Origin of the sequence: Marinomonas colpomeniae (genome assembly GCF_014803385.1) — a bacterium.
Taxonomy (GTDB): Bacteria; Pseudomonadota; Gammaproteobacteria; order Pseudomonadales; family Marinomonadaceae; genus Marinomonas; species Marinomonas colpomeniae.
In genome coordinates this window covers 633,153-690,823 of record NZ_JACYFC010000002.1, presented here as the reverse complement: position 1 = coordinate 690,823, position 57,671 = coordinate 633,153, and the positions used below count along the sequence as shown (strand labels likewise).

54 protein-coding genes (2 of these 54 cut by a window edge) are annotated in these 57,671 nt (G+C 40.8%); 22 read left to right on the top strand and 32 right to left on the bottom strand.

What is annotated here, in order from left to right; all coding sequences use genetic code 11:
* The 4 genes from IF202_RS08455 to IF202_RS08440 form a co-directional block, all read right to left on the bottom strand.
* On the bottom strand, positions 1-292 hold the 5' portion of the coding sequence (locus IF202_RS08455) for a DUF423 domain-containing protein (RefSeq protein ID WP_191594435.1). The gene continues 125 nt to the left of window position 1, outside the view; the window shows 292 of its 417 coding nt (coding positions 1-292); its start codon is at positions 290-292; its stop codon lies off the left edge, out of view.
* Positions 293-295: 3 nt separating this feature from the next.
* Positions 296-1,279 carry a WD40 repeat domain-containing protein gene (locus tag IF202_RS08450; RefSeq protein WP_191594434.1) on the bottom strand — a complete coding sequence of 328 codons (984 nt, stop codon included), beginning with the start codon at positions 1,277-1,279 and terminating at the stop codon, positions 296-298.
* On the bottom strand, positions 1,251-1,721 hold the full coding sequence (gene rsd, locus IF202_RS08445; RefSeq protein WP_191594433.1) for a sigma D regulator: 471 nt from the start codon (positions 1,719-1,721) through the stop codon (positions 1,251-1,253). The genes IF202_RS08450 and rsd overlap by 29 nt, the downstream gene beginning before the upstream one ends.
* A 104-nt stretch (positions 1,722-1,825) precedes the next feature.
* Positions 1,826-2,335 (bottom strand): disulfide bond formation protein B, encoded by a 510-nt coding sequence (locus IF202_RS08440; RefSeq protein WP_191594432.1) that lies wholly within the window; start codon positions 2,333-2,335, stop codon positions 1,826-1,828.
* A 151-nt stretch (positions 2,336-2,486) separates the two neighbouring features.
* Between IF202_RS08440 and IF202_RS08435 the strand changes: the two genes are divergently transcribed.
* Positions 2,487-2,909 carry a flagellar basal body-associated FliL family protein gene (locus tag IF202_RS08435; RefSeq protein WP_191594431.1) on the top strand — a complete coding sequence of 141 codons (423 nt, stop codon included), beginning with the start codon at positions 2,487-2,489 and terminating at the stop codon, positions 2,907-2,909.
* 122 nt (positions 2,910-3,031) lie between these two features.
* On the opposite strand, the gene IF202_RS08430 is transcribed toward IF202_RS08435, so the two are convergent.
* The 4 genes from IF202_RS08430 to IF202_RS08415 all read right to left on the bottom strand — a co-directional run bounded on the left by IF202_RS08430 (position 3,032) and on the right by IF202_RS08415 (position 7,913).
* On the bottom strand, positions 3,032-3,316 hold the full coding sequence (locus IF202_RS08430) for an oxidative damage protection protein (protein ID WP_191594430.1): 285 nt from the start codon (positions 3,314-3,316) through the stop codon (positions 3,032-3,034).
* 90 nt (positions 3,317-3,406) lie between these two features.
* Positions 3,407-4,588, bottom strand: a complete 1,182-nt coding sequence (chrA, locus tag IF202_RS08425; RefSeq protein ID WP_206705426.1) for a chromate efflux transporter — start codon at positions 4,586-4,588, stop codon at positions 3,407-3,409.
* Positions 4,589-4,609: 21 nt separating this feature from the next.
* A complete protein-coding gene (gene mutY, locus IF202_RS08420) occupies positions 4,610-5,659 on the bottom strand; it encodes an A/G-specific adenine glycosylase (RefSeq protein WP_191594429.1) in 1,050 nt (349 codons plus the stop codon).
* Positions 5,660-5,708: 49 nt separating this feature from the next.
* Complete coding sequence (locus IF202_RS08415) at positions 5,709-7,913, bottom strand: AsmA family protein (protein WP_191594428.1); 2,205 nt, start codon at positions 7,911-7,913, stop codon at positions 5,709-5,711.
* 325 nt (positions 7,914-8,238) lie between these two features.
* On the opposite strand from IF202_RS08415, the gene hisB reads away from it, so the two are divergent.
* The 4 genes from hisB (at position 8,239) to gshA (ending at position 12,141) form a co-directional block, all read left to right on the top strand.
* Positions 8,239-8,832 (top strand): imidazoleglycerol-phosphate dehydratase HisB, encoded by a 594-nt coding sequence (gene hisB, locus IF202_RS08410; protein WP_191594427.1) that lies wholly within the window; start codon positions 8,239-8,241, stop codon positions 8,830-8,832.
* A gap of 68 nt (positions 8,833-8,900) precedes the next feature.
* On the top strand, positions 8,901-9,563 hold the full coding sequence (hisH, locus tag IF202_RS08405; protein ID WP_191594426.1) for an imidazole glycerol phosphate synthase subunit HisH: 663 nt from the start codon (positions 8,901-8,903) through the stop codon (positions 9,561-9,563).
* Between the two features lie 32 nt (positions 9,564-9,595).
* Entirely contained in the window at positions 9,596-10,369 is a 774-nt protein-coding gene (hisF, locus tag IF202_RS08400; protein WP_191594425.1) for an imidazole glycerol phosphate synthase subunit HisF, read from the top strand.
* Positions 10,370-10,551: 182 nt separating this feature from the next.
* On the top strand, positions 10,552-12,141 hold the full coding sequence (gshA, locus tag IF202_RS08395) for a glutamate--cysteine ligase (protein ID WP_191594424.1): 1,590 nt from the start codon (positions 10,552-10,554) through the stop codon (positions 12,139-12,141).
* 92 nt (positions 12,142-12,233) lie between these two features.
* Here gshA and yihA read toward each other — a convergent pair whose 3' ends face one another.
* Entirely contained in the window at positions 12,234-12,878 is a 645-nt protein-coding gene (yihA, locus tag IF202_RS08390; RefSeq protein WP_191594423.1) for a ribosome biogenesis GTP-binding protein YihA/YsxC, read from the bottom strand.
* A 279-nt stretch (positions 12,879-13,157) separates the two neighbouring features.
* Here yihA and IF202_RS08385 point away from each other — a divergent pair, with 279 nt between their 5' ends.
* From IF202_RS08385 to tatC, 8 genes are all read left to right on the top strand, one after another.
* Complete coding sequence (locus IF202_RS08385; RefSeq protein ID WP_191594422.1) at positions 13,158-13,778, top strand: thiol:disulfide interchange protein DsbA/DsbL; 621 nt, start codon at positions 13,158-13,160, stop codon at positions 13,776-13,778.
* A 16-nt stretch (positions 13,779-13,794) separates the two neighbouring features.
* A complete protein-coding gene (locus IF202_RS08380; protein WP_191594421.1) occupies positions 13,795-15,327 on the top strand; it encodes a GGDEF domain-containing protein in 1,533 nt (510 codons plus the stop codon).
* Between the two features lie 129 nt (positions 15,328-15,456).
* The gene (gene ubiE / locus IF202_RS08375) at positions 15,457-16,212 is read left to right on the top strand and encodes a bifunctional demethylmenaquinone methyltransferase/2-methoxy-6-polyprenyl-1,4-benzoquinol methylase UbiE (protein ID WP_191594420.1); all 756 of its coding nucleotides are present in this window, start codon (positions 15,457-15,459) and stop codon (positions 16,210-16,212) included.
* 2 nt (positions 16,213-16,214) lie between these two features.
* Positions 16,215-17,858: a ubiquinone biosynthesis regulatory protein kinase UbiB gene (gene ubiB, locus IF202_RS08370; RefSeq protein ID WP_191594419.1), complete on the top strand. Its 1,644-nt coding sequence runs from the start codon at positions 16,215-16,217 to the stop codon at positions 17,856-17,858.
* 16 nt (positions 17,859-17,874) lie between these two features.
* Positions 17,875-18,207, top strand: coding sequence for a phosphoribosyl-ATP diphosphatase (locus IF202_RS08365; protein ID WP_191594418.1), 333 nt, complete (start codon positions 17,875-17,877; stop codon positions 18,205-18,207).
* A gap of 59 nt (positions 18,208-18,266) precedes the next feature.
* Positions 18,267-18,506 carry a Sec-independent protein translocase subunit TatA gene (gene tatA / locus IF202_RS08360; protein WP_191594417.1) on the top strand — a complete coding sequence of 80 codons (240 nt, stop codon included), beginning with the start codon at positions 18,267-18,269 and terminating at the stop codon, positions 18,504-18,506.
* Between the two features lie 3 nt (positions 18,507-18,509).
* Positions 18,510-18,920 (top strand): Sec-independent protein translocase protein TatB, encoded by a 411-nt coding sequence (gene tatB / locus IF202_RS08355; protein WP_191594416.1) that lies wholly within the window; start codon positions 18,510-18,512, stop codon positions 18,918-18,920.
* Positions 18,921-18,961: 41 nt separating this feature from the next.
* Positions 18,962-19,732, top strand: a complete 771-nt coding sequence (gene tatC / locus IF202_RS08350) for a twin-arginine translocase subunit TatC (protein ID WP_191594415.1) — start codon at positions 18,962-18,964, stop codon at positions 19,730-19,732.
* A gap of 86 nt (positions 19,733-19,818) precedes the next feature.
* Here tatC and iolG read toward each other — a convergent pair whose 3' ends face one another.
* The 9 genes from iolG to IF202_RS08305 form a co-directional block, all read right to left on the bottom strand.
* On the bottom strand, positions 19,819-20,814 hold the full coding sequence (iolG, locus tag IF202_RS08345; RefSeq protein ID WP_191594414.1) for an inositol 2-dehydrogenase: 996 nt from the start codon (positions 20,812-20,814) through the stop codon (positions 19,819-19,821).
* Positions 20,815-20,883: 69 nt separating this feature from the next.
* Positions 20,884-21,714, bottom strand: a complete 831-nt coding sequence (locus tag IF202_RS08340; protein ID WP_191594413.1) for a class II fructose-bisphosphate aldolase — start codon at positions 21,712-21,714, stop codon at positions 20,884-20,886.
* Between the two features lie 12 nt (positions 21,715-21,726).
* The gene (locus IF202_RS08335) at positions 21,727-22,572 is read right to left on the bottom strand and encodes a 5-deoxy-glucuronate isomerase (RefSeq protein ID WP_191594412.1); all 846 of its coding nucleotides are present in this window, start codon (positions 22,570-22,572) and stop codon (positions 21,727-21,729) included.
* Positions 22,573-22,687: 115 nt separating this feature from the next.
* Entirely contained in the window at positions 22,688-23,683 is a 996-nt protein-coding gene (gene iolC / locus IF202_RS08330) for a 5-dehydro-2-deoxygluconokinase (protein WP_191594411.1), read from the bottom strand.
* Positions 23,676-24,854, bottom strand: a complete 1,179-nt coding sequence (locus IF202_RS08325) for a Gfo/Idh/MocA family protein (RefSeq protein ID WP_191594410.1) — start codon at positions 24,852-24,854, stop codon at positions 23,676-23,678. The genes iolC and IF202_RS08325 overlap by 8 nt, the downstream gene beginning before the upstream one ends.
* Positions 24,855-24,865: 11 nt before the next feature.
* Positions 24,866-26,716, bottom strand: a complete 1,851-nt coding sequence (iolD, locus tag IF202_RS08320) for a 3D-(3,5/4)-trihydroxycyclohexane-1,2-dione acylhydrolase (decyclizing) (protein ID WP_191594409.1) — start codon at positions 26,714-26,716, stop codon at positions 24,866-24,868.
* 94 nt (positions 26,717-26,810) lie between these two features.
* Positions 26,811-27,785: an ABC transporter permease gene (locus IF202_RS08315; protein ID WP_191594408.1), complete on the bottom strand. Its 975-nt coding sequence runs from the start codon at positions 27,783-27,785 to the stop codon at positions 26,811-26,813.
* Positions 27,785-29,311: a sugar ABC transporter ATP-binding protein gene (locus tag IF202_RS08310; RefSeq protein WP_235963413.1), complete on the bottom strand. Its 1,527-nt coding sequence runs from the start codon at positions 29,309-29,311 to the stop codon at positions 27,785-27,787. Before IF202_RS08310 ends, IF202_RS08315 begins: the two co-directional genes overlap by 1 nt.
* A gap of 191 nt (positions 29,312-29,502) precedes the next feature.
* The gene (locus tag IF202_RS08305; RefSeq protein WP_191594407.1) at positions 29,503-30,435 is read right to left on the bottom strand and encodes a sugar ABC transporter substrate-binding protein; all 933 of its coding nucleotides are present in this window, start codon (positions 30,433-30,435) and stop codon (positions 29,503-29,505) included.
* A 427-nt stretch (positions 30,436-30,862) separates the two neighbouring features.
* On the opposite strand from IF202_RS08305, the gene IF202_RS08300 reads away from it, so the two are divergent.
* On the top strand, positions 30,863-31,876 hold the full coding sequence (locus IF202_RS08300) for a LacI family DNA-binding transcriptional regulator (RefSeq protein WP_191594406.1): 1,014 nt from the start codon (positions 30,863-30,865) through the stop codon (positions 31,874-31,876).
* A 56-nt stretch (positions 31,877-31,932) separates the two neighbouring features.
* On the opposite strand, the gene IF202_RS08295 is transcribed toward IF202_RS08300, so the two are convergent.
* The 3 genes from IF202_RS08295 to IF202_RS08285 all read right to left on the bottom strand — a co-directional run bounded on the left by IF202_RS08295 (position 31,933) and on the right by IF202_RS08285 (position 35,054).
* Positions 31,933-33,096: a Gfo/Idh/MocA family protein gene (locus IF202_RS08295; RefSeq protein WP_191594405.1), complete on the bottom strand. Its 1,164-nt coding sequence runs from the start codon at positions 33,094-33,096 to the stop codon at positions 31,933-31,935.
* 111 nt (positions 33,097-33,207) lie between these two features.
* Complete coding sequence (locus tag IF202_RS08290) at positions 33,208-34,101, bottom strand: TIM barrel protein (RefSeq protein ID WP_191594404.1); 894 nt, start codon at positions 34,099-34,101, stop codon at positions 33,208-33,210.
* Between the two features lie 92 nt (positions 34,102-34,193).
* Complete coding sequence (locus IF202_RS08285) at positions 34,194-35,054, bottom strand: MurR/RpiR family transcriptional regulator (protein ID WP_191594403.1); 861 nt, start codon at positions 35,052-35,054, stop codon at positions 34,194-34,196.
* Positions 35,055-35,298: 244 nt separating this feature from the next.
* On the opposite strand from IF202_RS08285, the gene IF202_RS08280 reads away from it, so the two are divergent.
* Positions 35,299-37,260 (top strand): bifunctional 5-dehydro-2-deoxygluconokinase/5-dehydro-2-deoxyphosphogluconate aldolase, encoded by a 1,962-nt coding sequence (locus tag IF202_RS08280; RefSeq protein ID WP_191594402.1) that lies wholly within the window; start codon positions 35,299-35,301, stop codon positions 37,258-37,260.
* A gap of 167 nt (positions 37,261-37,427) precedes the next feature.
* Here the strand turns inward: IF202_RS08280 and IF202_RS08275 are convergent, their stop codons facing one another.
* The gene (locus tag IF202_RS08275; RefSeq protein WP_206705424.1) at positions 37,428-38,414 is read right to left on the bottom strand and encodes a carbon-nitrogen hydrolase family protein; all 987 of its coding nucleotides are present in this window, start codon (positions 38,412-38,414) and stop codon (positions 37,428-37,430) included.
* A gap of 563 nt (positions 38,415-38,977) precedes the next feature.
* Here IF202_RS08275 and IF202_RS08270 point away from each other — a divergent pair.
* The 5 genes from IF202_RS08270 (at position 38,978) to IF202_RS08250 (ending at position 43,907) form a co-directional block, all read left to right on the top strand.
* A complete protein-coding gene (locus IF202_RS08270; protein ID WP_191594401.1) occupies positions 38,978-39,724 on the top strand; it encodes a class II aldolase/adducin family protein in 747 nt (248 codons plus the stop codon).
* A gap of 4 nt (positions 39,725-39,728) precedes the next feature.
* Positions 39,729-40,649, top strand: coding sequence for a 2-hydroxyacid dehydrogenase (locus IF202_RS08265; protein ID WP_191594400.1), 921 nt, complete (start codon positions 39,729-39,731; stop codon positions 40,647-40,649).
* Positions 40,650-40,750: 101 nt separating this feature from the next.
* Complete coding sequence (locus tag IF202_RS08260; RefSeq protein WP_191594399.1) at positions 40,751-41,866, top strand: TauD/TfdA family dioxygenase; 1,116 nt, start codon at positions 40,751-40,753, stop codon at positions 41,864-41,866.
* 24 nt (positions 41,867-41,890) lie between these two features.
* On the top strand, positions 41,891-42,511 hold the full coding sequence (locus IF202_RS08255; RefSeq protein WP_191594398.1) for an HD domain-containing protein: 621 nt from the start codon (positions 41,891-41,893) through the stop codon (positions 42,509-42,511).
* A 205-nt stretch (positions 42,512-42,716) separates the two neighbouring features.
* Positions 42,717-43,907 (top strand): TauD/TfdA family dioxygenase, encoded by a 1,191-nt coding sequence (locus IF202_RS08250; protein WP_191594397.1) that lies wholly within the window; start codon positions 42,717-42,719, stop codon positions 43,905-43,907.
* A 10-nt stretch (positions 43,908-43,917) separates the two neighbouring features.
* Here IF202_RS08250 and IF202_RS08245 read toward each other — a convergent pair whose 3' ends face one another.
* The 7 genes from IF202_RS08245 to IF202_RS08215 form a co-directional block, all read right to left on the bottom strand.
* Positions 43,918-44,916, bottom strand: coding sequence for a GlxA family transcriptional regulator (locus IF202_RS08245; RefSeq protein ID WP_191594396.1), 999 nt, complete (start codon positions 44,914-44,916; stop codon positions 43,918-43,920).
* Between the two features lie 185 nt (positions 44,917-45,101).
* Positions 45,102-46,112 carry an ABC transporter substrate-binding protein gene (locus IF202_RS08240; protein WP_191594395.1) on the bottom strand — a complete coding sequence of 337 codons (1,011 nt, stop codon included), beginning with the start codon at positions 46,110-46,112 and terminating at the stop codon, positions 45,102-45,104.
* 81 nt (positions 46,113-46,193) lie between these two features.
* The gene (locus tag IF202_RS08235; protein ID WP_191594394.1) at positions 46,194-47,570 is read right to left on the bottom strand and encodes an ABC transporter permease; all 1,377 of its coding nucleotides are present in this window, start codon (positions 47,568-47,570) and stop codon (positions 46,194-46,196) included.
* Entirely contained in the window at positions 47,563-48,630 is a 1,068-nt protein-coding gene (locus tag IF202_RS08230; RefSeq protein ID WP_191594393.1) for a quaternary amine ABC transporter ATP-binding protein, read from the bottom strand. The genes IF202_RS08235 and IF202_RS08230 overlap by 8 nt, the downstream gene beginning before the upstream one ends.
* A 140-nt stretch (positions 48,631-48,770) precedes the next feature.
* The gene (locus IF202_RS08225; RefSeq protein WP_191594392.1) at positions 48,771-49,739 is read right to left on the bottom strand and encodes a 3-hydroxyacyl-CoA dehydrogenase NAD-binding domain-containing protein; all 969 of its coding nucleotides are present in this window, start codon (positions 49,737-49,739) and stop codon (positions 48,771-48,773) included.
* Positions 49,740-49,754: 15 nt separating this feature from the next.
* Positions 49,755-50,645, bottom strand: a complete 891-nt coding sequence (locus tag IF202_RS08220; RefSeq protein WP_191594391.1) for a BKACE family enzyme — start codon at positions 50,643-50,645, stop codon at positions 49,755-49,757.
* 282 nt (positions 50,646-50,927) lie between these two features.
* On the bottom strand, positions 50,928-51,887 hold the full coding sequence (locus IF202_RS08215) for a GlxA family transcriptional regulator (protein ID WP_328797211.1): 960 nt from the start codon (positions 51,885-51,887) through the stop codon (positions 50,928-50,930).
* A gap of 165 nt (positions 51,888-52,052) precedes the next feature.
* Between IF202_RS08215 and IF202_RS08210 the strand changes: the two genes are divergently transcribed.
* Complete coding sequence (locus IF202_RS08210; RefSeq protein WP_191594390.1) at positions 52,053-52,556, top strand: thioesterase family protein; 504 nt, start codon at positions 52,053-52,055, stop codon at positions 52,554-52,556.
* 2 nt (positions 52,557-52,558) lie between these two features.
* Here the strand turns inward: IF202_RS08210 and dtd are convergent, their stop codons facing one another.
* The 3 genes from dtd to thiI all read right to left on the bottom strand — a co-directional run bounded on the left by dtd (position 52,559) and on the right by thiI (position 56,680).
* Positions 52,559-52,993 carry a D-aminoacyl-tRNA deacylase gene (dtd, locus tag IF202_RS08205; protein ID WP_191594389.1) on the bottom strand — a complete coding sequence of 145 codons (435 nt, stop codon included), beginning with the start codon at positions 52,991-52,993 and terminating at the stop codon, positions 52,559-52,561.
* A 164-nt stretch (positions 52,994-53,157) separates the two neighbouring features.
* Positions 53,158-54,978, bottom strand: a complete 1,821-nt coding sequence (gene typA / locus IF202_RS08200) for a translational GTPase TypA (protein WP_191594388.1) — start codon at positions 54,976-54,978, stop codon at positions 53,158-53,160.
* A 247-nt stretch (positions 54,979-55,225) separates the two neighbouring features.
* Positions 55,226-56,680: a tRNA uracil 4-sulfurtransferase ThiI gene (gene thiI / locus IF202_RS08195; RefSeq protein WP_191594387.1), complete on the bottom strand. Its 1,455-nt coding sequence runs from the start codon at positions 56,678-56,680 to the stop codon at positions 55,226-55,228.
* Between the two features lie 330 nt (positions 56,681-57,010).
* Here thiI and glnA point away from each other — a divergent pair, with 330 nt between their 5' ends.
* Positions 57,011-57,671, top strand: the 5' end (the start) of a protein-coding gene (glnA, locus tag IF202_RS08190) for a glutamate--ammonia ligase (RefSeq protein ID WP_191594386.1). 746 nt of this gene lie beyond the right edge of the window; the window shows 661 of its 1,407 coding nt (coding positions 1-661); the start codon lies at positions 57,011-57,013; its stop codon lies beyond the right edge, outside the window.

Genomic DNA, 57,671 nt, shown 5'->3' with positions numbered 1-57,671 from the left:
CCATAATATACAAACTGCCAGCAAAAATTACGTTACCAGCAAAGAAAAGAATGAGTAGACTCATGACTGAAGGGATGTAGGAAGATAAAGCAGTAACAATTAACCCAGCAAGGGAATGATACATAAGATATTGGCTTGCCGTATCCCACCAACCTAGAGACTTAATATCAAAAACATCAGTCAAAGCATGGGCACCGAAAGCACCCGCCATAACTGAAACTGCTGCTTGCAATGCAAAGAGTGCTGCCCATCTAGAAGGAAAAACAGCTAAATAATTACCATCACAAGGCATTCATTATTCCAATACATTCAGATAACCATTACTACCAACTGCATAGTAACGACTACCAAGACCGTAAGCTAACGCCATAACACTGGCACCTGAAGGTCTATTTTTTACTGTGTAAAGCTCCCACTCCTTTTGAACCACACCAGTACTGACTTGAACTAAAGAGACTTTACTATTTACTTCACCAATCAAAATAGACCTGCTATCACTAGCAAACACAGCCTCGCTGATCGTCACTTTACGGTATTTCAAAGCACCCGTATCTATTGTCGTTAATTCTTTGCCGGTTCGAGTGGACCAGATTTTGGCCGTACCAAGTTGGGCAGCACCAAATGCATATTTACCATCAGGCGATAAAGCAACAGTCGAAATAGTGTTACTTAGCGTCCATTCGTATTTCTTTTCCCCTGTCACTATATCCCATAAAATCACTTTGGATGAAGCATCACCCGTTAACCCCAATCTAGAGTCTGGTGTAATATCGACAGCTTTTACGGTTGAACCCGTTCGTAATGTCTGCTTAATACCTCCTCGCTTAACATCAAAAAAGCGAGCAGTTTGATCATTCAGTCCAACTAAGGCGTAGTCGCCATCTTGAGTCAATTTTAAAGATTTAATGTCTCCAGGCGTCGTCCAAAAACCATCTGGTTGACCCGTTAACGTACTCCATAATACAAGGGTGCGGGTACTGCCTGTTGCAGCATACTTTCCACTAGGATCGATATCTACTGCACTTAAATCAGTAAATTCGCCTGAAACATGATTCCAATTGAAACTACGTTCGTTTCTAGCACTTCTCCAGTAACTTCCGCCATGCTGAATAGAGCCAACCAAAGCAGAGGCGCCATCATCGCTCAAAACAGCCGAATACAACCCCTGCACAGCATACTGCGCAGTTCTAACTGGAGCTTCTGCAGTACAAGACAATAATGCAGCTGCAGAACAGATAAGAAGGCTGAATTTAAGCGCTTTTTTCACTGTGCGCTTCATGTAACTCCTTAATCAACTGATCTTCATGTTGAAATCGTTCCGCCATCACTACAATTAACGCCTGCAGTGCAAAAGGCAGAGCCTCAAGCTGAGCATTACAATGCTCTTTAGTGTCATATTTATCATGAAATTCAATCGCAATCTCTGTTGTACTTTCGATCAGTGGCAACACTCTACGTAACAGCACCACAGCACTATCATCATCAAATTCTTTTGCTTCTATCGCAAGCTGCTCGTACACAGTAAAGTGCCCTGCAGACACATAGTCCACCAGCATTTCACAAGCAGATTGAATTTTAGGGGTATCCATTGGTGTAAATTCACCACGATCACGAAGATATACCCATGCTTCAATTAACTGTCGACGCTGCTCTAACCAGCGATCAATGATGACATGAACACCACCCCATCGCTCTTGAGCTGTTTTACAACTTTCTAACATAGGCAAACTCCATCAGGCGATAATTGCTATTAAAAACCTTAGATCAAGCATATTCCCATCCGTTACCCCCTGCAAGACTATAGCCTGAGAGGATTTGTAACCTTTTAATAGCCTAATGTTTTTTTCTTAGTTTTCAACGCAATAATAATATTGATTAAGGCCATACCAGCGAACGCTACCAAGGTCCAACCAGGAATACTAATACTTAGAAAAGTCCAAACGACGTCCCCACACTCACCTGTGCCCATAATCATAGCTTGCATAATTTCTTGCCATGGAAATACATCAAACATGTAGCTAAGGCCTGGCAAACAAGCAGGCAACTGATCTTCAGGCAGTTGCTGTAAATATAAATGGCGAATCGCCAACGCCGCTCCAATTAAAGACAGAACCACCACAACCCAAGAAAAAAACCGTCTTGCTGTTTGACTACCCGTTAATGCGGAAGCTAATGACACCAAGCCCACACAAAGAAAAACAATACGTTGCAGCATACACAAAGGGCAAGGCTCTAGGGCCATTTGATATTCCATATAAAAAGCCACAGCCAAAAGAGCAAAAGCAACAAACGCGACCAATCCATGAAAACGACGAGCAGATAAAAAACCGACCATATATAAATTCCTAAGTTAACAAAATAAGCGTTTTAAAATAAAATAGAAGACTTAAGACAGTAGGAAAACAGGAAAGTGCAAAATTACTACTGACAGCAAGCTTTAATGCCAGTTAGTATACTGTTTATTGGAATGAATATGAGAGTTCAAAATGTCATTGATGATATCCCTACGTAACAAATCGCTATTATTTACTTTATTTTTACTCGGCTGCATCATGAGCCACATGAGTTATGCGGAAGATGCCGAAGCATCCACACCAGCTTATATTGAATTGATTCCAAACTTTGTAGTAAACAATGTAGGGGATGGTACTCGACTAAAGTACATTAAAACCAGTATTAGCATTCGTACAACCGAAAGCCAAAAAGCCATAATTGAAGCAAACATGCCCTTAATAAGAGATGCGTTAGTGATGTTTTTAAGCTCACGTACAACCGAACAAGTTACTGGAGCGATTGCTAGAGAAAAAACCCGAGAGGAAGGTGCTGAAGTTGTAAATAAGGCATTACAAGAAGAAACTGGACTTTCACCAGTCAAAGATCTTTTGTTTGCTAGCTTTGTTACTCAATAAAAAACCTTACAAATATAAGGTGCTACACCTCAAATAGAAAAAGTAAAAAAAAGCGCCCTTAATACTTCGGTGCTTTTTTTATTTTGTTGTCATTCATGTAAGAACATTTAAACAATTGATAGCTATAATTCTGTTATGTCATCAGGATCGACATAACCTGTTAATTTATCTGTCGCTTCATTATTTAAAAATTTATCCATTTGCTCCATCACATATTTGCGAGACTCTGGCAGCATAAGATTAAGTTGTTTTTCATTAATCATCATGGTTTGTAACAATTGCCATTCTTGCCATGCTTGCTTAGAAACAGTTTGTAGAATTTCCTGACCTTTCGCACCTGGTAAAGGTGCGCGATCTAACGCCTCCATGTCCTTTTGAAACTTCTTACAGAAAACAGTATTCGACATAAAGATAACTCACAATTAAAAATAGATGTTTTCAATAATGGCGTCAAAGCATGAAAAATCAAGGTTTATCAAAGTCTAATGTAGGGATTGTTAGAAATAGCTTCGAGATAGGCCAATTAAAACAAACATTATAATAAGTCTAAAAATAGAAGGTCGCTTATATTTCAGCCATACAAACCCAATACCAACAAGCACAACATCCACCCAGCTCAATAAGCTTGATGTTCCAATTGGATGATACAGAGCAGCAATTAATATACCGACAACCGCAGCATTCAGACTGCTAAGAGTAGAGCGAAAAGTAATATTAGCAGATAATTTCTGCCACACATTTTGTGCGCTTAACATAAACAGCAAACCCGAAGAAAACACAGCCAAGGTGGCAATACCCGCCCAAAACCAAAGGCTTTCACCTTGCGGCGCTACAGAAGCACCAAGAAAACTCGCCATGGTAAACATTGGTCCCGGAACGGCTTGAGCTGCCGCATAGCCCAATAATAAATTAGACTCTGTCACCGTATCAGACACAAACGCTGACAACATTGGCAACACAACATGTCCACCGCCAAACACCAACGCGCCAGCTTGATAAAAATCAGCGAATAAACCACTCAAACCATCAGCAAAGAAAAAACTAACAACAAACAAACCTACAGCGAGAATCAAGAACAGCCAAGCAAACCGAACTTTAGGCAAAGCTACCGCTGTATTCGAAGCAGACAAAGGCACGAAAGCACCAACACAAGCGGCCAAAAACAACACAATCAAACTCGCAAAACCAAAAGGATAATAAACGAGAAAAAGCGCACTACAAAGCGCGATGCCAGCCATAGCCTTGCCCTGACAAAATGATCGCCACATGCTCACACAAGCATCAGCCACTACTACTACAGCAAGTAATTTTAAAGCATGCACAACAGCATCAAAAAACACAGACTCTTGCCATGCTTCACCGAATTTAGCCAATAACACCATGACTACAAAAGAAGGCAAGGTAAAGCCAAAGAACGCTGCCAAGCCACCAATAAAGCCAGCTCGATGATAACCAAGTGCGAAGCCGACTTGACTCGAACCAGGCCCTGGAACGATTTGACTTAACGCAACCCATTGAGCGTATTGTGATTCTGTCGCCCACTTTTTAAGTTTAATGAACTCTTGGTTAAAATAGCCTAAATGTGCAGCAGGTCCCCCAAAACTGGTAAAACCTAATAAAAGGAAAGACACGAAAACTTCACATAAACGATTAAAATAGGAAGGGATTTTATCAGACATTATTATTTCCAACTCATGTAGCTAACGTATTTTTTCCAAGAGACTTCGAACCGGTGCAGGCAGACCTACTTTTAATGCATCTTGCTGATCAAACCATTGATATTTATCACCCTCCATAACCAACTGCATATCTGAGATTTGAATTTGGCTTGGTGAAATATCTAAATGGTAATGACTAAACGTATGCCGAAAAGATGACAAGAGTGTGACAGATGAGACTTGAGTCGCAAAACGTTGCTCTATATGCAAAACGACAGACTCTTCTGATGCCAATTCTGGCAAGCTCCATAGACCACCCCAAATTCCAGTCTGCGGGCGCTTCTCCAATAGTAATTGCCCCTGTTGATTCATCAATATAAGCAGTTGAATGCTTTTTACTGGTTTTGCCGCTTTCTTAGGTTTTCGAATAGGGAATTGAGTTGGGTCTTCAGTGAGCCGACCTTGGCAATCACTTTCTAATGGACAGATTAAACACTGAGGTTTAGAACGAGTGCAGAGCGTCGCCCCTAGATCCATCATAGCTTGAGTGTAGTCACCACAACGCTCACTTGGCATATAGCTTTCCGCTAAATTCCACATAGCATATTCAGTTTTTTTTTCACCTGGCCAAACGGGTACAGCATGAAAACGCGCTAAGACACGTTTCACATTACCATCTAAAATTGCCGCTTGAACACCGCGAGAAATAGACAATATCGCCGCCGCTGTAGAGCGACCAATACCTGATAGTTCACACACTCCCTCAACAGTTTTTGGGAACTCACTATCAAGCTCATCAACCAGCATTTTCGCAGCTTTATGCATGTTACGAGCCCGAGCGTAATAGCCTAGTCCGCTCCAATGGGCCAACACATCATCCTGTTCTGCATTTGCCAACGCTTCTACTGTCGGAAATGACGCCATAAACTTACGATAATAAGGGATTACCGTCGTTACTTGCGTTTGCTGCAACATGATTTCAGAAATCCACACTCGATATGGCGTTTTGTTTTCTTGCCAAGGTAAGCTTTTACGCCCGTGCTCATCAAACCACGCTAGAACACGGGGCGCAAAATTTTCAACTGGCTGCATTAATCTCTCACATTACTCTTTTATATAGCTTGTTTTAATCGATAATTGATTAAAACAAGTCTTTCAATTTACTTTTAAGCTTTTCTTTAAGCCTTTCTTCTTCCGCTTCTTTTTTAGCGTCGAATTCAGCTTTAAGGCGTGCTTTTTCTGCATCTGCTTTCACCTTAAGTTTAGCTTTCGCTTGGTCTGAAAACACCCCAGTAAAACCTTTAAAGTCAGGACGACATAAGCCTGCTGGGTCAGCACTAAATAAGCCTTTACATAAAATAGGAAAGGTCAAGTTGGCAACATCTTCATCTACCTGGCAAGCATCATCAAGAGCACTTCCTGGAAAACTCACATTCGCTTGATAATCTAAAGACGACTCTGTTAGAGACACTACACCATTACCAGTAACTTGAAGACCCACAGAGTTGATGGTTAAACCTGGTGTAGAAACTTGACCATCGACAATGTGTGCAGGGAAACGCATGGTTTCAAACGGTGTATTTTCACCAAATTTACTATCGTCCATTGCTTCACCACGCAACGTCGTAACTCCAGTACATACAGACTTGGTTAAGCTTGTCCCTTCTAAGGCACCATTTCGGATATCAACCAAAAGATCCCCTTGCAGAGAAGCCATCAAATCATCCACTTGATTTCCTTTGGTAGATAATTCCCCATTCAAAAAGGTGGCGCCTGAAATGTTGTCCATATCCATAAAATCAACAAGCAATGGCTGAATCTGTACGCCATCTATAGACGGTACTACGTTAATTAAAGGCGTATTACCACGAACGTCTAAACTTACAGTTGAAGCCACATTACCTTCGTATAAAGACGCTTTTAATGGCGATACTTTAACCAGACCATTGGACTGAGTAGAGTCAAACTCTATTTTGTCGATTTTTAAGTTTTTAACAATTAGGTTTTCAAACAAAACACCGACATGCCCATTCAAGCCACGAATAAGCTCGACAGGAAATAAGTCTCCTTCTTCTAAAGCCTCCGTAGTGGTCTTATCATTTGACGCAACCTCAGCATCACCTTCTTTAGATTCAACTGGGGTTGGTAAATAACGATCTAGGTTTAAATCTGCTCCTGCAATTCGCACATCCCAACGCAATGGAGATAAGCCCAACACAGCATTCGCTTCTATTTTGGTATCATCCATTACCAAAGAAATAGGCTGTGCAGTAATCGTCTTCATATTACCTTCTAAGGAAATATTAGCTTGAATTTTTGTAAGAGCAGTATTATCTGACATATCAGGCAATGTGATATTTAAGCGCTCCATTACTTCTCTAGGATTAAATTCACCTAACGATAGTACCGCTAAAAATTCAGGTTCACTCAACATTTGATACGCCTGAATTCTAGCGTCAAGATTCATATCCAAGGCACTAAGCGTAAGACCTTCAATTAAAAGATTTTCTTGAGGCAAATCAACATCTACTTTTATAGCACTTAACTTACCTTCAAGTGGGCTAGCTGGAAGAAGGTCGCTCTCTAATGACCCTGATAACACTAAGGCATCTAGTGATAAATATTCTCGCTCTGGAAACACAGATAAGTTCGCGTTCAATGTAGCATTTGCTTTTATAGGAGAATTGCCTTGTAGATCACTTTGAGTAAATGCGATGTCCATCGCCATCGGCCAAGCTTTGTCCCACTGTACATCGTTTAATCGAACATCTAGGGTCGCATTAATAAGCTGATCGGCTTGTTCATCACGGTAAATAACTTGTGCATTCTCAATTCGCAACTCAGCAAGCTGTAGATTTGGTATAACAGGAGTCGATGACGAACTTTCTGTGTCGCTAACAACGGCTGCAGCTGTAGCTGTCACAGTTTGTTTTGTCACTGTCGAACCATTTTTTTCAGGCAATTCTAGCTGCCAATTACCTTGCCCATTCGCATCTTTATTTAAACTGGCTTTTAAATTAACAAGATTAACTTTATCGACCTGAATTTTTCGTTCAAATAACGGCATGATAGCTAGACCAAATTCAGCCCGATCAAATTGCAAAATTTCAGCGTCAGAACCAAGCGCCACCCCTATATCTTCAAGTTCCAAACCAAGCCAAGGAAAGAAAGACCATTGTATGTCTCCGTCTAATCGCAAATTCACATTCGCCTTATCTAAAGCGACAGCTTTCAATTCGTCTTTAAAATTATTGGGATTTACAAATAAAACAACTGATATCAACAGCACTGCGAGCAAGGCTATCAATCCTACAACCAACAATGACAATCGCTTTATCCAAACCATGACGAACTCCTTATAAAATATAAACCTTGTAATAAATAACGCTATAAAGCGCCACACATGAACATGTTATTACTTCTGGATAAAGTTATTTTACTTTAAAACAACCTTAATAATTTTAGATACTTATGCTAAAAGCGTGCAAAAACAAAAATCTGATAGCGTTATCATAGCATTCGAAGCTAAGGTTTATCGATCCAATAGATACAACTCATGAAAAACACATAGCCAAACCATAGAAGCCTGAGAGCCCACGTTCTATAATAGGCGACTTATGTCTTAAAAAGCAGCGACTTTATCGTTGCAATTACCGTGGAGAAACCAATCAATGTCCGACCGCATTGCTAGTGTAGAGCGTAATACGCTTGAAACTCAGATCAAGGTAACTATCAATTTAGATGGTACAGGTAAATTTAACTGTTTCACTGGTGTCCCTTTCCTTGACCATATGCTCGAACAAGTTGCACGTCATGGCTTAATTGACTTCGATATTCATGCTGTTGGCGACCTCCATATCGATGCACACCATACAGTAGAAGATTTAGGCATAACTCTAGGTCAAGCTTTTGATATTGCAGTAGGCGACAAAAAAGGCATCAAACGTTATGGCCACGCCTATGTTCCTCTAGATGAAGCGCTGTCTCGTGTTGTTATCGATTTTTCTGGCCGTCCAGGGTTAGAAATGCACGTACCTTTCACACGTGGTTCAGTTGGTGGGTTTGACGTAGATTTGTTTTCTGAATTCTTCCACGGTTTTATCAATCACGCGAAAGTGACTTTGCATTTAGACAATCTGCGCGGCAAAAACACACATCACCAAGCCGAAACCATTTTCAAGGCTTTTGGTCGTGCACTACGTATGGCACTAGAAGTTGATGAACGTATGGCTGGTCAAATGCCTTCTACTAAGGGCTCCTTATAGTCTTTTGTATCTCGCAGCAAAGAGCAACATTTAAGACCCAATATAAGTTCAGTAAAAGTTGAATACATATGAGCGAAATTAAAAAATCCACCGTAGCCGTTATTGATTATGGCATGGGCAACCTTCATTCGGTTGCTAAAGCGCTTGAACACGTTGCTGATGATAATATTACCGTTGTCGTTACCAGTGACCCAGCGGTTATTGATGCTGCCGACCGAGTATTACTTCCTGGCGTTGGCGCCATCCGTGATTGTGTTGGTGAAATGTATAACGCAGGCTTAGTCCCAAGCATACGTAAAGCCATGGCTGAAAAACCATTTTTGGCTATTTGTGTAGGTATCCAAGCTTTAATGTCTCACAGTGAAGAAAGTAAGGGAGTGGATTGCTTGAACCATTTTCAAGGCAACGCCCTTTTCTTTGGTGAGAAACATAAAGACTATGATGGCAGTAAGTTAAAAGTGCCTCACATGGGCTGGAATCAAGTCAAGCAAACCATCAAGCACCCACTTTGGGCTAACATCCCAGACAATGCGCGCTTCTATTTTGTACACAGCTTTTATGTTGTGCCAGAGAACAAAGAAGAAATAGCGGGCACCTGTGATTATGGTTTAAATTTCTGTGTAGCGTTGGCCCGTGACAATGTTTTTGCTGTTCAATTTCATCCAGAAAAAAGCCATAAAGACGGCCTTCAACTTTACAAAAACTTCATCCAGTGGGATGGCAAGCCTTAAATGCGCTTAACAACTAATATTTGGAGCTATTTATGGGTTTAGCAAAACGAATTATTCCTTGTCTTGATGTAGATAATGGCCGTGTTGTAAAAGGTGTTCAGTTCCTTGATATTCGTGATGCCGGCGACCCTGTTGAAGTAGCAAAACGCTATGATGAACAGGGAGCGGACGAAATCACCTTCCTGGATATCACCGCCAGTTCTGACGACCGAGCAACGACGGTTCATATGGTCGAAGCCATTGCTAGCCAAGTGTTTATCCCCCTTACTGTTGGCGGTGGCATTCGTACTTGTGAAGACATTCGCCGCATGTTGAACGCGGGAGCAGATAAGGTTGGTATTAATACGGCTGCAGTTTTTAACCCAGAATTTGTTCGTGAAGCAGCTGAACGCTTTGGCTCACAATGCATTGTTGTTGCTATTGATGCGAAAAAAGTTAGCGCTGAAGGTGAGGTCGATAAATGGGAAATATTCACTCATGGCGGCCGTAAGCCTACTGGTTTAGATGCCGTTGAATGGGCGAAAAAAATGGTCGAATACGGTGCTGGGGAGATTCTACTAACCAGCATGGATCGTGATGGGACAAAAAATGGGTTTGATCTTGGTGTAACGCGCGCGATAAGCGAAGCCGTTCATGTTCCTGTGATTGCTTCGGGCGGCGTTGGTAATTTAGACCATTTAGTTGATGGCGTCATCAAGGGTAAAGCAGATGCAGTGTTGGCTGCCAGCATTTTCCATTTTGGCGAATACACTGTCCAAGAAGCAAAACAACGTATGACAGACGCTGGTATCGAAATGCGCTTGTAGAGTTTGCAATGAATGTGCACTTGGCAGCCTTCGCTTGCTGAGGGTAAGTTTTGCCGAGTACAATCCTCGGCATTACTTTTACATTAAGCTTTTTCCTTCGACGCTACTTTGGACTTGGTTTTTATCTTAGACTGGGCTTTATTTTAAACACTGTGCTTTAAAACATAGAAGGATGACTCTTCTTGACCACTTTATCAGATGCATTACAAGCGCTGGGGAATCATTGCCAGCAAGACCCTTCGGCAGCATTAACCTTTCATAGAGGTGTTGAGCGTGAAGCTCTACGAGTCAGTCGAACAGAAGGCCGTATTTCTCACGCCCCTCATCCTAAAGCCCTAGGCTCAGCGCTTACGCATAGTTCAATTACAACAGATTACTCTGAATCTTTGATGGAGTTCATCACCAAGGTTCACCCAAGTGTTGAAGGTGTCGTAAAAGAACTTGAGAATGTACATAACTTGGTTAACCATGAAATCTACAAACAAGATGAATGCTTGTGGCCAGCAAGTATGCCTTGTTATTTAAGTAACAATGAAGATGTTCCTATTGCGGACTATGGTGAATCCAATACAGGAAAGCTAAAGCGTGTTTATCGTGAAGGTTTATCAAATCGTTATGGTCGTATTATGCAATGTATCGCAGGCATGCATTATAACTTTTCATTTGATGCTGACTTCTGGTCTTTCTTAGAAAATCACAAAGGTCAAAGCAGCTTAAACACAGCTCAAAAACAGGCCTTTCAGTCCGAAAGTTACTTCGCTTTGATTCGTAATTTCCGCCGAAGCTCTTGGATGCTATCTTTATTGTTTGGCGCATCGCCTGCTATTGATGAAAGCTTTTTACCCAAAAAGCCAAGCATTTTAAGTGAGTTAGACAAACAAACCTGGTTTGGCCCAAGAGCCACCTCTCTTCGCATGAGTGATTTGGGCTACCAAAATAAAGCTCAAGCCGATTTGTATGTTTGTTATAACGAAGTCGACACTTACATCAAAACGGTTAAAAAAGCACTTCAAACACCGTATCAAGCGTATCAAGCCATTGGTGTGAAAGTGGATGGGAAATATCGTCAATTGAACAGTAACTTGTTGCAGATCGAAAATGAGTATTACAGCGACATTCGACCTAAGCGTGTCACTCAACCAGGTGAACACCCAAGTGCTGCGCTGCAGTCTCGTGGCGTGGAATACATTGAAGTCCGCATTATGGATTTAGACCCAACCTCACCCATCGGCATGAAAGCTTCTACGCTTTACTTCATTGATGTATTTTTAGTCTATTGCATGTTGCGTGGCGACGAACATTTAGACATGAATGAATGTAGCCAACTACGAAAAATGCAGCAAGAAGTGGCGTCACATGGTCGCGATTTAGATATGAATTTCGATTTTGGCCAAGGCCCTATTAAACTTCGCACTAAAGCAGAGGATGTACTCACCGAATTAGCTGAAGTTGCGAATTTCTTGTCGGAAAACACAGGAAACGAGTCTTATAAAGAAGCGGTTAAAATTCAAGTTAACAAACTGAAAAACGAAGATCAATTACCTTCAGCTCAGTTGTTAGAGCTCTGTAAAACCAAGCAAGGCTTCCAAAATGCTATGCTTTCTGTTTCAAAAGAACAACAAGCTGAGTGGATGTCTCGCCCACTTCCTGCTGAGGTGATTACTGAATTCACTGCAAAAGCAAAAGCGTCATTACTAGAGCAAGCTGAAATTGAAGCCGCTGACACCGTTGATTTTGATACTTTTTTAATGGACTACTTAAAGCCTCAATAAATCACACTTACTTCCAAAACATAGACATAAAAAAAGCCTCACATGAGGCTTTTTTTATGTCATATCTTCACAACGAATTATATTCAATATAATTAAGCGTTAGGAGATATGGGAATTTGCTCTAGATTTTCAAACACTAGCCATTCTGACAATTTAGTTCGAAGGTCATCAATACCATCACCACTCAAAGACGAAAAGGTCTGAACTGAACCATCTACACCCAAATTCTTAATGGTTTTTTGAACCGCCAACATAGTAGATTTTGCAGGACCACGCTTAAGTTTGTCTGATTTAGTTAGTAGCACATGCACTTTCATGCCGTTGGATTTTGCCCAATCTAACATCATCTGATCGAATTCTTTTAGAGGATGGCGAATATCCATGACAAGAACAACACCTGCTAAAGAGCGACGATTCATTAGGTAATCTTGCATATGTGCTTGCCATACTTTTTTCATAGCAATAGGCACCTTCGCAAAACCGTAACCTGGAAGGTCAATCAAACGGCGATCTTCAATGTTCAATCCGAAGCAGTTAATTAGCTGAGTTCGTCCTGGTGTTTTTGAAGTACGAGCCAGCTTTTTTTGATTTGTAAGTGTATTTAACGCTGTGGATTTACCCGCATTGGAGCGCCCCGCAAATGCGACTTCGACACCTTGGTCTAAGGGACATTGTGAGAGTTTCTCGGCACTTTTAATAAAGTGTGCGGATTGAAAAATGGAGTCAAAAGGGGTCATAAGTTGATATTCATCAGTAGATTTAGATTTGCATTAATATTTATTTCGCTAGCTGTATATAATGCCAGCAATCAGGATGATTTGCCATGTTAAACCTAGAAAGCGACTTCAATCACAACAATTGACCTTATTTAACGGTAAATAATAAATATAGAGATGTAAATATTATGTAAACTTATCAAAAATTTAGAACCTTCAGCCTCTAATGGAATCGTATTCTGTAGTAATTCTGTGCATGATGTACGAATACCTTTAAGCAAATATAATTAGGAGCAATCCATGACAAAGCTGTTTTCAGCCTTCATTCTTTCTTTCTTCGTCTCACTTAGCGCTGTTGCGGCAGATTATAGTGACGGTAATGGCTACACAACGATTAAGACACCGGTTCGTACAAGCGACCCAAGCAAAGTCGAAGTGACAGAAATCTTTTGGTATGGTTGCCCTCATTGCTATAGCCTTGAACCAATCACTCACGCTTGGGCAGAAAACACACCAAGCGATGTAGACTTTAAGTTTCTACCTGCTGTATTCGGCCGTAATTGGCTAGCCCATGCAAAAGCTTTTTATGTTGCTGATTTACTTGGCATTGAAGATAAAATGCGCGCAGATATTTTTAATACTATCCATGTTGAGCATCGTAATCTAAACTCTGAAGATGCATTAGCTAGCTTTTTTGTTAAATATGGCGTCAGTGAAGACGAATTTCGCAAACAATACAATTCGTTTGCTGTAAATAGTCGCTTAAGCCAAGCTGATGCAAAAATACGTGCATACGGAGCTCGTGGTGTCCCAGGTTTAGTCGTGAATGGTAAGTATTTAGTGACAGCTGAGACAGCAAATGGCAATGCAAACATCTACAAAGTAGTTGATTTTCTTATCGAGAAAGAACGTCAAAAATAATATTAAATGAGGCGATATGACGGAATCATCAAGTGACAAACTGATAGAAGTATTACGTAAAGCAGTTTCTAGAACCAGCATGTTAGCTGAAGGTAATGATCCTGAGCTTGATTCCGTTGTTCGCCAAATCCGTCAAGTCATAACGAAAGGCGCTGGTGCACAAGAAATACTTGATGTACTGAATGATGCTGAGCCGCTATTAATTAAGAGTGACGAAGCTCAACTTAAGCGCGCTAAATATGTAAGAAAAGCATTACAGAGCCTGATTGATCTTCTTGAGAAACAAAGCAATAAAACGGTACCTCAAGCTGAAAAGAAAGAACTTGAAGCACAAATTCGCTCAAGTTGGCAATCACCAGCACAATGGCCAGAACTCCTAAAAGGCTTTTTGAGCCTTTCACAAAATACGTTCGATCAATCATCAGATGATACTAACCAGACTAAAAACTCTTTTTTCAAACGTTTACTGAAGCAAGATTCAAGTTCAGAAGAGCAAAGCGATGATAAAGAGATCATGAGTCAAATCAGCCACACTCTTGCTGGATTAATAAATAACTTACAATTACCAACCCACTATGACGATGACATTGTAGATTTAAGAAAAGCATTATTGGGCAATAATAATTTACAACAACTTCCTGAGCTCCTTGATGAAGTTATTAACTTCGTTATGGTTGCTATCGGAAAAACACAAGAAAGCCTGACTAACTACTTAAATCAGTTAAATAAACAACTCGCTAGCATTAATGTTTCCGTTTCTACTAGTTACAATTCTCAAAAATCTCTCTCTGAAAGTAGAGAAGGTTTCAATACAAAACTACAAACACAAGTGGCAGACACCTCCAAAGCCATGCAAGGTGTCAATGATTTAGATAGCTTAAAAAACCTTATTGAAGACCGTTTATCGACTATTTCGAGCACTATGTCGGAGTACAAAACGGATATGCAAGAACAGGAGAAGCAAGCAACACAATCGATCACATTGCTAAAAAACAAAGTTACTAGAATGGAAAAAGACTCCACATCATTACGATCGCTTCTACAAGAAAAACTTGCTCTGGCAATGACAGACTCTTTAACAGATCTACCCAATAGAACAGCTTATCAAGATAAGGTTATGCCTTTGTGCAAAGCCATGCAAAACGCAAAAAAATCTTTATGCTTAGCTGTTTGCGATATTGACCACTTTAAAAAAGTCAATGACACTTGGGGTCATTTAGCAGGGGACAAAGTATTACGTTTAGTACCAAAACAGATTCGCATGGCCTTATTAAAAGAAGACATGATATATCGTTATGGTGGTGAAGAATTTGTCATCGTATTCCAAAATACAACTGCAGCACAAGCTTTCGAACGTTGTGAAGCTGTCCGTCGTGCAGTTGAAAAAACACCTTTTAATATGCAAGGCAAACCCGTTTCAATATCGGTCTCTATTGGTATTGCCGAATTGAACTCTACAGAAGATTCTGAGGCTTTATTTTCTCGTGCTGATAAACAACTATATATAGCAAAAGAATCTGGCAGAAACAGAGTCATGATAGAAAAATAGAGTTTATAAAGCGGTACCAGTACTTTGCTCTCGCGGTTACAATAGCGTTTATTATCAAACATATACTGTCCAAAAAATTAGTTAAAAGAAAAAGCGGTGTATGCCGCTATCAGGATGAAGAAGTAGTTTATGCAAGACGATCAGAAAAAAACCACCCACTTTGGCTTTAAAGAAATTCCTACAGATGAAAAGGCTAACGCTGTTGCCCAAGTATTTCATTCTGTAGCAGCAAAATACGACATAATGAATGACCTTATGTCAGGTGGTGTTCATCGTCTTTGGAAGCGTCATACAATTAGTCAATCCGGTGTGCGCGCAGGCAATTGTGTATTAGATATTGCTGGTGGCACAGGTGATTTAACACTTAAGTTCTCACGTCTAGTAGGCAGTGAAGGACAAGTGATTTTAGCGGATATCAATGACTCGATGCTAAAAGTTGGTCGCGATAAGCTGGCAAATCAAGGTGTTGTGGGCAATGTTAAATTTGTACAAGCCAACGCGGAGGCCCTTCCCTTCCCTGACAATACTTTTGATTGTATTACCATCGCCTTCGGTTTGCGTAATGTCACTGACAAGTCTAAAGCTTTAGCCTCCATGTATCGTGTTTTGAAACCAGGTGGTCGCTTATTAGTATTAGAATTTTCAAAACCTGAGTCTGAATTGTTATCACAAGCATATGATCAATATTCTTTCCGTTTGCTCCCTACTATTGGAAAACTGATTGCCAATGACGCAGAAAGCTACCGCTACCTTGCAGAATCTATTCGCATGCATCCAGACCAAGAAACATTGAAAACTATGATGGATGAAGTCGGTTTTGAGCGTACTAGCTACCAAAATTTAACAGGTGGCATTGTGGCACTACATAAAGGGTTTAAATTCTAATCATGTTAACCAGTGTTTTCCGTTTATTGCGCATTATTTTTACCGTAATACGCTTTCGTCTTGACGTATTCATTCCTTTTACCTTATTACCTTGGTACATACGCTGTACCCTTGGTGTGGTGTGCTCTATCGGGAGAAAACGTGCCAGTGAAAATAAAGGAGAACGTCTTCGTTTAGCACTGGAATCACTTGGCCCTATTTTTGTGAAGTTCGGGCAAATTCTATCAACTCGACGTGATCTATTAAACGATGACATTGCTGATGAGCTTGCTAAGCTTCAAGACAAAGTACCAGCCTTTTCTGGACAAGTCGCTCAAGCAATTATCGAACGAGATTTAAAAGCACCTGTTTCTGAGCTATTTGCCGAATTCTCTGTTGAGCCACTAGCATCAGCTTCCATTGCGCAAGTTCATACCGCCAAACTACATTCAGGCGAAGAAGTTATCGTAAAGGTCATTCGCCCTAAAATCGAAAAGACCATAGGCAAAGATATTAAACTGCTTTACACCTTAGCAAACCTTGTTGCTAGAATAAGTGAAGATGGCCGTCGCTTACGACCTATCGAAGTGGTTACTGATTACGAATACACTATTTTAGATGAACTAGACCTTGCAAAAGAAGCCGCAAACACAGGGCTATTACAGCGTAACTTTGTCGATTCAGATTTACTTTATGTTCCGCAAGTTTATTGGGATTACACCCACCGCAATGTCATGGTAATGGAACGCATTTATGGCATTCCTGTAGCCGATATTCCAACGCTTAATAAAGCCAATGTGAACATGAAATGTTTAGCAGAGCGTGGTGTAGAAATATTCTTCACACAAGTTTTCTCTCACAGTTTCTTCCATGCAGACATGCATCCTGGAAATATTTTCGTTGATGCCAGCAATCCAGAAAAGCCTAAATACATTGCGATTGATTGCGCCATCATGGGCAGTTTAGATGACGCAGACAAAAACTATTTAGCACGTAACCTTTTAGCCTTTTTTCAACGCGACTACCGTTTAGTTGCAGAGTTGCATGTCGAAAGTGGATGGGTTCCAAAAGGTACTCCCGTACACGCCTTTGAGTCAGCAATTCGAAGTGTATGTGAACCCATGTTTGCAAAACCACTAAAAGACATTTCATTTGGCCAAGTACTGATCGGTTTATTCCAAACCGCACGCCGCTTCAATATGGAAGTACAACCTCAGTTAGTTCTATTAGAAAAGACGTTGCTAAATATCGAAGGCTTAGGCCGCCAGCTTTACCCTGACTTAGATTTATGGGTAACAGCGAAACCATTTTTAGAACGTTGGATGCGTGAACAAATGGGACCAAAGCGCGTGATGGAAGAAGTCCGTAAACAAGCTCCTCAATGGGCCGGACAGTTACCACAGATCCCTAATTTGATTTTTACGGCTTTATCTCAAATGTCTCATCAAGAAGAGCGTATTCAAGCTCAAACAGATGCTATTCTTCAACTCAGTACAGAAGTAAAAAAGAAACATAGAAATAGACCGTTAAGATTGCTGGGAGCATTAAGCTTAGTTGCAGCTTGGTTTATCACTGATCCAACGTCATTGACTCACCTAAAAACCGAAGACTTAGCCAGTTTAGGATTGTTTTTACTAGGCCTATACCTACTTGTATTAAAACCGTAACATCTGAGAGACTATAATGAAAACCGATGTATTGGCTGAACTAGCAGCCACTCTAGAACAACGTAAAAGCGAAGCTGCAGACTCTTCTTATGTCGCAAGTCTACATGCAAAAGGGTTGAACAAGATCCTTGAAAAAGTAGGCGAAGAAAGTATTGAGACTATTATTGCAGCAAAAGATGCAGTAACCTCTGGTGATACATCCGATCTAGTGTATGAAACCGCTGACCTCTGGTTTCATACCCTTGTAATGCTATCTCATTTAGATATTGGCCCTGATGCTGTGCTTGATGAACTAGCACGCAGGTTTAACCTGTCTGGCTTAGAAGAAAAAGCCAACCGCAGTAAATAGTATTTTATAGTTAACGTATTGAATCGTTAATAGAATCACATAATAGACAGGAGAAATGTATGTTTGGTGGAATCAGTATTTGGCAATTACTAATCGTTTTTGCAATTTTAGTTCTTGTTTTTGGTACTAAAAAGCTTAAGAACCTCGGCTCTGATTTAGGTGGTGCTGTAAAAGGCTTTAAAGAAGCAGTAGACAAAGATACGACTGACGGAACGAAAACAGAAGATGCTCAAAAAGAAGAAATGGCTCAAAGTAAAGTCATTGATTCAGATGTCAAGAAAGACGATAAGAGCGCCTAATCTGTGTTCGATATAGGTTTTTCTGAACTTCTTGTAGTCTTTGTTGTAGGTCTATTAATTCTTGGGCCAGAACGTCTACCTCATGCTGCGAAAACAGCAGGTTTATGGGTGCGTAAAATTCGTCGTAGCATTAACTCGGTGCAAAGAGAGATTAATGCTCAGCTCGATCAAGAAGAGCTACAACAAAAAATTACCGAGACTAATCAGCGAGTTCTAAAAGAAGGGCAAGCCATTCAGAATACAATTACGCCACTTCCTGAGTCTTATGCACAAGAACCTATGAAGCCTATTACAGAAACAACAGAGACCAACGAAGAAGCGCCTTTAGCCGTTTCTGATAAACAGAAAACTGATTTAACACCGTTGGAAGATGTAGAAGACAACACACCCGAGACAACAAACTCTCGTTCCTAGTTAACACTGGTTTAAAACGACGCGCGGAAATGTAACGCATTATGAGTACAAGCTCTTCTAACCAAGCACCTTTAGTTGCTCACCTTATTGAACTAAGAAATCGTTTATTAAAAGCGGTTCTCCTCATTCTGGTTCTATTTCTCGGTTTATATGCCTTTGCCAACGATTTGTATCTCATCGTGTCAGAGCCATTACGTTTGTTATTACCACCTGGAAGCTCACTGATCGCTACAGAAGTAGCGTCACCCTTCTTAGCGCCTCTAAAGCTAACATTCGCTGTTGCCGTCTTGCTGTCTGTTCCTTACACACTCTTTCAAGCTTGGTCTTTTATCGCCCCTGCGTTGTATAAAAATGAAAAGCGCATAGCAATTCCTTTGCTTATTTCCAGCATATTTCTTTTTTATGCGGGTGTGCTGTTTGCCTATTACGTTGTACTCCCTCTGATCTTTGGATTCTTCACAACCGTTGGCCCAGGTGAAGTGACTGTCATGACAGACATCAACAACTATTTAAACTTTGTATTGAAACTCTTCTTTGCATTTGGTGTGACATTTGAAATTCCAGTTGCCACGTACTTACTTATTAAAGCAGGCGTTACCACTGTTGCAACACTATCTAAAAAACGCCCTTATATTTTCCTTGGCTGTTTTGTCGTTGGCATGTTGATTACTCCGCCTGACATTTTTTCTCAGACTTTGTTAGCAATTCCTATGTGGATGCTATTTGAGCTAGGTCTTATGGCAGGAAGAACAGTGAAAGTGCCAGAAAGTGATGAAGAAACTGAAGAGTCTGATTCTGAAGCGAATCAATAATGACTTAGTTTTATACATATCATTAAGAAATCATTTAAAAATCGCCTCAGCTTATCACTCGATACTGGGACGATTTTTTTGTCACTCTAATCCAATGCCAATGTTTGCACATTGCCTGTTTCTAAAGACTTAAGTGCCGCATTAGCGATTAGCAATGCTTTTCTTCCATCTTCTCCAATAGGGTAATTTTCTACTCCAGATTGTAAACCGGTAACGAAAGCATCCAGCTCATTGCGATAAGCTTCTGCATAACGCTCTAGGAAAAAAGCCATAGGCTTTTGTGATGCCATTCCATTTGATGTTGCAATAGATAATGTGCTCTCAGGGATATTATTGACCGTTAGCATTCCATAACTAGCGTGAACTTCGACTCTTTGATCATAGCCATAAGACGCTCTGCGGCTATTGGTAATCACCGCCATTTTTCCGCTTTTACATGTTAATGTGATAATTGCAGTGTCTACATCACCCGCTTCTCTAACATGAAGAGACGTCATAGCTGAAGCGGTTGCATAAACCGACACAGGCTCCTCACCCAACAACCAACGTGCTACATCAAAGTCATGTATCGACATGTCACGAAACATACCACCGGAACTTTTAATATAACTTGCTGGCGGCGCTTCTGGATCTCTCGAAGAAATGGTTAGCATTTCAACAGCGCCCATTTCACCAGAATCCAAGACGGATTTTAGATGTGCGAAGTTAGGATCAAATCGACGATTAAACGCCATCATTAATGGGACATTCGCCTTTTTAACCACAGCCAAACATGCATCGACGCGCTCTATCGATAAGTCGACTGGCTTTTCACAGAAAATCGCTTTACCGGCTTTAGCAGCAAGTTCGATTAAGTCTGCATGTGTTTCTGTAATGCTACAGATTAACACCGCATCAACACGGGGGTCGGCTAATGCTTGGTCAACGGAAACGGCTTGAGCACCGTACTTTTCAGCCGTTTGTTGTGCCACAACATCATTCATATCAATCACGTATGCCAAACAACAGTTTGGGTGCAGTGAAATATTTTTTGCGTGAATTTGGCCAATACGACCAGCCCCGAATAACGCGAGATTCAGCATAATCACTCCTTTTATTATTATATTAGAGATAAAAAAATGCCCCATTAGAGAGGCCAATACGGGATTTATTTAACGTAACAATTGAATAATTCGTTCCGCTTCAGCTTGAACAAAAGGCATAGCCTTTTGCATAAAATACATTTTGTCGAATTTATCTTGCTCTTCATTCATTAGACGTCTTAAATTTGATCCCATCGCCATACGTAAAGAAGTACCTATATTAAATTTCGCAACACGCGTTTTCTTCAGTCGCTTAATGTCTTCTTCTTTAATGCCTGTTGTGCCATGAATAACCAAAGGAACGTTCGTCACGCGATTCCTAATGGCTTCCAACAAAGGATAATCAATCACAGAATCAGGTGTGGTTAAACGATGAACATTACCAATAGCGATCGCCATAGCATCAAGATTACTTTCCGTTGCATAGCGATATGCATCCTCTGGCGAGGTGTTAATTGATTTAATATGGTCTCGCCCTTCTTTATAAGCCACTGAACCAATTTCCCCCTCAACACTCACCCCTAACGCATGAGCAACTTGAGCAACATTTTTCGTACGTCGGATATTTTCTTCTAACGAAAGCTGAGACCCATCAAACATGACGGAAGAAAAACCATGATGCATGGCATTGAAGACAATTCCTTCATCATAAGTATGATCTAAATGAACGCAGACCTCAGTGGAGCTACCATTGGCCAAAGACAGTAGCATTTTCGCTAACGCCTCAACGCCCATAAAATCGACCATATCTTTATTAGCAGCCAAAATAATTGGACTCTTCAAAGACTCAGCCGCTTCCACAATGGCTCTACCCTCTTCATAACCAAATACATTGCAGCAAGGAATGGCGTAATCGGAATTTGCGGCATCAGGTAAAATATCATTCAGTGTGACTAGCATATCAACACTCCACTATTTGAATTTATTTATCATGTCTTTGATGCCAGGAATTGTATGTACCTGATATTCATGATTCGGATCAAAATGCTGAATAAGAGACTTCGAATGCTCCCCCACAATGACAGTGAAGTAATACATTTCATAGCCAGGCGCTGCGACACAAGGGTGGTAGCCTTTATCAATAGCAATCACACTGCGGTTTTTAATGTGATAAACAGGGCCAATATCGTCTTCATGTTCATATAAGAATTGTGCGCCAAAGCCTTGATCAGGGTTGAAACGAAACTGATACACTTCCTCATATCGTGTTTCATCAGTACCACGTTCTGTATCATGTTTGTGAGCCGGAAAACCAGACCAACCACCAGCACCGACTGTGAACAGTTCACTTACAAGTAAACGCCCTCGTTGATTCACATTTTTCTGACCTAAAATGTGCTTAATTTTTCGATGTGTTTTTGTGTCATCACTGCCGTATTGGATTTTATCCGTTTCTTCAGGCTTCACTTCAAACGGCTCTAATGTTTCATCGTAACGCCCACCAGCTAACATCAAGTCGGCATTTTCTGACGTACAAGTAATTTTAACAACGGCATTAACTGGGGCATAAACCGACGCAGGATCACCATCCCAAACGTGCTTTCTTACACCAACATTTTCAAATATTTTTCCATCAACATTAACGGTACAAGTACCTCCGGCTAACACGATAGCGGTTTCATAATTATTCAGTTGATATTGGTGACTTTCACCTTTTTTCAAAAACACTTGGTTAAAGTAAATCAATGGTGTCGTGTCATCGTTTACATCGATAATTGCTTCATTTTTATTGTCATAGGCTGGAATATGCTTACCCATAATACTTGTCTCCAAAGATCGTTTTTAAAGAAAATGTTGAAAAAAAGTAACGACTCATTTTTCTGTAATAACGTCTAAAAACGCTTTACCTTGAATCGTTGCATCATTATTTGCGCTAAGCGGCCTCATAGGTCGCAATAAAATCCATTAACTCTTCACGTGTTGGCATCGCTTCAGTACAGTTCTTTTTCGATACATTAATGGCAGCGGCCGCAGAGCCCATTTTGACGCTTTCTTGCAAACTATGACCCTGTAACAAGGCATACATAAGTGCACCTGCAAACGAATCACCAGCACCAAACGGTTTTTTAACTTCGACAGGAAAAATACCTTGTGTGAAGTTTTTCCCATCTCGGGTATAAACCTTTGACCCCAACTCACCGGCTTTGATAATGACAACTTGCGTGGCATCATTTAGATAACGAAAAGCGGTTTCATCATCATTTTTTTCGGTGCTTTGTTTATCCAGCATTTCCATCACATCAAATTCTTCACGATTACCAATCACCACGTCTGACAAACTGGCAGCCAGTTGATAATATAAAGAAGACTCTTCAGGTGAATGCCAAGAATAAGCTCGATAATCCACATCTAAAATAACCACTGTACCAGCGTCTCTCGCATAGCGAATCGCAGCCAAAGCGGCTTCTCTAGATGGGCTTGTTGATAGCGCTGTTCCCGATACCAAGAGTATTTTGGCTTGAGCAATGTAGGCTTTGTCGACTTGTTTAATAGACAACGCCAGATCAGCTGCATTGTTACGGTAAATAACCACTTCACAATCACTGGCTTTCATTTCAGTAATCGCCAAGCTGGTACGAGAACCGGATTTATCAATGGTCATGCCTTTCAAATCAACTTTTAGACTACGCAAGTAATCACAGACATAACGCCCTAATCCATCGTCAGAAACGCAGCTTATCAAACCCGCTTTGGCGCCTAATTTAGACAAAGCAACAGCGATATTAGCGGGCGAACCTCCGACAAATTTATCGAAGCCAGAGACATCCGTCATATCGACATTATCTTCACGTGCATACAAATCTACCCCCGCTCGCCCGAAGCAAATTACATCTAGAGATCGGTTAGCTGGGTACGCTAAACTAGTCATGATATTTCACCCATTTGGCGCCGTTATCCGCGGAATCAACACAGCGCTCAAGTAAACGAACACCTTCAATGCCGGCATCAATATCTGGATACCATGTTGCATCGATTGTTGCTTGATCTCCTCGATTCGCTGCTTTCATCACAACGCCAAAACGACTGTAAATATTCGACCAAGACTCAAAGAAGCCTTCAGCATGTCCACCACCAATACGGTCACTGTCCACTGCTGAACTATCTTTGTGTAAGTAGCTCATACCACGCTCTAATACTCGAGCTGGCTCACCTTGAATTTCAAGGCTAAGTTGGTTCGGACGTTCATCCCACCATTCAAGACTGGCTTTCTCACCGACAATACGAATTTTTTGTTGATGCATAGAACCCGCATTAACACCGCTGGCCCATAATGTTCCTACCGCACCATTTGAAAATTGCATCATCACATGGGCGTTATCTTCTAAAGGCGCTCGTGATTTAACAAAACTCTGACGCGTACAACACAAGCTTTCCACATCCAAATTCGTCATTAGCTGCGCCATGTAAAAGGCGTGCGTACCGATATCGCCCAAAACATAGGTTGGCCCAGAAACCGCAGGGTTCATGCGCCATTTTGCACCAGGGTCATTTTTCTCGACTTCTTGAGCATGGAAACCATGGGCAAATTGCATGTTAATCACGCGCACTTCACCAATGTCTCCTCGCTGAATCATTTCTCGTGCTTGATGAATCATTTGGAAACCAGCGTAACCATACATAACCCCAAAAATTCGATTATGTTTTTGTGCTATTCGTTTTAAATCTTCGGCTTCAACCACCGTAAAGGTAACTGGCTTTTCACATACAACATGTAGCCCTGATTCTAGCGCCGCCATTGCAATGGGATAGTGAGTCGCATTCGGTGTCGCAATCGATACCGCTTGAATGCCATCATCACGCTTCGCTTCTTCGGTAAACATAGTGAGATAATCGGCATAACAACGATCCGCAGATAAACCTAAGTTGGTACCAAAATCACGGCAACGATCAGCATCAATATCAAACGCTCCTGCCATTAATTGAAAGTGACCGTCACGTGTCGCACCAGAACGATGTGCATAACCGATTTGACTGCCACGGCCACCGCCAACCATTGCCCAACGTAGAGGTTGTTCAGAACGCATTTCTTCATTAAACATGTGTTATCTCCCTATACGCCACGGCGCTGATGTGTACGACCTTGATTAAAGTCATTAACGGCTTTTTCAACTTTTTTGTTGCGTGTTATTTCTGGTAAACCCACTTCCCACCAGCAGTCACAGCTTGACCATTTAGTAGGATCGATATCGACGACGATGACCGAGGTTTGACTCGCAGCTTTTGCTCTTGCAAAAGCGCCATCAAACTCACTCATGTTATTTATTTTTTCGCTGATCGCACCTTGCGCTTCGGCGTGTTTGGCAAAATCTACTCGCGCCAACTCACCATCAGGGCGACGGCAATCCGCTAATAAATTATTAAAAGAATCATTACCTGTATTGTTTTGCAGCTTGTTAATGACAGCGAAACCAGCGTTATCACAAACAATCACGATCATCTTATGACCCGTCAAAACAGAGCTATAAATGTCTGAGTTGAGGATCATGTAAGAACCATCACCAACCAAGACAATGACATCGTTATCAGGGTTAGCAATTTTCGCCCCCCAACCACCAGCGATTTCATAGCCCATACAAGAGAAGCCAAATTCAATATCGAATTTACCAATCTGCTTGCTCTGCCAATTCATATTCAACTCAGCAGGCAAACCACCCGCTGCCGTTAACACAGTGTCGCCTGTCTCAGCTAAACGATTCACCGCGCCGATAACTTGAGCATAAGAGGCCATTTCTGTGCCAACAACTGCACTTCGTTGTTGGCACAAGGCCTTCCATTCAGCCGATTTTTCTTGTGCTAACGAAGCCCAAGACATGCTTGCTTTCCATGTTCCTAAAAGGCTATTTAACTGAGAAAGAGCCTGTTTGGCATCCGCAACAATAGGCATCGCCAAATGCTTTATGGCATCCGTACGACCAACGTTAATACTAATAATTTTTAAGTTTGGGTTACGGAATACAGACCATGAACCTGTTGTAAAATCTTGCAACCGGGTTCCTATCGCAATCACTACATCCGCATGAGCAGCAAGATAATTGGCAGAATCCGAGCCTGTCGCTCCAATGGGCCCTCCATTTAAAGGATTGTCCTGAAGTAATGCAGATCGCCCTGCAATAGTTTCGATAACCGGAACTTGATGTTGTTTTGCAAAGGCGGCTAGTTCATCCGTTGCTCTAGAATAATGAACACCACCACCACTAATAATCAAAGGCTGCTTGGCGTTGCTAATCAATTTAACGGCCTGCTCTAAATCACATTGTTCAGGTTGTGGTCGACGAATACGGTGTACTTTTTCTTCAAAGAAACGCACCGGGTAATCAAACGCAATACCTTGTACGTCTTGCGGTAACCCTAAAAACACAGGACCACAATCAGCAGGATCAAGTAAGGTATCCAAGGCTAAAGGCAAGGTTTGCAATAGCTGAGCAGGGTGAATAATACGATCCCAATAACGAGTTACCGCTTTAAAGGCATCATTTGCCGTGATAGATGGGGAGTGAAAATGTTCCGTTTGTTGCAGAACAGGATCAGGTAAACGACTGGCATAAGCATCACCCGCCATCATTAACAAAGGCAAACGGTTGGTATGCGCAATACCTGCCGCTGTCACCATGTTTGTTGCTCCAGGACCAATAGATGTGGTGGCGACACCAATACGTTGACGGTTGTTGGCTTTTGCATAAGCCACCGCCGCCATTGCCATTGATTGCTCATTCTGCCCACGCCATGTAGGCAATTGATCTTCGACATTTTTCAATTGCTGACCTAGGCAAGTCACATTGCCATGTCCAAAAATAGCGAACGAACAACCAAATAACGACTCAACTTGACCATCAATTTCAATCTTCTGAGCCACTAAATATTTTACCAGCGCTTCCGCTACAGTGAGACGAACTGTATCCATAAGACTTCTCTTTTTATTATTAGATTAATGACAAAACTATGACGCTAACGACTATTTCTTACATTTGCGTTTTTAATGGATACGCTTTTTACAGCTACGCTTTTTTACGTTTTTGAGCATCCAATAGAACGGCACCAATGATGATCATGCCTTTGATTATTTGCTGCCAATATGGGTCTACACCCAACATATTTAGGCCTTTATTCATCACACCGATAATCAAAGCACCGACAATACACATAGGTACAGAGCCCACACCACCAGCAAGAGAGGTACCACCGATAACGGCAGCTGCAATCGCATCAAGCTCCCACATGTTGCCAAACGTTGGGTTTCCTGCGTACGCTCTAGAAGTCAGCATGGCACCCGCCAACCCAGCAAGAGCACCAGCTAAGATATAAACTTTAAGAAGGGTTATTTCGACATTAACACCACATATTTTAGCCGTATTTACATTACCGCCAATGGCAAAAACATGACGACCAAAGCTCATACGGCTCATCATGATATGGCAGGTAATTGCAACCAGAACATAAATAACAACAAGACCTGGCACACCAAAAATTGATCCATCCCCAATAGAGGTAAACGCATCCGAGCTAGCATCAATTGGTCGACCATTACTAACAAGCTGAGCCACGCCACGTGCCATTGTCATCATCCCAAGTGTGGCAATGAAAGGAGGTATACGTCCGTAAGCTGTAATCGAACCATTAATCAGGCCACAAATACTGCCCACAAACATTGCAGCACCGAAAGCAAAAATGGTCATCCCATAGCCTTCGGTTCCAGTCACAATCGAAGCGCCAACGACCGACGCCAAAGCCACAACAGCACCGGAAGATAAATCAATACCGCCCGTCACAATGGCGAAGGTCACACCAATCGCAATAATCCCAAACATAGAAACCTGTTCTAAGATGCTGAAAATATTTCTAAATGAGGCGAATCCATCAATTTTTAAAGAAAGAGCGGAAAACAATAAAATGAGAATGAGCAACATTCCGTATTTATTAAGAATTTCTGTGTAATGAGTTTTTCGCGCATTAGCGCTTGCTTCCTTAATCATTATGCAACCCCTTGTGTCTGATATTCAGACTCTAATTCTTGTTCTTCTTGTGATGGCACATCGCCACCTGCTGCCATTTCTAAGATCACTTCTTGTGTCGCATTGTCACGGTCCACAATGCCGACTTCACGTCCTTCCGCCATGACCATAATTCGATCACTTAAAGACAAGAGTTCGAGCATTTCAGACGAAACAATAATGATGGCTTTTCCTAAGCGAGCGAGCTCAACAATCAACTTATAAATCTCGGCTTTGGCACCAATATCGATTCCCTTAGTGGGTTCATCAAGAATCAAGATTTCAGGTTCAAGTAATAACCAACGTGCAATCAATACTTTTTGTTGGTTACCACCCGATAGGTTGCCAATAATGGTTTCTACGGTTGGCGTTTTAATGCGAAGTTGATCTTTCATTGAATTCGCCACATCTCTGGCTAGCTCTTCAGAAATAAGATGGTGTTTTTCGTAAGGGAGTAACTCCGGCATGATCATGTTGTCGGTGACACTCATGTTCAACATCAAGCCGGTCAGTTTTCTGTCTTCTGTTACAAAACCAATACGATGCTTAATAGCATCACATGGTTTATGAATTTCAATTTTTTTGCCGTGCAAATGGATTTCACCACTTTCTGCTGGCTTATAACCAAACAAGGCTTCAACCACTTCACTACGACCAGCACCAACCAGCCCAGCAATACCAAAAATTTCACCTTTTCTGACACTGAAATTAATATCGTGGAATTTACCGGGTAGACTTAAATTACGAACTTCCAGTAATGTCTCTCCAATGATGACATCTTCGCGCTGGAACATTTCATCCATATCACGACCGACCATCATATTAATGAGTTCTTCTTTGGTGATGTCTGTGGTTTTTTTAGTGCCTATGTATTCGCCATCTCGAATAACAGAAACTTCATCGGATAATTCGAACACTTCTCCTAATTTGTGAGAAATATAAATAATAGCGATACCGCGCTCTTGGACTTTTTTAACGATGCGGTAGAGTTGATGCACTTCGGATTCGGTCAAAGCCGTGGTGGGTTCATCCATAATGATCAGTTTGGCGTCATAGGAAACAGCGGTAGCAATAGCCAGCAATTGTGCTTTTGCCACAGAAACATTTTGCATCAATGTTTCAACGCTCATAGGAATGCCAAGTTCTTTTAATATGTCGTTAGTTTTTTCATTCATGGCACTCTGATCCATCAGAATGCCTTTTTTAATTTCTCGACCTAAGTAGAAGTTGGCAGCAACAGACAGGTTTGCAGAAGGGCTGATTTCCTGAGGAACCATGGCTAAACCAGTGTGAATCGCATCTATCGGTGCTTTAGGGTTAAAAGGCTTACCATCAAAGAAGATTTCGCCGCCTGCATCAGGCGTATACAGCCCATACAGTATCTTCATTAGAGTCGATTTACCGGCGCCATTCTCACCCATTAACGCATGTATACTGCCTTTGCGGATTGATAAGTTCACCTTATCCAAGGCTTTTACACCAGGGAAGGTTTTACTCACATTTATCATTTCTAAAATGCAATCTGAATTAGTCATAAGCGTTATTGTTTTTATTAGTTGCGTGAAATTAGAGAAAAGAAGAGTTATTGAATTCGTTTTAGATTTCACTTTTTGACCTCTTAATTCTCTCTAAGAGATCAAAACAACAAATCCAATAACTTTCTTTATGCCTGATAAAAGCAGAAAAAAAACTAGGTTACTTATTGATACTTATATAAGTATTCTACTTTCTGCTCTTCCAAAACGAGCTCAAAGTTGATCCAGTTCATTTTCTGAACTTTCTCACCTTTAGCGAGTTTATAGGCAATTTCAGCGCCGCCGTAACCTTGACCTTTAGCACTTTGAAACACAGTTGAATCTAAGCCTGAACCAAGATATTCCAACGCGTCTGGAGTGGCATCAACCCCTGTGATAATCAAATCAGCATCTGTCAGCCCCGCTTTTCGCGCGGCCAAAAGCGCACCAATTGCCATTTCGTCGTTATTAGCAACGATCACATTAATTTCAGGGTGGGCTTGTAATAAATCTTCTACAATTTGTAGCGCTTTCGCTCGGTCCCAACGACCTTCTTGCTCAGCAACGATTTTAATATTGGAATATTGTGAAAAGACTTGTTTGTTACCTTCGGTTCTCTTGATTTGAGCTTCGTGACCTAAAACGCCCATCAGAATGGCAATATTCCCCTGTTTTCCATCCAACATACCAACAACGCTTTCAGCCTGAATGATGCCTGCCTGTATGGATTCAGAACCCACATAAGCATCGACATTTTTCATAGCACTTTCGTCTGGAAGACGGTTAACAATCACAAGTGGAATATTTGCTCTGTTGGCTTTCTTCGCGATAGGTTTCACTATGGCTATGTCTGTAGGAACAACAAGAAGTGCGTTTACACCAGCATCAATGAAGTTATCAACGTCGTTGAGCATTTTACTAGGATCTTCATTCGCATCTGTCATTTTAATTTCAACATCACTGTGTTTGTCATTAAAATCATTAATACCTTCAAATAAATAACTCATCCACTTATCTGCGAATGAAGGCATTGGAGCACCAATCACAAGCGTGTCAGCAAAAGCAAAATTCGAAGCAGCGCAAACTACAGAAGCAGCCAGTAGGGTTTTTTTAATCATTTTCATCTCATCCTTTTATTGTTTTATTTTTGTTCTATTTGAGCAATAAAAATCAGTAAGTGAACCGTATATTTAACAAAATCAAGATCACTTGATTGTCAGACTAGCAACAAGAATATTTTATTGCAAGCGCTTGCAATAAAATATTTAAAACTTATTATTAGTAATATAAAAGCGTAAAAATCAGCTATAAATAAGCAAGGAAGACATTAAGAATAAAAATTCCGACTATATCGATAAAATCTGAATTGAATGATAGAACGTATCTAATAATGTCTTATAACTTTTAAATCACTCACGTTAATATGCTATAAATTGTACGAAAATAGCCTTTATAACGTAAAAAAACGTACTATTGTGTCAATAAACAATACAAACAGATTAGTTCGTTTAAACAGCAAAATTCAGAAAAACCATAAGGTTTCCCATGTCACAAGATCGTTATAAGCACATCACTCAAAAAGAGGTAGCAGACAAGGCAAACGTTTCTTTATCTGCCGTTTCAAGAACCTTCACAGATGGTGCAAGCGTCTCAAAAAAAACACGAGACAAAATTAAAGCTGCCGCAAATGAGCTAGGTTATAAGCCAAATATGCTGGCGCAGTCTTTGATGACAAATCGCACTCGATTAATTGGTATTATTTCAAGCAATTTTGAAAACCCATTCTTTATTGAAGTATTAGATTTGATTACCAAGGAATTGAAATCAAGAAATTTTCTATCTCTTATTGAAAATCTCACCACGGAGTCGAAGCCCGAAATAGTCTTAGATACTCTATTACAATATCGTGTTGATGGCGTGTTGTTTCTGTCATCTGTGTTGCCCACTATTTTTGCGGAAGTGTGTACAAAAGCGAAACTGCCAGCTGCCATAATGTTCGGTCGTACGAATTTAAGCGGTTCGATTAGTGTGGTTACAGCAGACAATTACAATGGCGGAAAAATGGGCGTTGAGTTATTAATTGCACGTGGTTATAAACAAATCGCTTTTTTAGGGGGACCAATCAATGCCACCACAACTATTGATCGTAAGCAAAGCACCATTACCACATTGAAGGAAAATGGGCTTGAATTAGTCGCAATTGAACACTGTGACACTTACTCTTATGACTCAGGCCGAATCAAATCACGAGAGCTATTAACGAATAATCCAGAGATCGAAGCCGTCTTCTGTGGTGATGACATACTTGCCATCGCTACCTTAGATTCAGCGAGAGAGATGGGTAAGAGATGCCCTGAAGACCTCGGCGTCCTTGGCTTCAATGATATGTCTATGGCGTCGTGGGGGGCTTATAATCTATCAACAGTACAACAGCCAATAGAAGAAATGGTTTTTGCTGCGGTTGACCTCATCATCGATAGAATCGAACAACCCGGCCTTCCAACAGAACAACGTTTACTTCCTTGTAAAGTCATCGAAAGAGGCACATTAAAACAATAGTTTTATGCACCTCTTCAAAAAAACACCATCCAAAGCATGGTTCTTAAAATACTTTTTTAGAGTAAAGAGACCCATTCTCCGTTGTTTTTATTAGACTTTACCGCTGCTTCGACAAACTTCACGCCAGCTGCACCATCTTCAATATTAGGAAAGTACCGAGCGAGAGGGTTTTCAGGCTCTTTAGTATGCTGCGCAACAATAACCTCTGCCAAATCAGTATAAAGGTTCGCAAACGCCTCGCGATAGCCTTCTGGGTGGCCTAACGCAATACGTGACACTCTATTCGCGGCTTCATGCAAACCAATTCCGCCTTTTTGCAAAATCTTGGTGGGTTGATCGAGGCTTCTAACAAGCAATTGATTTGGCTGCTCTTGATGCCATTCCAAGCCGCCTTTACTGCCATAAATTCTTAAATACAATCCATGATCAGCACCTGCTGCTGCCTGAGTAATGAAAAAAGAGCCTCTTGCTTTGTTCTTATAACGAGTTAGAATACCTGTGTAATCATCTGCGGTTCGACCTGGTACAACCGTTGTAATATCAGCGCTTAATTCACTCGGGGTCATCCCAGACACGAACGAAGCCAAATGATAACAATGAGTACCAATGTCACCAATAATCAAAGAAGGGCCTGCCATTTTTGGGTCCATATGCCAGTTTGTACCGTCTTTTTCCGATTCGGTTAATTCTGCCAAATGGCCCTGTACATAATCGCACTGAACCATTCTTATCTCACCGAGTTCACCTGCTTCAATAATCGCTCTTGCTTCACGTACCATTGGAAAACCAGAGTAAGCATAGGCAACACAGCACTCGACATCACTGTCTTGGATTTTTTTGACTAAATCCATAGCTTCATTCATGTCATTCGTTAACGGCTTTTCACACATGATGTGAAAACCATATTCAATCGCCAAGCAAGCAATAGCATAATGACTGTTGTTCGGCGTCATAATCGCAATAACATCAACACGGTCTTCACGTGCGGCTTCAACTTTGATCATCTCCTCCGCTGTCGCATATCCGCGTTCGATACCTAATTCTTTTGCACTCGCCACTGATTTAACAGGGTTGGATGAAAAAACCCCTGCCTTCACGTCATAATATTCTTCAAGCGTGGATGCACCTCGGTGCACAATACCAATAAATGAACTGGGGCCACCACCGATAACGCCAAGTCGAAGCTTTCTACCTAATGCATTAATTACAGGATTTGCCATTGTGTCTTTCCTTATGGAAAAAGCCTTTGAAAGAAAAGCGCTTTTCCTTTTTCTCCGAAAAGAAGGAAAAGCGCTTCTAGTAAGTTAATAATTAAGGAAATAATTAACGGCTTACTGGAGAAAGTGTTCCTCAATGAATTGACGACTTTCTTGAGCATTTTCTAACGAACTATTGTCTTTTGCCGCAGGATCAACATCTTGCTCTACCGTAATCCAACCGTTGTAATTAATTTTCTCTAAGGTAGCTCGCAATTGCGTAAAATCGACACAGCCTTTGCCAAGCGGACAAAATACGCCATTACCAATCGCTTTATAGAAATCAACGTTGTTTGCTACTGTGTGCTCTAACACAGTCTCATCGATGTCTTTAAAGTGAATGTACTCAACACGATCTTGGTACGCTTCAATCAATTCAGAAGGGTTAATACCCGCATATCGACAATGACCAGAATCCACACAAAGCTTAACTAAATCCCCGTCTAGATCTTTCATCGCGCGATCAATCTCATCGCGATATTCAATAAAGGTACCAGCATGCGGATGCACAACAGGGACAATATCGTATTCACGGCAAATTAAAGACAATTCAGTAATTGTCTTCATCATTTCGTCCCATTGGTAGGTTGGCAAACGATAGGCAGTTTCAATTTGACCCGCTTGATCCGTTCTAGGAGAAGAGACATGATCAATAACAACCATGTATTTTGCTTGTTGAGCTTGCAGAAGTTTGCATGTTTCTCTGGTGTATTCGAGAATTTCAGCACGTTTTTCAGGCTTGTGTAGGTGTTTAAAAATGGTGCCTGCAATAAGGCCTAATCCATTTTCTTGTAATTTAGACGCGAGCATTTGAGAGTCTGTCGGCAAATAACCTAACGGTCCAAGCTCCGTTGCTTTGTATCCTGCTTGAGAAATTTCTTGTAAAACGGTTTCCCATGCTGGGTTGCTTGGGTTGTCTGCGAACTCAATGCCCCATGAACATGGCGCGTTAGATAGATGAAGTTTCATTATTTTTATACTTCCTATTAATGTGTGTATTAAGAACCTAAAACACATTAATGCAAGCGCTTGCAAAAAGTCAATATTTCACCATGCAAATATTAACTTCCTTCTTTTTTTGCCTCTAATTCATAAGCCAACGCAATCGATAATGTTTGTGCGAGTACCAAAGAAGAAGACAAGGAACGAAACTTATGAAGTTCCGCTTCTTTCACCACAAGACTCACGCTAGACATCTGAGCTAATGGACTTAAAAGACTGTCGGTAATCACAATCAGAGGCATGCCTTTTTCAATTGCCGTATCAGCAACAACTTGAGTTTCAGCGGCATATGGATAGAAGCTCACCGCTATTAAAACATCGTCATGTTCGAAATTAGAAGTCTGCTCGTCATACATGCCACCCATACCATTGATAAGATATGCTTTTTGATCAATATGCTGCAAAGCGTAGGCAAAATAACTCGCTACCATGAACGCTCTACGAACTCCCATAACGTAGGACGACTTTGCATTCACTAAAATATGAATGGTTTTTTTCAAGTTCTCATCGCTCATGCTCGTCGCCAAATCATCTAATGCTAAAGCATTCGCATGGGCAAATTCAGCCAACAAACTCGATACAGATAAGCCAGCCACTTGACCATTTTCTTTCTCTTTTTGCTTATCTTTAATCGAACGAACTCGTTCTTGATAATCTGGTATTTCTTGCATCAGACTGTTTTTAAACAACTTTTGCATTTCAGTGAACCCACTAAAACCAAAGGTGTTAGCAAACCTTACCCAAGTAGAAGGATGTACTTCAGCTTGTTTAGATAAAGTCGCCACGGTACCAAACGCAACGCCACTGGGTGAGTGCAAAACAAAGTCTGCGACTTGGCGTAAACGCTTACTCAGCAGATCATACTGACTTCTTATTTGATCTAATAAATCAGGGAGTTTATTAGGTGTTTGATGTTCCATGTCTATAGATTTCACATTAGGTTGGTTTATTCTATTTTTAGAATAAAAATTCTAACTTGCCATATAACAAGCTGTCTACTGAAACCCTTGATTCATCTCATTTTTTTACCGACATTCATCAGTAGAGTTCTATTTAAAACACAACAAAATAGAAAATTAATTCTAAAATATTGACATATTGAAATATAAATTCTATTTTGATTGAAAATAATCATAAGAAAGAAGCTTCATGATGGAGAAAACGATGACGAATAAAAACTTAGATTTAATTTGCTTAGGACGTGCCGCTGTCGACTTTTATTCAGAGCAAATAGGTAGCCGTTTAGAAGACGTAAACAGCTTTGCAAAATACCTCGGTGGTTCCTCTTGTAACATTGCCTTTGGCACATCGAGACTCGGCTTGAAAAGCGCCATGCTGACCCGGGTTGGCGACGAACACATGGGACGATTCATAAAAGAAGAGCTTGAACGAGCCAATGTGGATACGAGTCATGTGATAACAGATCCCGAACGCTTAACCGGTTTAGTTGTCCTTGGTATTAAAGATAAAGACACATTCCCATTAATTTTTTACCGTCAAGATTGCGCGGATATGGCTATCGCCAAAGAAGATTTCGATAAAAACTTTATCGGTTCAGCGAAAGCCTTACTCATTACTGGCACCCATTTCTCTACAAAAAGTACCTACGCCACCAGCAAGCAAGCGCTTGAATACGCAAAACAAACAAACACCAAACGTGTTTTAGACATTGATTATCGCCCTGTCCTTTGGGGGCTCACCAACCCTGGCGATGGTGAAACTCGTTTCATTTCCAACAATAAAGTCTCAACCCACTTACAGAGCATTTTAAGTGACTTTGATTTAATCGTTGGAACCGAAGAGGAAATACACATTGCTGGCGCGAGCACCGACACCATTACCGCACTGAACCGCGTTCGTGAATTAAGCAACGCCACCATTGTGCTAAAACTAGGCTCACAAGGTTGCACCGTCTTTGAAAATGACATTCCACAGCGTGCTGACGAGTTTATCGTTCATACAGGTGTTCTGGTTGATGTCATGAATGTGCTGGGTGCTGGCGACGCCTTTATGAGTGGCTTTTTACGAGGATGGATACGAGGCGAATCGCACAAAAACTGCTGCGATTACGCCAACGCATGCGGGGCATTGGTTGTCTCGCGACATGGTTGCGCACCCGCAGCACCAAGCTCAGAAGAGCTAGATCATTACCTTAAAAATGCGCATCAAATCGAACGCCCTGATCTCGATACAGAACTCAACCACTTACATCGAGTCACCACCGAACGCTTACCTTATGACTGGCAAAACCTGTGTATTTTCGCCTTTGACCATCGTAAGCAATTACATGATATGGCATTGGAAGAAGGCGACCTAGAAGAAGGGAAAGTAGTAGAACGTATCAGCCATTTGAAGAGCCTGTTTGTACAAGCATTAGAAAGCCAAATGAAAACTGATGTAAAACTAGGGAAAACAGCAATCAATATAACACCAATACAACACGGCGTATTAATCGATGACACCTACGGGCAAGATGCTCTCAACGATGTTACAGGTCGGCATTTATGGATCGGGCGTCCTGTTGAGGTACCCGGCTCACGACCACTGGAATTAGAAGGCGGTCGCAGTATTGGTTCACGCTTAAAAAGCTGGCCCAAAGAACACATTGTGAAATGCCTCGTTTTCTATCATAACCAAGATGAAAAACAACTTAGACACGCACAAGAACGGCAGATCATCGAGCTTTATCACGCATGTTGTGTTTCTGGACATGAGTTTTTACTGGAACTCATCCCGCCAAAAGACAAAGATTATGATGACGCTATTTATACTAACTCAGTCACTCGTTTTTATGACCTAGGTGTGCGACCAGACTGGTGGAAACTGCCACCGCAATCGATTGCAAACTGGCAAGCACTCACAAAAACATTAGAAACTCGTGACCCTCATTGTCGTGGTGTCGTCATGCTAGGGCTAGATGCGCCCATGACAGAACTCAAGCAAGGCTTTACCAATAGTACTGGTTTTAATATCGTTAAAGGCTTCGCCGTTGGCCGCTCTATCTTTGGCGCACCAAGTCGTGAATGGTTAGCAAACCGTTACACTGACCAACAACTCATTGACGCCATTGTGACCAACTACACCCAGTTGATCACCTTCTGGCAGGAGCGTATTCCTAGACTTTAAAGAATAAAAAAAGAAACTTTGATAAACAATCATAGAGACATCGATTGATCATACAAAGGTATCTAATTATGTTTATGTTTATGTTTATGTTTATGTTTATGTTTATGTTTATGTTTATGTTTATGTTTATGTTTATGTTTATGTTTATGTTTATGTTTATGTTTATGTTATTCAGCAGGATTTTTTGTATTATTAACATCCACATCATTTTTCACAATGAGGCCTTGCGGTGTCGTGCAATTTACTGACAATTGAAAAATATCGTCACGTGAATAATGACCAACGATATCTAAATCCTGTTTGAATTTTACCGTATCAGTAAGATCTATATCGGTATAAATTATTTTACTTTCTCCAAAGACTTGTTCGGTGACCCAATTTCCATCAGGGCCAATCACACCACTACCACCGTTAAACAGTACATTGCTTATTTCGTTTGGTGCACCAGTACCAGCTCTATAAGCCTCAACTAACTCATCAGGTACATCATCAGTGGTAAGATATTGGGCAGCAGCAACAACAAAACAACGTCCCTCAAAAGCATAGTGCCGTGAAGCAATAGCGTGGCTATCAGCCATATCTGGCCAACAAGCAATATGAATTTGTTCGTCTTGATGATGTAAAGTATGACGTGCGAGAGGATGCCAATGCTCCCAACAAATAAGGGAACCTATACGCCCTATATCTGACTCAATCACTTTTAACCCCGATGCATCCCCTTGCGCCCATATATTTCTTTCAGTGAGTGTTAAAATCAGTTTTCGATGGATATTAAGCGTGTCACCTTTAGGTCCAATAGTCATAGTACTATTGAAAATAGAGCCGCTAGAAGTACGAGGTTTTTCATTAAAACCCATAACAATATGTACTCCAGCGTCTATTGCTGCTTTTCGAATAGGTAACAATGCATCATCTTCTGCTGTAGGGCATTGGGCTAAAAATTTAGCATACCAATGCCGAGCATTTGAACAATCCCACCCAGCCATTTCAAAAACCCAAGCAGGGTAACCCGTTAACCAACATTCTGGAAACACAACTAAATCAGCCCCTTCTTTCCCTGCTTCACGAATTAACTTAGCGGCTTTTTTTACACCTTTTTCTAAATCAAGTAACACTGGTGCTTCTTGAACAATAGCGATTTTTTCCATTTTCATATCTGGGCCTATATTAAAAGTTCAGGACAATATTTTTATATAAAAGATCTTACGCTTATGATCATTCGAGCTTATTATTAAAAGTATTTTTCACTGTAAAAGCCCACTTTCGCTACGTAATGACAAGCTAGATACCCACAATGAATGGAGAACATATACCTAATAAAAATTCTATAATGTTGAGGTAAGCTAATAAGTTTTTCATCTAAAATCAATTAAAACATATTGATCGAAGATTTCTTTTCTACCAATTGAGTGTCGCTATTTTCTTTGAGATTGGCTTCATATAAGTTAGCGTGATTTGATCTCGAATGTAAAAATATAGCTACTATAAAATGTAAAATGTCGTCAACATGCAACAAGCCGTCGATTAAGTATCACGAAGACACACGCCTCTCACGCTAGAATTCTCTTAACCTAATAGTTTGTCGGATGGTTTATCCACGATGAGATTCGCATTACACAGTCTAAATAAATCAACATAGTGTATGGACGACTAATTTCAAAAAAGTCTTTCCTGCAGAAAATTTTGATATAGCAACTGAATTTATAGGAACAAACCAATGGGTAATGACTACGCACAACAAGAAGTTATTTTACGCCACGACTTAGCCGCAGCCTATCGCCTCGCAGCAATGCTTGGGTGGGAAGATACGATCTATACCCATTTTTCAGTACGCTTACCTGATATAGACGATACTCCTCGATTCTTAATCAACCCTTTTGGCCTTATGTTTGATGAAGTTAAGGCAAGTGATTTAGTCATCGTTGATGTTAATGGCAAAATTTTAGAAGGCGATGCTGGCTACAACTTAGCGGGATTTACGATTCACAGCGCGGTACATACGGCGCGTGAAGATGCTCATTGTGTAATGCACACACACACAGTACCCGGTATGGCATTAGCCGCTTGTGATGATGGGTTATTGATGCTCAATCAAATTAGCACTGAGTTCTATAATAACCTTGGCTACCATGATTACGAAGGGGTCGCATGGAATCTTGAAGAACGTACAAGAATTCAGGCATCGCTTGGCGATAATATAGGGTTAGTTCTACGTAATCACGGTTTGCTGACCGTCGGCGAAACAGTCGCAGATGCGTTTCAAATCATGTACTACCTAAATAAAGCCTGTGAAATTCAATTAGCCACAGCTCAAATGGCAGGCTTAAACAAAATCGTACCGATTCCTGAGAAACTCGCTGCACACGTTAATTCCCAATTTAAAGGTGTAGATCATGAGCGTCAGTTCGTCTGGAAAGCTTGGTTAAGAAAATTGGATCGAATTGATCCCTCTTATAAGGATTAACGTCATGAGTATGTCTATATTGTTAGCATCTAATGACATTGAATTTACCGATGCGATCAAAGCAGAATTCCAGAAATCGCACCCTGAAATCAACGTTTACTTACCAAATGATACGGATTCAGAAAATGCTGAGTTGGCAGCCTGCTGGCATCCGCCTGAATCTTTATTAGTTGATTATCCAAACATTAAAGTTTTGCATGCGCTATCTGCAGGAGTAGATCATCTAGGGGAAAAACTACTAACCTCTAAGCTACCTGTTTTTCGCATCGTGGACCCAGTTCAAAAACACGGTATGTTGGAATATATTTTATGGGGAATATTAAATTATCAACGAGATTTTGAACAATACAGAGCGTCCCAAGATGATAAACAGTGGAGACCTCTTACTCAGCGCTCGGCATCTGACACTCAAATAAGTTTATTAGGGCTAGGAGAAATAGGCGCTTATGTCGCTGAAAAACTAGCGCAATTTGGCTACACCGTTCATGGCTGGTCTCGTAGTCAAAAAGAGTTGAATGGAGTGAATTGCTACAGCGGAGACGGTGCGTTAAGTACTGTTCTGAGTAAAGCAGATATTCTCGTTAATTTATTGCCTCTGAACCCACATACCCAAGGTATTTTATCTCAATCTACATTCAATAAAATGCCACAAGGGTCGTATGTGATCAATTGCGGCAGAGGCGGTCATATGATTCATAGTGACTTAATCGATGCTATTAACAGCAATCAACTTAAAGGCGCTTTACTAGATGTATTTGATGAAGAACCGCTCTCTAGTAATCATCCTTTATGGTCCGTTCAAGGGATAACCATAACCCCTCATATTGCATCATCATCGTCTATTTCAGCCATCGTTAGTCAAGTTGTCTTAAACATGGCAGATTTTAAACAAGGAAAAGCATGTAACAGCGCTGTTGTTACGTAAACATCAACCTACAGCACCATTCTTAATGTCTGAACAAACCAAGACAAACTACGTTGAAAGAATAAAGTGGATACTGATTCCAATATAAATGAGGGATAGCGATGAAAGAAGTCAGATTTTCAGTCAGTGAAGAGAGCAATACGCTACTTGCCCAGTTTAATGGACAAAATATTGAACTGCCTGCCCTATGGCTTCGAGAGCGTTGCCAAGATGAGTACCACTTAGACAAGGTTTCCAAGCAACGCTTTTTCGACCCTCATCAGTTATCTGAAGACCTTAGCATAAAGAAAATCGAGTCTATTATACCGGAAGAAAAGCTGACAATATCATTCAGTGATGATTACACCGGAACATATGACATCAATGAATTTTATGCTGATTTTGATATGTGGGATGGCACGCCAGCCACAAAATCTTGGCTCAGCGATACAGATAAATCCGCTTTTTTCGTACAGTATGATGACTTAACCTCTGAAAAGGGCCTTCTAAATGCATTAGAAATATTTTTAGCATACGGTCTTATTATTGTGAACGGTGTTCCGGAACGCCCTAATGCCGTTTTAGAGGTTGCAGAGCGCTTCGGTAACGTTCGCCAAACCAACTTTGGCAAACATTTCGAGGTATACACACGTCCAGACTCTAATGACTTAGCCTATCGCTCTGTATCTCTAGGTCCACATACCGATAACCCTTATCGTGATCCAATGCCCGGAGTGCAGTTGCTTCATTGTATTCAAAATGAAACCACTGGCGGTTTATCAACATTAGTAGATAGCTTGTCTGTCATAGAACAGCTACGTAAAGAAGACCCTTATGGCGTCGAATTACTCAGCACAATCCCAGTCAGGTACCGTCACTACGATCAAGATGTCGATCTCATTGAACGTCGGACTATGATTAAACTCGATTCCGCTAATCGCGTAGAAGGTGTTGCCTATAGTCCTAGGTTAGATTTTCTACCATTACTAGAACCAGAAAAACTAAAGGTTTTCCACCGAGCACGTCAGAGATTAGGGCAGCTATTCTCTGATCCACGCTTTGAGTGGCGCTTTAAGCTAGAACCGGGGCAACTTCAGATGTTCCATAACACTCGAGTATTACATGGTCGTACTGCTTTTGACCCTAATGAAGGGCATAGGCATCTACAAGGTGCTTATATAGATCTTGATGAGCCAAAAGGGCGTTATGTATCACTCAAGAAAAAAATCTCGATATAAGTAAGTCACTAGTAGGAGAGATAAATGAAAACGGTACAATTTCGTCAAATGAAAGATGGCACTAAAGAAGAATACGATTTTTTAGAGAAACACGAAATAGAATACGCCGCAGGATTTCCAGATCGTATTATTAATGCCCTCAAGAACCTTGAAAATACCTTATCAGGTTATCAAGTAACAAGACTAGAGCATTCCTTACAAACGGCAACAAGAGCGGAAGCCGATGGTGCAGATGAGGAAATGATTCTTGCTGCACTCATCCATGACATCGGAGATGACCTTTCTCCCTACAACCATGCGCAACTTGCTGCCTCTATTTTACGCCCATACGTACGACCAGAAGTCACTTGGGTTATCAATCAACATGGCTTATTCCAGAACTATTACTACATTCACTTTTCTGGCGGCAACCCAAATGAGCGAGACTATCTAAAAGATCATCCTTGGTACCAGAGTTGTGTCGATTTCTGTGAGAAATGGGATCAAGCATCCTTCGATCCAGATTATCCAACCAAACCTTTGGAGTACTTTGAGCCATTGGTTCGTAAGATTCTCTCAAGACAACCTTTTTCCGAGCAATATGTAGGCCCCCAAACCATGGGAAAAAGTGCCGTAGACATCGCTATATCAGGGGTGGGTATATAGGAAAATACTTCATCAGGTTAATGTGAGCATTTTCTAATGCTTCATAAGCCTTAGTATTACTAGCCTCGTTATCTTTGTCTTTTTCTTTTTGTCGTATTGATGCAACAAGAAGTCGACTAAATGTCACAGGAAAAAGCCTCTTTCATCATAAGATTAAGTCAATATTAATCTTATGATTTCTTACCTTATTATTTAGGACGACACTATGAGCTCAGCTGACTCCAACTTAGAAATAGCCTCATTCACGCCTTATCCGATCACTCACCATCCAGTGCAAATTGAGAAAAATGAAGAGTCTATAACCGTTATTTGGGATCATGGACATAAAAGTGAGTTCCATTATTTATGGCTACGTGACAACTGCCATTGTCCTCAATGCATATCAACAGCGACAAGAGAGCAGACTTTTGAAATCTGTGACGTTCCTTTTACAATCAAAGCCTCTAATGCTTACATCACCGATGATCATAGAATCGTCATTGAGTGGGACTACGAAAACCATGTTAGTAAATACCATCCAGGGTGGCTACTAAGCCATTGCTACAGCGAGGAAGTCGTACAGACCAAGCAATGGAAGCCAATAATATGGGATAAAGAAAAAATCAGTCATGAGCTACCAAAAACACAAAGTCATGCGCTGATAGAAAGCGATGCAGAGTTACTTACTTGGTTACGCAGCTTAAGAGATTATGGGATTGGTGTTGTTGCTGATGTAGAAACAAAACAGAGCGCTTTAAAAGCGATTACCGATCGCATTGCATTTATGCGCGAATCAAATTACGGCACACTTTTCGATGTTAAAATAACCGCTGGAGCCAACACCTCAGCCAATACAACGCTGCGCTTGCCTTTGCACACAGACTTATCGGCCCGTGAATTACAACCTGGACTGCAATTCCTACATTGTTTGGTTAATGATGCAACAGGGGGAGAGTCTATATTTGTTGATGGCTTTAAGATTGCTGAATACATGCGAGAACACTGTCCAGAAGAGTTCCGTGACTTAACCACTATTCCAATGTCTTTTAACAATAAAGACCCCTACTGTGACTACCATTATCGCGGCACAGTGATTGCGACTGACAGCAATGGTGAGGTAACGGAAGTTCGTCATGCAAACTTTATTAGAGGCCCGATTGATGTTCCATCCCATCAAACGATGGCACTTTATAAAGCCTACCAGTGCTTTATTCTTCTAACGCGAGAGCCGAAGTTTCAATTATTTTTCCGCCTTACCGCTGGAGAAATGGTGGTATTTGATAATCGTCGTGTATTACATGCTCGTAATGCTTTCGACTTAAAAGCAGGTATGCGTCAACTACAAGGTTGCTATATAGACAGAGATGAGTTTCTTTCCCGCATTAGAATATTGGAAAGAAACACAGAACTAAACTAAGGACGAAAGGCTAAGCTCTCATTAGAAGGCGATATTGTGTCGCTGTCTTGCCATAAAAAGCTCGATAGCGACGGCTAAAATGCGCGGTAGAACAAAACCCACAGGCTAATGCTATTTCAGTGATACTCAAACCAGAATCAGATAATAAATAATGCGCATGCTCCATTCGAAGCCGTAAATAATACGCTGACGGAGAAACCTTTAAATGCTGTAGAAATAAACGCTCTAATTGCCTTATTGAAATAGATAAAAGGTTGGCTATCTGCACCGTCGCCAGAGGCGTTTCAATATTAGCATCCATCAGTTCCAATGCTTTAAGTATTTTGGGGTGATGTAAGTTTAATTTTTTTGAGAAACTGGGTCTTTGTCTATCAGCATGATGTCGCGTTCCATTAGTAATAAGTTGTTCACAAACTAAGTCTGCTACCTCACTTTGGCAGTAGTATTCAATAAAATACAGAGCCATATCGGACGCGGCGGTTCCACCAGCACAAGTGATTCGATTGCCATCTATTTTGAACAGCTCATCGCTTACATTTAGATAAGGATATCTCTCTTGAAAGGCTGGTTTGGCCTCCCAATGTAGTGTCACTTTATAACCATCTAACAGCTTTGCTTTCGCTAGAGCATAACAGCCAGTATCTATGGCTCCAATAACACTGCTTTTTCTGTCTAGATTACGTAGCCATTTAACACAAACGTCACTGGTGTACTTTTCAGGGCGAAAGCTCGCATTCACAAACAAGTTTTTTGGTGTGGAACAAGCGTCTATATGAATAGATTGCTCTAACGCCATACCATTACTCGCGGTAACAGGCTTACCATTTTCACTTAAGCACTGCCAACGAAAGACTTCTTTCCCAACGATGCGATTCGCTATACGTAATGGTTCTGTAATAGAAAGCAAAGACATCATGGAGTATTCAGGTAGAAGTAAAAATGACAGGGTAAATACACCATCATCATCTACTATTAAAAGACCACGTTGAGAGAGAGATAAAACGTTCATAGATCGGCAACCTGCTCAGTAAATATCATTTCCCATACTATTAAAAAGGTATTTTTCATAAGAAATAACTCAGAGCAATGACCTATGAAAAGTATCTTCTTCAACAATTGAAATCAAGAAGTAACAGGCTTTTATAATTAAAAGCCTGTTACTTCTTGATTAGATTTATTTAAACGAAAAAGTAATTAAGGTAACCATGACTGTACCACTTCAGGGTTTTTCTCGACCCATTCCTCAGCCATTTCACTCACTTCTAAATCTCCGCTAGACATACTAAATACCCACTCACTTACCATAGAGTCACTTAATGTAACTTTACTCAGAAATTTGGCCACCTCAGGTGCTCTTTGTTCCAAGGATACGGAATAACCGATGTGAACTGGTGAATCTGGAAAAGCACAGTTTATCTCACTTCCTGCTAACCAATTATCTGTGTCTACATAGTTATAACATCCATTAGGATTGTAATCTTTATGCTCTTTTTTGCTCTCATTTGAATAGCCTGTAAACTCAGGTTCTTCTAGTTTTCGAAGGTCATAAGCATTGTGTATCCATTCAGGTTTCCAATAATAAAATAAGATACCTTCTTTTTTACGATACGCCTTTTTCAACTGCGCCTTCAGAATAGCGTCCGATATAACAACAGGCGTAAAGTATTTATCAAACCCATAACTCTTTGCTTTAATTTGATTGATTTTGACCAGTTCCCAACCTGATGCACCTGGCCAGTATTCACCCACGCCATCACCATCTGCATCAAACAATTTAGCAATCTCAGGTTTCGCTAAGTCATAGACAGAGTTCACACCATATTCGTCTTGAATGTAACCAGGAATATAAAAGCCTTCTGACCCGAAATAAGGTGTTTCATTTGCTTTAACGCTTTCTTTACCACCCTTTAATACAAATTTTTTCCACGCACTACCTTGTAAATTAGTCCATATATCAGGAAAAACATCGATGCTGCCTTTACCAGCATCTAAAGCAGACCAAATCGCAGCTTGATCTGCTGTGATAAATTCAACGTCAACATTAAATTTATCTTCTAAAATAACTTTCAATACGTGTTCAATTGCTATTGCGCCATCCCAATTTAATTCACCAATTACTATGGTTTCTTTAGCCATAGCGCCTTGGGAAGCACTTAAGCCTATCAATGCACTTAAGCTCACGGTGCTCAATATTTTCTTCATCATTTTATCCTCATTGTAGATTAGTAAAATTTAATAGAACCAACTGTCACTTTTGAACTTTAATGTAGTACTGTTTACATCAACTTAATGTGTATTACTCTCAACACGACCACGAATAATCTTGTCCAAAATCATCGCACATAAAACAATAGCAAAACCTGCTAATAATCCTTTTCCAGCTTCAAGCCGTTGCAAGGAAGACAGCACATCGTACCCAAGTCCTCCTGCACCGATCAACGCAGCAACCACCACCATAGACAAACTCATCATGATGCTTTGGTTGATCCCCGCCATAATTGACGGCATCGCCAAAGGCAATTGCGCTTTAAACAAGACCTGAGCTGGACTCGCGCCAAACGCCAACATCGCTTCTATAACAGACGGACTCACTTGCTGGATGCCTAATGCGGTTAATCGAATCATCGGTGGCATGGCAAATACAACGGTCGCTAACACGGCAGGTGGCTTACCAATTGAAAAGAACGCTATGGCTGGAATCAGATAGACAAAGCTAGGCATCGTCTGCATCACATCCAAGATAGGGTTTAAGATTCGATTAAAACGAGGCTTTTTAGCCGCAAGAATGCCTAAAGGTGCACCGATGATTAAACAGATAAACACTGAAGCGCCAACCAGAGCCATGGTGCTCATGGATTTATCCCAGAATCCGAAGGCCCCTAGGTACGTCAAAGCAGCAGCAGTAAATGCAACCACTTTCCAACCTGCCATTTTCCATGACAACAAAAGCAATAGCAGCGCCATTACAGGCCATGGTGTGCCGATAAATAACAGTTCCAGAAAATCGAGCATGCCACGAATGGCCCAAGTAATAGAATCAAAAATATCTTCAAACGATATGGTTAACCACTCAACAAAAGCATCTATACTTTTCGCCGTGGTCGACGCAATTTTACGGTTTGTGGGAAAGCTATCTAAAGCATCTATTACTTGTGTCGCGCTAAATTTGTAGATGGTTAAAGGGTAAATCGCGGCAATAAGTGCAGTCCCCTTCATCACTCTATTACCTGTCGAACCGCTTAATACGCTAGGAGTAATTCGCCATTTGCAGTAAAGCTTATAATAGAAGCTGTTTGCGACACCGCCTCCAATCAATCGACCAATAATAAGAACACCAAGCCCCACAGCAACACTTGCCTCAGGGTAAGTGTCTGCACTCCAAAGGCTTCTAGCAATCGAAATACAACCCAGAATATCAGTCACTAATAAGGCCCAGAATAAAAACCAAACATTGCGACTCGCTGCCCACAAAGGTCCTGCAACAGCTGCAGCTATATTAAGTTTGTACTTCTTACCTTGGATAATTTCATTAAATGACTGTAAATAATATTCTGTTGAACTGCCTAAAAACCGCTTCAATCCATCGACTTCTTTTGAGCTCAATGAAGATGTTTTTTCTGGTACGGAAGACGTAACAGCCTCTTGCTTAAAAGAATCACTCATTTGCATCTCTCCCTTGTATACCACGTAATAATTGGCGCTTAGTAATCACACCGACTTCTTTATCTTGTTTTAATACAAGAATCGGATTTTCATGATCAATGGCTAAGTTAATTAGCTCATCAAGATCGGCATCGTGTGGCGCTCTTGGGCAGAGGTTTTGATCTAAGTTGTTATCTTTCAAATAATCTTCAATCGGACGCATAATGGATTGCGCAGAAACTAACTTTAAGCGAGAGATATCTTTCACAAATTCTGCGACATAATCATTAGCTGGCGCTGTAATAATTTGTTCAGGTGTACCAATTTGGACTATCTCACCGTCTTTCATGATAGCGATTCGATTACCAATACGAATGGCTTCGTCTAGATCATGAGTAATAAAAATAGTCGTCTTGTTCATTTCTCTAGAAAGTTCTAGAAACTGATCTTGTAGCTGGCGACGAATTAGAGGATCTAACGCACTAAAAGGCTCATCCATTAGCAAAATAGAGGGATCGGCTGCCATCGCGCGAGCAAGACCAACTCTTTGTTGCATGCCACCAGATAACTCAGACGGCATACGATCCTCCCAACCATCAAGTTGAACCAGTTCTAATTTTTTTTGAGCTACATTAAGACGAAAGGATTCATCTACATGTCGTAACTCTAAGCCTAATGCAACGTTCTCTCGTACAGTACGGTGTGGCAATAACGCAGTATGTTGAAACACCATGCCAATTTTCTCAGCACGGATTTTACGTAATTGTTTGTCGTCCAATGCGTTGATATCTTCACTTTCAATAAAAATATCTCCTGATGTTGGCTCAATAAGGCGATTGATGTGACGTACCAGTGTGGATTTACCACTGCCCGATAGACCCATAATGCAAAATATTTCTCCTTCTAACGCTTGAAAACTTGCGTTCGCCACTCCGACAACACAACCATATTCTTCGCGCACTTGATCTTTTGTTAAGCCTTTAGTTTTTACTGCATGCAAAGCCTCTACCGATCTATCACCGAATATTTTCCATACATTTCGGCATTCTATTGCAGGTTGTTCTGTATTGTTCTCTAACATCTAACTTAGCCCACCTAGTTTGAGTTAATGGTGCTCTACAAACACCATATCTTTATTATTAGGGTTTCTTATTAGTGACCATCGACAAAAAGCCGGCAGAATATGACCTTTATTCCTTTCGTTATAAATCGTCTTCTTGATTAACGTTTAATGCCTTTTTCTTGGCGATATTCATCCAAAGTTTGCATAATTCGAATCAAGCAATCATCACGCTCTTGAATTAACTCATTAATCGATGCGCCATTAGCCTGATTTAAGCAACCTTGCACCATGTCATCTTTTAATTCCTGCGTTAATTTTGGCGCTTCTAATCGTGTCCATGGTTCTTCTAATGCATGCTCAAAATGATCAAGTAAATATTCCATACCGCCTTGCCCACCACCAAGATGGTAAGTCAAACAGTGTCCCATAATAGCCCAACGTAAACCCGGCCCATGGATAATCGCTTTATCGATGTCTTCGACTGTGCATTCTTTGTTTTTGACCATGTGTAAAGCTTCTCGCCAGATGGCTTCTTGAAGTCGATTACCAATGAACCCTGGTAATTCTTTTTCCATCTTGGCAACTTGCTTTTCTATTGACTCATAAAACTCTGCCGTCCAATCAACCACATCCTGACTGGTTCTTTCACCGCCACAGACTTCACAAAAAGGCATTAAATAAGGCGGGTTAAAAGGGTGACCAACGATAAAACGCTCTGGTTGTTCTTTTAAATTAACGGCCATATCCGTCATCGGCAACCCTGATGTACTGGAAATAATTACAACATCTGCGGGTGTTATTCGATCCAATTCAGCAAACAGGTCACGCTTTGCATCCAACCTTTCTGGCGTATTCTCTTGGATGACTTGAACACACGACACCATGTCTTCTAGAGAATCAACAAAGCGTAAATTATCTCGGCTCGCACCTTCTCGTAATCCGAGTTTTTCAATGGTTGGCCAAACATGATCAACCATCGCTAATAATTTTTCTTTGGCATTAGGACCGGGATCGTAAGCCACCACATTCATACCCATACGTAAAAAATGCAGTGCCCATCCACCACCAATCACACCAGTACCAATGACACCCACTCTTGTTACTTCATTTGGATTTGGACGAGTCATATTGATCTCCTACTATTATTGAGTGCCACGTAAGCATAATTTTTCACGGGCTTCAGTAGGGCTCAGAATACGAGACCCCATGTTCTCAACAATATTGACTGCTCGCTCTACCAGCTGACCATTCGTCGCGAGTACACCTTTACTAAGATACAAATTGTCTTCTAAACCCACTCGAACGTGGCCACCAAAAAGTGCAGATTGAGCGACCCAAGGTAATTGATTGCGGCCTAATGCAAACGCTGACCAATTAGTATTAGCTGGTAACATATCAACCATGGCTTTTAACAATGCGATATTAGGTGGTGTCCCCCAAGGTATGCCCTGACATAGCTGAAACATTGCATTATCAGCTAAGAGGCCTTCTTTCATCATTTGTAGAGCGAACCAGAGATTACCTGTATCAAAAATTTCTAACTCAACCGTAACACCAAGCTTTTTAATATGAGCGGCACCAAGGCGTAGCATATCTGGGGTGGAAACATACACCAAGTTACCATCACCAAAATTCAACGAACCACAGTCTAGAGTACAAATTTCAGGCTTAAGCGCTTCAATATGAGCCAAGCGCTCAATGGCTCCGATAAGGTCCGTATCTTTACCAAAATCAGCAGGATTTTCTTCAGGGCCAACATATAAATCCCCTCCCATACCGCCAGTAAGATTAATGACAATATCGCATTCTGAAGCACGTAAACGCTCACATACTTCAGCATAAAGATCGACTTGACGAGACGCCTGTGTAGTTTCTATATCACGAGCATGAATATGGGCAATAGCAGCGCCAGCATTCCACGCTTCAATGACAGAATTGGCAATTTGTTCAGGAGTAACAGGAACATGAGGATTACGTGCAGCAGTATCAGCAGCACCATTTACAGCACAAGTAATAATAACATCTTGATTCATCTTATAATCTCTTGATTAGATAGATAGAGACTAGAAAAATTCATCATGTAATGAACTCTAGATATTAGCTGCTTTAAACTTACACTGTGGAAGGTTTTTAAATTGCCTAAAATCGATGCATTTTGGCCTAAAACCGATATTTAAGCAATTCTGTCGTAATTAGGCATCTATTGAAACTCCTAATAAGGACAATTTTGAAGAAGATGTATTATGAAAAGGCAGCAGCAAAAAGGCTGCACATTAGGTAGAATACCCTTAAACAAAATGATAAAAACAAGAAAATTACCTTTCTTGACTGGGTTTTTTAGAAAACTGCTGTTGATAACAACGGGTGAAATGAGATAAAGAAACAAAGCCACAGGCAACAGAAATCGCTGTTACACTTTGTTTTGTTTGTTGCAACATATTACGTGCTTTTTCTAATCGTAATTGTCGATAAAAAGATTTGGGCGTTTGCTGTAAATGATGCTTAAACAAGCGCTCTAATTCACGACCAGAGATACCAATATGGGCTGCTAATTCTGATATATATAAAGGTTCTTCGATGTTACGTTCCATCAACTGAACGGCTTCAATTAAATGCTTATTACGACTATCCAATCGTATTTGTAATGAACGCCTCTGAGGACCAGCATTGGCTCTTTGATGTGTATAAATTAACTCATCAGCCACACGAGTAGCTAACTGTTGATCATGCTGTATCCTGATTAAGTACAACATCATATCTAAACCCGATAGCCCACCAGGGCAAGAAAACAAATTTCTATCAATGACTAATAACTCTTGTACAAATTCTACATTAGGAAAAAGTGCCTGTGTGCTTTCATGATTTTCCCAATGTACCGCCGCTCTATAGCCATCTAAAATACCAGCTGCAGCCGCGATATGAGCCCCCATATCTTGACAGCCAATATCAGAACCAAAATAGCTTTGTTGACGAATAAAACTTAAGACAGCGGGAGAAGAAACCGTTTGTGGGTCATGACAACCTGAACAAATAATTAATGTCTCGCATTGATCAACATCTTTGATACTGACGTCTGTCATAATATCAATACTATCGCTGCTAGTGACCAAACCGCCAAATTCAGAAACCAATTCCCACTCATAGAGAGGCAAACCGTTGATGAAATTCGCATGGCGTAGAGGACCTAACATTGAGCTTAAACCAAATAGAGAAAATCCTGTTGTTAATAAAAAATGGATTTTTCTAGGGCCGTTTTCTATATTTTCACTTAGCACGTCTGGTCCTTTTCAATTAATGAAAGATGGAAAATAGTCGTAAAGAAACAATTTATATACGACTTTAATCAATTCAATGTGGTTTTTTATACCTATTATAGACGTTACTAACAAGCCCTTTGTTAAAACCTTAAAAGCATCTTTTATTATAGAAAGGTAGAAAAAATGTCTGCAACTGTATTACCAAAAATCGAGCACACCATCTCTCTATTTGAAAGTCCTGTGTTATCTGAATGGATTGATTATAATGGCCATATGAATGACGCCTGCTATGTCATTGCCTTCAGTCAAGCGGTCGATGGTTTCATGGACTGTATAGACCTAAACGAATCTTTCCGCGCAGAACATGACGTTTCTATCTATACATTACAAAGTATGGTGACGTATCTACAAGAAGTATCCGAAGGCGAGAATATTGTTATTAAAGGGCAACTATTAGAAAGCGATGCAAAAAAATTGCGTTTATTCATGACAATGTACCATGCGAATACTCATGATGAGCTAGCAACAATGGAAACCTTATTACTGCACATGGACATGAAAAATCACAAAGCATCTCCTTTTCTTCCACACACGCGTTCTTTAGTAGAAAACATTCAAACAGCTCATAATAAGCTAGAGCTTCCTAAAAATTCAGGACAAGCCATTCAATTACGTCGTCCAAAATAAGACTAATCTAGCATAAAGGTAACAGGGCCATCATTGGTAAAGGAAACTTTCATGTCTGCACCGAACCGTCCTGTTTCGACCTTGTCATATTGCGCACGAACTTTATTCACTAAGTCATTGAAAAGCCTTTCAGCTTCCGCGGGGATCGCCGCTGTTGAGAAACCTGGACGCAAACCCTTTTTTGTTTCTGCCGCTAAGGTAAATTGAGAAACTAACAAAACACCACCGCTTACTTGCTGGACGTTTAAATTCATTTTCCCCTCTTCATCACCAAACATTCGATATTTGAGAAGCTTATCTGCCAAACGTCGCGTATCGAGTTCACTATCGCCTTTTTCGATCCCAACTAAAACCAGCTGACCATGATTAATTGCACCAATCGTTTCACCGTCAACCACGACGCTAGCGTTAAGTGCTCGCTGTACTAAGACCTTCATTGTTGCTCCTTTTGATCGAATTGGTGTTGCTGTATCTACTTTATTAAATGCCAGAAAAAACAAAAGCGCCCGAAGGCGCTTCTGTCGCTCCTGAACTTATTTAAATAAGTTCATTTGCTGCTGCTCTTTTAAAACGATTCTATGGAGTCGCTTTATTGAGTTACTTACTTACGACCGTGACGCTTACGTTCGTTTTCAGTAAGGTATTTCTTACGAACACGAATGCTTTCTGGCGTTACTTCTACCAATTCATCATCTTCGATAAACTCTAGAGCTTGCTCTAGAGTCTGCTTGATTGGTGGCGTAAGTGTTAACGCTTCATCCGTACCAGAAGCACGTACGTTAGTAAGCTGCTTACCTTTAACAGGGTTGATAGCCAAATCGTTGTCACGTGAGTGAATACCGATAATTTGACCTTCGTAAACTTCAACAGCGTGGCCTAAGAACATACGGCCACGGCTTTGTAAGTTAAACAAAGAGTAAGCGGCTGTTTTACCAGTCAACATACTAACCAAAACACCGTTCTTACGACTTTGAACTTCACCGTCTTTTACTGGACCGTAATGATCAAAAACGCTTGTCAAAATACCAGAACCAGATGTCAATGTTAGGAACAAGCCACGGAAACCGATCAAACCACGAGAAGGCATCATAAACTCAAGACGAGTACGACCCTTACCATCTGGTTCCATGTTTGTTAACTCACCTTTACGTAAGCCAATTTCTTCCATGATAGAACCCTGATGTTGGTCTTCAACATCGATCACTACCATTTCGAATGGTTCAGATTTAACGCCGTCGATTTCTTTAACAACTACTTCAGGACGCGACACGCCCATTTCGAAGCCTTCACGACGCATAGTTTCAATCAATACAGACAAGTGAAGCTCACCACGACCAGATACGATAAATTTATCTGGCGTCTCACCTTGCTTAACACGTAATGCAACGTTGTGAATAAGTTCTCGATCTAGACGGTCTGAGATATTACGAGTCGTTATGTATTTACCTTCTTTACCAGCGAACGGAGAATCGTTCACCATAAAAGTCATGCTTACTGTTGGCTCGTCAACAGACAAAGCTGGAAGTGCTTCTACACAAGTAGGATCACACAAAGTATCAGAGATACTTAAACCATCAATACCATTAATACAAACGATATCACCCGCAGAGGCTTTGTCTGTATCAACACGTGCTAGACCATGATAGCCCTTCACGTTTAGTACTTTACCTTTACGCTCTTTACCATCAGCAGATTTTATTACTACTTGCTGGTTAGGAGACAAACTACCACGTGTGATACGGCCTACACCGATAACACCAACGTAGCTATCGTAATCCAATGCAGAAACCTGCATTTGGAACGTACCTTCTGGATCAACATCTGGTACAGGTACGCTATCAACGATCATTTGGTATAGAGGTGTCATGTCATCTGCTAGGTTGTCTGGATCAGTACCAGCTTGACCATTAATTGCAGAAGCGTAGATAACAGGGAAATCTAATTGTTCTTCTGTCGCACCCAGGTTATCAAAAAGATCAAAAACTTGATCCATAACCCAATCTGGACGAGCGCCAGGACGGTCAACTTTGTTGATAACAACAATAGGACGCAAACCTTGCTCAAATGCTTTAGAAGTTACGAAACGTGTTTGCGGCATTGGGCCGTCAACCGCATCAACCAATAGACACACACAATCAACCATAGAAAGTACACGTTCCACTTCACCACCGAAATCGGCGTGTCCAGGTGTGTCTACGATATTGATACGGTAATCATTCCACATGATTGACGTATTTTTCGCCAATATGGTAATACCACGTTCTTTTTCTTGATCGTTAGAATCCATGATTCGTTCTGAACCTTCATCTTTACGATCTAACGTTCCTGATTGACTTAATAGTTTATCTACTAGAGTAGTCTTACCATGGTCAACGTGCGCAATGATGGCAATATTGCGTAACTTACTAATATCATTAGACATTTATCATTCTCTGTAATAGGCGTGGCTTAAAGATAGACACTTGCTTTGCCTTTGCAATGCAAGTCTTTAAACTCATTGGATCTTGAAATGGGACAAAATTCGCGCAATTGTACCCTTATATTGATAAATATCCCATTAAAGTAGACAAAAAAGTCAACAAAAATACATCAATAAAAGAACAGATTGCATTTAGAACAAAACGATAACATTCATTTACTACAAAAATGCTACCGCTTCCCGGTACTTTTTAAGGTAAGTAAATACCTACATTTTCATGCCCTTTTCCTAATAAGTAGGAAGCATGCATTCGACTCATCACACCTTTACCGCAATACAGTAAGTGCATGGTGTCTTTATCTAGATCTGTCCAGTTAGTGTCTAAAGCAAAGAAAGGAATCACTTTCACTTGTCGGCCACTTACTTTTAGCGGGCGATTACTCGCTTCGTCTGGGTGTCTTATATCAATAACAACTTGGTCATCAACAGGCATGCGCACAACAGGTACTTCACCCTGATATTGTTTAGCCACATCGTCCATCACATTTTGAATGGACATTACTTTTGCATTTGCTACAGCTTGCTCCAATACGTCAAAGTCAAAGTTCGACTCTTGCTTTTCAACGCGATGCATTTTTGCACGTGTGGTTGGCTTCACTGAAATCACACCACAAAATTCAGGCATAGTCGCTGCGAAAGGCGCAGTACCTATATCTATCGCTTTATCGATGATAACTTGCTTGTTCATTGTTATTAATGGGCGAAGTACTAATTCATCGGTTACTTGATCAATCACTTTTAAGTTGATTAAAGTTTGACTCGAAACCTGAGCAACACTTTCACCAGTAACCAAAGCTTTAGCGCCAACCTGCTCCATCATCTGAGAAGCCGCGCGTAACATCATACGCTTTAAGATAACCCCCATCTCGGCGTTATCAACTTTTGTTAGAATTTCGCCAACAACAGCCTCAAACGGCACAGTAATAAATTTTACATTAATAGCAGAGCCGTATTTTTCCCAAATAAAGTGAGAAACTTGCTTCACGCCAATTTCGTGAGCATCACCACCTAAATTGAAAAAACAAAAATGCGTTTTTAACCCACGAGCCATTGTCATATAAGAGCTTACTGTTGAATCGTAACCACCAGACATAAGAGACAACACAGGGTCTTGTGAGCCAAGTGGATAACCGCCCAAACCTTCGACACGTTGCTCTATCATCCAAACGCGGTCATCACGAATATCAATAGGAACAAGCACTTCCGGATTCTTCAATCTCACAGCCAAAGCACCACAACGTGCTTTTAAACAACCACCAATATGCCTTTCTGCGTCAACAGATGTAAACGCATGATGTTTACCAACTCGCTTTACCCGTACCGCAAATACAGCGTCTTTGATTTCCTCGCCATACGACACAATTGCTTCTTCAACAATTCCGTCAAGATCGATCAAGGGAAATTCTCGAACAAATTGAAAATGTGCAATGCCTGCAATGTTTGTCAAAGCCTGAATAAAGTCTTCACGTAAATCATCCTGATTAGAATGAATTTCAATGAAATCCCAGTTACCTGCAACAATGACAGCGATATCATGTTTCTTTAAAACCAACTTAATATTATGTCTAAGTTGCCTAATAAATGCTTTTCTAACTGGGGGACTTTTAACAGTGATTTCTGCAAAAAACTTAACAATAAATTTCATAGGGATTGCGACATATACCAGAGATGAGAAATAGGGCGCATAGTATAAAGAAAAGCCAATGGATACGAAAACACTAAATTCGCACCACAATAGATCAAATCAACCACCCGAGCGCACCAAAAATGACCAGTCTTGTTTTTTAAAAACCAAACCCAAGTGACTATTAAGTGCGAAAGATCATAAAAAATCGCTATCCCACTGTTATATAAGTATTTATTTGACTGCACAGAATTCTGGCATAAGTTATGCTTTATATTTTTGAAATGGCGCTTTATATTAAAGCACCCTAAATAAAAGTGATTTCGCTTTAACTACGACTGGAGAACAACTATGTCAAACAAGACCATTGCCTTGATTGCTGAGCACGACGCGAAGTGGGTTGACCTTCGCTTTACTGACTTTAAAGGTAAAGAACAACACGTATCTATTCCAGCAATTACAGTAGACGAAGAATTTTTTGAAACTGGTCAGATGTTTGATGGTTCATCAATCGCTGGCTGGAAAGGCATTAATGAATCCGACATGATCATGATGCCACAGGACGATACTTGTATAATCGATCCATTTACTGAAGAAGCGACTGTTATCCTTCGTTGTAATATCATTGAGCCTGCTACTATGCAAGGCTATGACCGTGATCCACGTTCTGTTGCTCTACGCGCAGAAGAATTTCTTAAAGCATCAGGCCTTGGTGATACAGCATTCTTTGGTCCAGAACCTGAATTCTTCATTTTTGATGATGTTCGCTGGAAAACAGACATGTCTGGCAGCTCTGTAGAAATAAATGCTGAAGAAGCAGCTTGGTCTTCTAACAAGAAAATTGAAGGCGGCAACATGGGCCACCGTCCTTTCGTTAAAGGCGGATATTTCCCAGTACCACCAGTTGACTCACATCACGACCTTCGTGGCGCAATGTGTGGTGCAATGGAAACAATGGGCTTAGTAATTGAAGTTCATCACCATGAAGTTGCAACTGCTGGTCAAAACGAAA

Bases quoted from the DNA above. Each gene is read 5' to 3' on its own strand.
- IF202_RS08450 (WP_191594434.1), bottom strand. From the start codon at position 1,279: ATGAAGCGCACAGTGAAAAAAGCGCTTAAATTCAGCCTTCTTATCTGT.
- rsd (WP_191594433.1), bottom strand. From the start codon at position 1,721: ATGTTAGAAAGTTGTAAAACAGCTCAAGAGCGATGGGGTGGTGTTCAT.
- IF202_RS08440 (WP_191594432.1), bottom strand. From the start codon at position 2,335: ATGGTCGGTTTTTTATCTGCTCGTCGTTTTCATGGATTGGTCGCGTTT.
- IF202_RS08435 (WP_191594431.1), top strand. From the start codon at position 2,487: ATGTCATTGATGATATCCCTACGTAACAAATCGCTATTATTTACTTTA.
- IF202_RS08430 (WP_191594430.1), bottom strand. From the start codon at position 3,316: ATGTCGAATACTGTTTTCTGTAAGAAGTTTCAAAAGGACATGGAGGCG.
- chrA (WP_206705426.1), bottom strand. From the start codon at position 4,588: ATGTCTGATAAAATCCCTTCCTATTTTAATCGTTTATGTGAAGTTTTC.
- mutY (WP_191594429.1), bottom strand. From the start codon at position 5,659: ATGCAGCCAGTTGAAAATTTTGCGCCCCGTGTTCTAGCGTGGTTTGAT.
- IF202_RS08415 (WP_191594428.1), bottom strand. From the start codon at position 7,913: ATGGTTTGGATAAAGCGATTGTCATTGTTGGTTGTAGGATTGATAGCC.
- hisB (WP_191594427.1), top strand. From the start codon at position 8,239: ATGTCCGACCGCATTGCTAGTGTAGAGCGTAATACGCTTGAAACTCAG.
- hisH (WP_191594426.1), top strand. From the start codon at position 8,901: ATGAGCGAAATTAAAAAATCCACCGTAGCCGTTATTGATTATGGCATG.
- hisF (WP_191594425.1), top strand. From the start codon at position 9,596: ATGGGTTTAGCAAAACGAATTATTCCTTGTCTTGATGTAGATAATGGC.
- yihA (WP_191594423.1), bottom strand. From the start codon at position 12,878: ATGACCCCTTTTGACTCCATTTTTCAATCCGCACACTTTATTAAAAGT.
- IF202_RS08385 (WP_191594422.1), top strand. From the start codon at position 13,158: ATGACAAAGCTGTTTTCAGCCTTCATTCTTTCTTTCTTCGTCTCACTT.
- IF202_RS08380 (WP_191594421.1), top strand. From the start codon at position 13,795: ATGACGGAATCATCAAGTGACAAACTGATAGAAGTATTACGTAAAGCA.
- ubiE (WP_191594420.1), top strand. From the start codon at position 15,457: ATGCAAGACGATCAGAAAAAAACCACCCACTTTGGCTTTAAAGAAATT.
- ubiB (WP_191594419.1), top strand. From the start codon at position 16,215: ATGTTAACCAGTGTTTTCCGTTTATTGCGCATTATTTTTACCGTAATA.
- IF202_RS08365 (WP_191594418.1), top strand. From the start codon at position 17,875: ATGAAAACCGATGTATTGGCTGAACTAGCAGCCACTCTAGAACAACGT.
- tatA (WP_191594417.1), top strand. From the start codon at position 18,267: ATGTTTGGTGGAATCAGTATTTGGCAATTACTAATCGTTTTTGCAATT.
- tatC (WP_191594415.1), top strand. From the start codon at position 18,962: ATGAGTACAAGCTCTTCTAACCAAGCACCTTTAGTTGCTCACCTTATT.
- iolG (WP_191594414.1), bottom strand. From the start codon at position 20,814: ATGCTGAATCTCGCGTTATTCGGGGCTGGTCGTATTGGCCAAATTCAC.
- IF202_RS08340 (WP_191594413.1), bottom strand. From the start codon at position 21,714: ATGCTAGTCACACTGAATGATATTTTACCTGATGCCGCAAATTCCGAT.
- IF202_RS08335 (WP_191594412.1), bottom strand. From the start codon at position 22,572: ATGGGTAAGCATATTCCAGCCTATGACAATAAAAATGAAGCAATTATC.
- iolC (WP_191594411.1), bottom strand. From the start codon at position 23,683: ATGACTAGTTTAGCGTACCCAGCTAACCGATCTCTAGATGTAATTTGC.
- IF202_RS08325 (WP_191594410.1), bottom strand. From the start codon at position 24,854: ATGTTTAATGAAGAAATGCGTTCTGAACAACCTCTACGTTGGGCAATG.
- iolD (WP_191594409.1), bottom strand. From the start codon at position 26,716: ATGGATACAGTTCGTCTCACTGTAGCGGAAGCGCTGGTAAAATATTTA.
- IF202_RS08315 (WP_191594408.1), bottom strand. From the start codon at position 27,785: ATGATTAAGGAAGCAAGCGCTAATGCGCGAAAAACTCATTACACAGAA.
- IF202_RS08310 (WP_235963413.1), bottom strand. From the start codon at position 29,311: ATGATAAATGTGAGTAAAACCTTCCCTGGTGTAAAAGCCTTGGATAAG.
- IF202_RS08305 (WP_191594407.1), bottom strand. From the start codon at position 30,435: ATGATTAAAAAAACCCTACTGGCTGCTTCTGTAGTTTGCGCTGCTTCG.
- IF202_RS08300 (WP_191594406.1), top strand. From the start codon at position 30,863: ATGTCACAAGATCGTTATAAGCACATCACTCAAAAAGAGGTAGCAGAC.
- IF202_RS08295 (WP_191594405.1), bottom strand. From the start codon at position 33,096: ATGGCAAATCCTGTAATTAATGCATTAGGTAGAAAGCTTCGACTTGGC.
- IF202_RS08290 (WP_191594404.1), bottom strand. From the start codon at position 34,101: ATGAAACTTCATCTATCTAACGCGCCATGTTCATGGGGCATTGAGTTC.
- IF202_RS08285 (WP_191594403.1), bottom strand. From the start codon at position 35,054: ATGGAACATCAAACACCTAATAAACTCCCTGATTTATTAGATCAAATA.
- IF202_RS08280 (WP_191594402.1), top strand. From the start codon at position 35,299: ATGACGAATAAAAACTTAGATTTAATTTGCTTAGGACGTGCCGCTGTC.
- IF202_RS08275 (WP_206705424.1), bottom strand. From the start codon at position 38,414: ATGAAAATGGAAAAAATCGCTATTGTTCAAGAAGCACCAGTGTTACTT.
- IF202_RS08270 (WP_191594401.1), top strand. From the start codon at position 38,978: ATGGGTAATGACTACGCACAACAAGAAGTTATTTTACGCCACGACTTA.
- IF202_RS08265 (WP_191594400.1), top strand. From the start codon at position 39,729: ATGAGTATGTCTATATTGTTAGCATCTAATGACATTGAATTTACCGAT.
- IF202_RS08260 (WP_191594399.1), top strand. From the start codon at position 40,751: ATGAAAGAAGTCAGATTTTCAGTCAGTGAAGAGAGCAATACGCTACTT.
- IF202_RS08255 (WP_191594398.1), top strand. From the start codon at position 41,891: ATGAAAACGGTACAATTTCGTCAAATGAAAGATGGCACTAAAGAAGAA.
- IF202_RS08250 (WP_191594397.1), top strand. From the start codon at position 42,717: ATGAGCTCAGCTGACTCCAACTTAGAAATAGCCTCATTCACGCCTTAT.
- IF202_RS08245 (WP_191594396.1), bottom strand. From the start codon at position 44,916: ATGAACGTTTTATCTCTCTCTCAACGTGGTCTTTTAATAGTAGATGAT.
- IF202_RS08240 (WP_191594395.1), bottom strand. From the start codon at position 46,112: ATGATGAAGAAAATATTGAGCACCGTGAGCTTAAGTGCATTGATAGGC.
- IF202_RS08235 (WP_191594394.1), bottom strand. From the start codon at position 47,570: ATGAGTGATTCTTTTAAGCAAGAGGCTGTTACGTCTTCCGTACCAGAA.
- IF202_RS08230 (WP_191594393.1), bottom strand. From the start codon at position 48,630: ATGTTAGAGAACAATACAGAACAACCTGCAATAGAATGCCGAAATGTA.
- IF202_RS08225 (WP_191594392.1), bottom strand. From the start codon at position 49,739: ATGACTCGTCCAAATCCAAATGAAGTAACAAGAGTGGGTGTCATTGGT.
- IF202_RS08220 (WP_191594391.1), bottom strand. From the start codon at position 50,645: ATGAATCAAGATGTTATTATTACTTGTGCTGTAAATGGTGCTGCTGAT.
- IF202_RS08210 (WP_191594390.1), top strand. From the start codon at position 52,053: ATGTCTGCAACTGTATTACCAAAAATCGAGCACACCATCTCTCTATTT.
- dtd (WP_191594389.1), bottom strand. From the start codon at position 52,993: ATGAAGGTCTTAGTACAGCGAGCACTTAACGCTAGCGTCGTGGTTGAC.
- typA (WP_191594388.1), bottom strand. From the start codon at position 54,978: ATGTCTAATGATATTAGTAAGTTACGCAATATTGCCATCATTGCGCAC.
- thiI (WP_191594387.1), bottom strand. From the start codon at position 56,680: ATGAAATTTATTGTTAAGTTTTTTGCAGAAATCACTGTTAAAAGTCCC.